This is a genomic window from Vibrio rhodolitus (assembly GCF_003350325.1).
Taxonomy (GTDB): domain Bacteria; phylum Pseudomonadota; class Gammaproteobacteria; order Enterobacterales; family Vibrionaceae; genus Vibrio; species Vibrio rhodolitus.
Genome location: NZ_QLYZ01000015.1, coordinates 1 through 57,671 on the forward strand (window position 1 = coordinate 1; position 57,671 = coordinate 57,671).

Genomic DNA, 57,671 nt, shown 5'->3' on the forward strand with positions numbered 1-57,671 from the left:
CATCCCGCATCCCGCATCCCGCATCCCGCATCCCGCATCCCAGCCTATTGTATACATCATAAAACACAATATTAAAAAACTTTACATAAAGATTTTCGACTTAAAGGAATAATTAAAAGTCTTTAATATCAGATAGTAAACAATAGATAGCATTAACCGTACGGCGTTTTTACCTCTTCCTTATGTTGCATTTTTGTAAAAATAAAGTTGACCTAAGAGTCAAATTATCCAATTATTGACCACAAGGTCAGAAAATAAACATCGGAACAATAGTGTCAATGCACAAGGAGGTCTCTTGATTACTTTCCTACTCAATCAAGAACTCAGACAAGAAAGCGAACTGTCGCCTAATATGACAGTGCTTCAATACCTGAGAACACAAGTACAAAAAATGGGTACGAAAGAGGGTTGTGGCTCGGGTGATTGTGGTGCCTGTACAGTGGTATTAGGTGAAGTCATCGACGGAAAGCTTCATTATCGCTCGGTAAACTCTTGTTTGACGTTCGTCTCTAGCTTGCACGGTAAGCAACTTATTACCGTTGAAGATCTACAAAATAAAAACAAGCTGCACCCTACGCAACAAGCCATGGTCGATTTCCATGGTTCACAATGTGGCTACTGCACACCCGGTTTTATCATGTCGATGTTTGCGCTTAGCAAGAACAAACCTAACGCCAACAAAGAAGATGTGATGGAGTCACTAGCCGGTAACTTGTGTCGCTGTACCGGTTACCGCCCCATTGTTGATGCAGCATTGTCGCTAGCGGGTAACGAACCTTTAATGGATCAGTTTGTTGAACTCGAGAACAAAACCATTAATCGCTTGCAAACCCTACAAGAGCAGCCTGCCAGTTTAAGCTGTGGCAATCTGACAGCGTACTTACCTCGTAGCATCAATGAGCTTGCTGAACTCTATAGCACTTATCCTAATGCCAAGCTCGTTGCAGGAGGCACCGATCTGGCACTGGAAGTGACTCAATTCCATCGTGAAATTGAGACACTGATTAACGTCAACCTTGTTGAAGACATGAAGGTGTGTGAGGAGAGTGAAGATGCGTTACACATTGGTGCGAATGTCGCGATTAGTGATGCCTACCAACTGCTCAGCAGTCACTACAAAGATTTCGGTGAATTGCTGCATCGCTTTGCTTCTCTGCAAGTGCGTAATCAAGGCACGTTAGGAGGCAATATCGGTAATGCCTCACCAATTGGTGATGCACCACCACTACTGATCGCCTTAAATGCGCAAGTGAAGCTACGTCGTGGTAAGCAGAGCCGAGTTATGTCAATTGAGGATTACTTCATTAGTTATAAAGTCACCGCTCAAAAAGAGAGTGAGTTTATCGAACAGGTAATTATTCCTAAACCGAAAACAGAAGAGACCTTCCGCGCTTACAAGCTTTCAAAACGTTTAGATGATGACATCTCAGCGGTTTGCGGTGCATTCAACATTCAAATTGAAGACAACAAAGTGGTCTCAGCTCGAATTGCCTTTGGCGGTATGGCTGCAACGCCAAAACGCGCGACGCGTTGTGAAAACGCCTTACTCGGCAAAGAGTGGGTTCAAGCCAATATTGATGACGCCATGGCAGAAATTCACAACGACTTTGAGCCGCTGTCTGATTTCCGAGCCAGTAAAGAGTATCGCTCAATAACCGCCGCCAATATGCTGCGCCGCTTCTTTATTGAACAAAATCATCACAACAACCAGATTGAAACAAGGGTAACGTCTTATGTCTAACGCACACCATCAGACCATGACTCATGATGAGATGGTCGCCATCGTAAAACAGGATCTTAAAACTGGTGTTGGTAAGAGCGTAAAACACGACAGCGCACCAAAACAAGTTACCGGTGAAGCCGTTTATATTGATGATCGTCTTGAATTTCCAAATCAACTGCACGTTTATGCGCGCTTAAGTACCCATGCGCACGCGAAGATCACCAAACTCGACGTTTCACCTTGTTATGACTTCGACGGCGTCGCGATTGCGATTACCCATGAAGACGTACCCGGTCAATTGGATATCGGTGCCATATTACCCGGAGATCCCCTACTCGCTGATGGGCTCGTGCAATATTACGGTCAACCTGTCTTAGCCGTTGCTGCCAATGATATGGAAACAGCGCGTAAAGCAGCTCAAGCCGCAATTGTTGAATACGAGGCGCTGCCGCCTGTACTTGATGTCAAAGAGGCTCTAGAGAAAAAGCTCTTTGTGACTGAAAGTCACCAGCAAAAACGTGGCAACTCAACGGTCGCCATCGCAAACGCAAAGCATGTGATTGAGGGTGATCTCGAGATAGGCGGTCAGGAACACTTTTATCTGGAAACGCAAGTCAGCAGCGTAATGCCGACCGAAGATGGTGGCATGATTGTCTACACCTCGACACAAAACCCAACCGAAGTACAAAAACTGGTTGCAGAAGTGCTAGGCGTACCAATGCATAAAGTGGTGATTGATATGCGCCGCATGGGTGGTGGTTTTGGTGGCAAAGAGACTCAGGCAGCAGCACCCGCGTGTATGGCAGCGGTGATTGCTCATCTAACCAAACGACCGACCAAGATGCGTTTACCACGTGCAGAAGATATGAGCATGACAGGCAAACGCCATCCATTCTACAACCAGTACAAAATTGGTTTTGATGATAACGGCGTAATTCAAGGGTCAGAAATCATCGTTGCAGGTAATTGTGGCTATTCACCAGATTTGTCTAGCTCAATTGTCGACCGCGCCATGTTCCACTCAGACAATGCCTACTACTTAGGCGATGCAACGGTCACGGGACATCGCTGTAAAACCAATACCGCGTCCAATACCGCTTATCGTGGCTTTGGTGGTCCACAAGGCATGATGACCATTGAACACATCATGGATGAAATCGCACGTTACCTAGATAAAGATCCGCTAGAAGTGCGCAAAGCAAATTACTACGGTGATGAAGGACGTAACGTCACTCATTACTACCAAACGGTTGAAGATAACTTCCTGCCAGAAATTACTGAACAACTCGAGCACAGCAGTGACTATCATGCACGTCGTAAAGCCATTGCCGAGTTCAATCAGCAAAGCCCGATCCTAAAAAAAGGCATTGCGATTACCCCAGTAAAATTTGGTATCTCATTCACCGCGACTTTCCTCAATCAAGCTGGTGCCTTAATTCATATATACACCGATGGCAGTATTCACTTGAATCACGGTGGTACGGAAATGGGGCAAGGTTTGAATATCAAAGTGGCTCAAATTGTTGCACAGGAGTTCCAAGTTGATGTTGAACGAATCCAAATCACCGCTACCAACACAGACAAAGTACCGAACACATCGCCAACTGCGGCCTCATCGGGCGCCGACCTCAATGGTAAGGCAGCTCAAAACGCAGCTCTAACTATCAAGCAACGTTTGATTGAGTTTGCCTCAAATCACTTTAAGGTCTCACCAGAAGAGGTGGTATTCAAAAATGGCATGATTGTCATTCGTGATGAAATCATGACCTTTGAGTCATTCGTACAATTAGCCTATTTCAATCAAGTGTCGCTCTCGAGTACTGGTTTCTATCGCACACCTAAGATCTATTACGATCATGAAAAAGCGCGCGGTCGTCCATTTTATTACTTCGCCTACGGCGCATCTTGTTCGGAAGTGATCATCGATACCTTAACCGGTGAATACAAGATCCTACGTGCTGATATTTTGCATGATGTTGGCGCTTCCCTTAACCCGGCAATCGATATTGGTCAGATCGAAGGAGGTTTCTTGCAAGGTGTTGGCTGGTTAACCACTGAAGAGTTAGTGTGGAATGAGCAAGGTCGCTTAATGACCAATGGACCGGCAAGTTACAAGATCCCAGCGATCGCCGATATGCCAATCGAGTTCCATACTCATCTACTCGAAAACCGTGCCAACCCTGAAGATACCGTGTTTAACTCAAAAGCGGTTGGTGAGCCGCCGTTTATGCTCGGAATGTCTGTTTGGAGCGCACTTCGAGACGCGATTCATGCTGTTACCCCTGATGGTGTAATCGCAAAACTCGATACCCCTGCCACGCCTGAGCGCGTACTCATGGCGATTCAGCAAGTGACACAAACAAAATCGCAAGCAGAGCAAACATCGGCAACACAAGCGTAAACAGGTGTGATTTAAGCTCGAATGTTCAAGGAGAGACGTATGTTTAAAGACAATTGGATTCATGAACTCGCACAGTTAGAAACAAACAGTGAACCGTGTGTCATGGTGACCGTTTTGGAGGACCGAGGCTCGGTGCCTCGCGATGCAGGAACCAAAATGCTCGTCACCCGAGACCGCATCATCGCCACGATTGGTGGTGGGCACCTAGAACATGTCGCCAGTCAAATGGCGCGCGAAATGTTATCTACAGGTGAGCGCGCCCTCAAAGTAGAACGCTTTAACCTTGGGGCTCGTTTAGGGCAATGTTGTGGTGGCATGGCAACGCTGAGTTTTGAACCGATTGGTACGGCGCAAAAACACCTGGTTGTATTTGGCGCAGGTCATGTTGCCAAAGCACTTTTACATATTGTCCCTACCCTACCATTTCGTGTCACTTGGATTGATGAACGTGAGGACGTTTTCCCTGAAGAGCTTCCTCACGGCATCACTAAGCTGGTGACAGATGATCCAGTAGCGGAAGTGAAAGATCTCCCTGCGAATAGTTACTACTTAGTGATGACTCATAATCATCAACTCGATTTTGAGCTAGCAAAAGCGATTATTGACCGAAATGATAGTGTCTATTTCGGCATGATTGGCTCACTCAGCAAGCGAAAGAAATTCGATACGCGTTTGGCACAACGTGGCTACAGTGAGGCGCAAATCAACACCATGATCTGCCCTATCGGCATCAGCATGGTCGATGGCAAGCACCCAGCAGAAATTGCCGTCTCGGTTGCAGGTGAACTTATCGCACACTATCAAGGGATTCCACTTGAACAAAAACGTCCAACAGCACACAGTAGCTTAGTACCACTGAGCGATTCACCACAGGAAGAGAAAATCGCCTGATCCAAGCAGTTGTAGGCTTGGATTGATAAAGGAAGTAATAATGACAATGCAACGTAAAGCTTATCGTGCAGCCATTTTGCACAGCATCGCTGATCCGAAAGATGTCGGACTGGAAAACTCTTATCAATTTTTCGATGACGGTATGATCGTGGTTGAAAATGGACACATCGTCGATATTGGTGAGACCGAGCAAGTTCTGGCAAGACAGCCTCAACCACTTGATATTACTGAGTATGAAGACAAGCTTATCACCTCCGGCTTTATTGATACTCATATTCACTACCCACAAACAGGGATGATCGCCTCTTACGGAGAGCAACTGCTTGACTGGCTAGAGAACTATACCTTCCCAGAAGAGCGCCGTTTCAAAAATCCGGTGTATGCGCACAAAGTCGCGAACCTGTTCTTGGATGAGTTAGCCAGTAATGGCACCACTACCGCACTGGTGTTCGGTACCGTGCATAAAGAATCGATTGATGTCTTTTTTGAAGAGGCTGAAAAGCGCAAATTACGCATGATTGCTGGCAAGGTACTCATGGATCGCAACGCGCCAGACTACCTGACAGACACCCCCGAATCTGGCTACCAAGCCTCAAAAGAACTGATTAAGAAATGGCATAACAAAGGACGTTTGCTCTACGCCGTGACACCACGCTTTGCACCAACCAGTACGCCAGAACAACTTGCGACAGTCGGCAAACTGCTGGAAGAGTACCCTGATGTCTACATGCACACCCATCTCTCGGAAAACCAGAAAGAAATTGAATGGGTATTGGATCTGTTCCCAGAGCGCGACTCTTATTTAGACGTCTATGACCATTATGGACTGCTTCATAAACGCTCGGTATTCGCACACGGTATTCACCTTTCTGACTGTGAATGTCAGCGCTTAGCACAAAGCGAATCTGCCATCGCCTTTTGCCCAACCTCCAACTTATTTTTAGGCTCAGGGCTATTCAAACTGCCCAAACTTGAAGAGCACGGAATACGCGTTGGTATGGGCACAGATGTGGGTGCCGGCACGAGCTTCTCGATTCTACAAACCATGAGTGAAGCGTATAAGATCATGCAACTGCAAAAACAGAAGCTGCATCCACTTAAATCACTCTTCCTGGCAACCTTAGGTGGCGCACGCTCTCTGCACCTAGAAGATAAGATTGGTAACCTAGAAGTAGGTAAAGAGGCCGATTTTGTCGTCCTAGACCTGCATGCCACTCAATTGATGCGCTTTAGAATCAAGCAAGCCACCACTCTAGAAGAGAAGCTGTTTGTACTAATGAGCCTTGGCGATGACAGAACGGTCTGTGAAACCTTCATCTACGGCGAGAAAGCTTACTGCGCCAAAGGTCAAGTTGAGTCTAAAAAGTTCGCCAGTTAAGGCGAACCAACCTTTTCCTTCCCTAGGCCAAACGCTCTCCTTCATTGGGAGCGTTTTTTTTTGTTCTCGATTAACTGTTTATTCCTCTGATACTTACCATCTTAGTCTGTCCTGCTTAATTGCTTGCTACTTCCCTTTCACTTCGCGCCAGCGGGCCAATGACTCTTTGCTGCGCCAAAGAGTAATCAGAAAGGCGCTTTAGCAAATTTGATGTTGTTCGGTCGGTTTGAGGCGTTCCCTACGCCGCAAACCTAAAAATTCTTCCTGAATTTTTACCTAGTGTATCGATTAATACGAAAACCAACACATGAATATTGTTCACTAATACAAACAGTTAGAAGTGTTACCTATGAGCTTGGTCAATACACGAAGTTTTGTCATTCCGCATGGGCGAGAGCTCGATTCCCTTGAGCAAGGGAAGACAATCAGTGGATTACGACGTGAGGAAGGATTTGAAGTAGCGAGATTTGTGGTTTGCAGTGGTGAGCAAACCACACTTGGAAAGAAGTTAGCTAGAAACGGAACTTCGCCACCAGCTCACTGAGGCAATTAGCATTGCGTTTTAATTGGTCACAGTGTGTCGATGTTTGTGAAACACGAGTTGTATTGTCGCGCGCAATATCTGCAATATTGGCAATGCTTGGGGCTATCTCATTGATTACTTGCGACTGTTGCCCGGTTGCGGTAGCTGTCTGGGCACTTAATTGATTGATGTCCTCAACAATCGTGTTGATCGATACCAAATGATGCTCAGAGACTTTAGCGGCACTCATACAATCTGCACCAATCTTATGGCTCTGCTCCACTTCACCGACCACTTTTTGGCTTAAGCTTTGTAAATTCTCAATGATCGTGCGGATCTCACTAGCAGAGTCGTGGGTGCGTGACGCTAACGTTCGCACCTCATCCGCCACAACAGCAAAGCCTCGCCCTTGCTCGCCAGCTCGCGCCGCTTCTATCGCGGCATTCAATGCCAGTAAGTTGGTCTGCTCGGATACGCCGCTGATCACATCCAACACAGTATCAATCGCGTCAATGTCTTTCGATAAGACCTCAATGCTTTGGTTACTCTGCAGAAGCTGCTGATTCATCATTTCAGTGCGTTGTGATGTCTCGCTGACCGATTGCAAACCACTTTTCACTTCTTGTGCCGAGCTTTGAACATGCTGTGAAGTATGAGTTGCGTTAGCGGCGATTTCATCTGAGCTGACATTCATTTCATGTATTGCCGTCGCCACCTGCTCAATGTTCTGTGTCTGCTCCTGGATATGCAGCTTCATCTCTGTTGCTTGTTGATCAATTTGATTGATAGTCGCAACCAACTCGCGGCGAGATTGTTCTATCTGCTCGAATAAAGCAGCCATATAGGTGACAAACTGATTGTAGCCTCGCGCAATATCGCCTACTTCATCGTTACGACTTTCATCTAAGCGTTGGGTGAGATCGCCACCACCACTACCGATTTGCAACAATAACTGAGCGGTCGTCGCCAAAGGCTTGAGCAGCACATGTGCCATATAAGCACTAACACAAATGAAAATAATCGCCACTATCGCACCGATCCAAATCATTGTGTTAATAAACTGATTGATCTCACTTAGCACTTCGTGGGTCGGCTGCAAAGAAACCAACACCCACTCTGTCTGTGGTAACGCCATTAAGCCCACAATAGTGCTATTGCCCTTTAACTCCTGCTGTTCCACAAAAGCTTGAGAAGCACTTAATTGATCCATTTGGCGGCGAAAATCGGCTAAACCGAGTTGTGTGATGGATTGACCAACCATAGCCGTGTTGGGGTGAACTTTAATCACACCGTTTGCATCAACCAGCATCAACTGACTCTGCGCACCCAATGAATAGTTGGAGACAGTATTGGCTAGATTGGCTAACGACAATCCAACACCAGTTACGCCAATACGTTTGCCATCAACGACGACGGCTTGATTAACAAATACTGTTACCGCGCCCGTCGAACTGTCTGTATCTATCGAGAGCTCAACCTGTTTATTACTCGCTAAAAACTGATAGAACCATTGATCATCATTGGAATGGGCAGAAATCTGTTTCAATTTCCCGTTCGCAGCGTAGTAGCTGTTATTTGCGTTCGTGACATAGAATGCGCTGATAGCATTAAACTGCTGTTTGATGGCGGCGAGTTGTGCAATAAGTGCTTGTTCTTCTTCCCCGGTAAACTCGATGATCGTTTCAAGTTGAGACATAGTCTCAGCAACGACTAAAGGTGTTTGCAACTCGAGCTGAATTTGGCTTGCCACTTCCCCCAACGCCGAAGGAATTTGTTGTTGATAGGTTTTTTCCAGAATGATTTTCTGCCCCTGGTTAATGGTTAAGCCAACCAGAACCGCAATCACAAGCACTACCGCCATTACGGTAGCTAAGATGGTTTTGTGTCGGATACTTAATTTAAAACGCATCATCGTACACTCCTTTGTTTCGCCCAATAGTGCGCAGAGCACGGAGCCAAAAGAAGATTGGCACCACAAACTCTCGCAATAACTTGGGTCTAGGTATAAAAAACCCCGGAAACCAACCGGGGAAAGGGGAAATCGCTACCTTGCAGTAGCAGTCATAGAGGTAGAGCAACCAATCCGACCGGACGACAATAAATCGGACTGGCGCTCATTCGGGGTGTTACTGAATCGCTGCGCCTTGCTCGACCCAGTCACCAATTAATGTTCGCTCATCATCGGTCATCTGTGTGAGGTTACCCAAAGGCATATATTTGGTGGTCACAGTTTGGGCAATACGAGGACTATTGGCTTTGATCTGTTGTGGCGTGTCTAACTCCACGCCAGCTGGTGCCGCGGCAAAGGCTGGGTGAGTTGGTGTGGCGGAGTGACAGCTTGCACAACGTTCTTGAATCACCTGTTTAATCGCTGAGAAATCAACATCACCAGCATTATGAGGCGCTGCCACTGAGTGAGCAGCGACATCATTCTCAACGCCCTTCTCCACGGTATTCGACGTTGATGACGATGCTCCAACCGATTGAGATGAAACGCTCTCCACTTTAGCCACAGGCTGACTAGGCTTGTTCGCATAAGGCGAGGTAACAAACGCCAGTGTCACCATACCTAATGCAGCGACCGGAACCGTCCACGCGTATTTCTGGCTGCCATGACGGGTATTAAAGTAATGGCGAACCAAAATACTGAAAATCGCTAGACCCGCAAGAATTGCCCAGTTGTATTCAGAACCATATGTGCTTGGGAAGTGGTTACTGATCATAATAAACAGCACTGGCAACGTCAGATAATTATTATGGCGTGAACGCAGCAAACCTTTCGCCGGTAAGCTCGGATCAGGTTCGCGTCCTTCTTCAATGGCACTGACGAGATTACGTTGTGCCGGCATAATCACGCGAAATACGTTACCGACCATAATCGTACCGATGATCGCACCAACGTGAATATAAGCACCACGACCACTGAATACCTGAGATAGACCATAAGTTGCCGCAACCAACAGCACAAACAGTACTAAGCCTAGCAATACTGGCGTCTTACCTAGCGGTGAGTCGCACAGTAAATCGTAAATAAACCAACCAGCAACCAAAGCGCCAACGCCGATAGCGATGGCGGTTTCAGCCGCAAGACCAGAACCTGGGGCGATCAAATAGATCTCCGCATTGAGGTAATAAACCACTGCAAGCAGCAGTACACCGGTAATCCAAGTAAAGTAAGCTTCCCATTTAAACCAATGTAGATGCTCTGGCATTTCCGGTGGTGCAAGTTTGTATTTCTCTAAGTGGTAAATACCACCACCATGAATTGCCCAAAGGTCACCTGAAAGACCTGTTTTAGGATTAACTCGATTTAAGTTGTTCTCTAGCCAAACAAAGTAAAACGAAGCACCTATCCAGGCGATACCAACTATCATGTGAACCCAGCGAATCGCTAGATTCAACCACTCCGTGATATGTGGATCCATAATAAACTCCTTATTCACACCAAAAACGATGATTACTCAACTAACCCTTCGCTTCGGTTCTACAGCGCTGACTCCGTACGCTGCTCACTATGTTCAATCTCGTTGCCCGGTATATCTTCTAAATACAAACAGACTAAATCTTGTTCGAAATAGACTTCATCACAGTTATTACCATCACCACCGCGATCAACGACGAGAAATTGATCCTCTTGGCTAAGAGCAAGTACCGGGTGATGCCAAACCCCTTTGTGATAATTAACACCTTGCTGACCATTACTTATAAAAGCGCGGCATGATTCAAGGCTTGGGTTATCACCTTTAGGCGCAACAACAATAAGATAGGGTTGACCGAGCAACGGAACAAACGCTTGAGAACCCAACGGATGTCGTTCTAACATTCGAATCGTCAATGGGTAGTTAAGCGGCGTCGCTTGGAAAATACTGATGATCGCCTGACCATTTTCCTGCTGCACATCTGTTTCGGCGAGTTTGTGGTAACGACGTGTCGAGCCATTATTAATCATAAAATAATCGCTGTTCTCAACTTCAATCACATCGCCAAACTCTGCAAATGCTTGTTTGGTTAAAGGCTCAATGGCTAAACGACGAGTTCCATTGCTCATATTTTTCTCCTCGCTTATTCCGCTTTAGTGCCAAATAAACGCAGACGGCTGATACCACCATCAGGGAAAATATTCAGACGTACATGAGTCACCGCTCCTAGCTCATTCACTTCGGCAACAAACTCATGGATATCATGCGCTTTTAGCTTCTGAGCCGGCAGCAATTCGCGCCAGAACAAGCTTTGGGTCGCTACTTGGTCATCGGTACCACCTTTGACATAAGCCGCTTGAATTGAGCAACTATCCGGGAAATTACCTTTAAAGTGCGCGGTATCAACCACTACGCGCTCAATGTTGCCTGCGTGACCAAGCGCAACAATCACCCAATCATTGCCAGGCGTACGGCGGCGTGCGGTTTCCCAACCATCGCCCATGTTTTCGCCTCGACCAGGACCAAGGATATTGGACTTATTTCCATAGTGTTCATCGCTACAAGCTAACGCACGACCACCATTTTCTACTGCGGCAAGGTCGACTTTTTGTTGGCTATCGATTTGCTGCCAATCGACACTAGGACGCCCGTAAACACGCAGGCGAGCAACACCGCCATCTGGGTAGATGTTCAAGCGTAAGTGGGTAAACACTTGCTCGCTGGCAATCGCTTCAAGATGATGGTGATCACCTTGTAGACTCATCGATGGCAGGATCTCTTGCCACTCTGTTGTTTCCGTTGGGTCCCCTTCCGGTGAATAACAAGCATCAATCGATGCAGAAGGCGGGAAGTTACCAGTAAAAAATGACGTGTCGATGTCTACACCAGCAATGGTGCCCGCTAAACCTAAACGGATCACACAGTAATCGTAGCCTTCGCCACGTTTGCGACGGCTTTCCCAACCGTCCATCCATTTCCCATTATCGTCATAAACGCCTTCTTTCCACTCTGGCGCTTCGCGGCGCAGTAGGCGGCTTTTATCCGCAAAAAAATCGTCAGTAGCGTAGAGTGCGGTTGCACCCAGTTTTTCGTCAGCAAGGTTAATGTATTGTTCAAAATCTAAGGACATGTCCTTTATCCTTCCAATTAATCAAAAATAGGTTAAATGAGTTGTACTCTTTCCAGAGTGAGTACCAATTGCCGGTGCAATTGATATCGATGCACAATAGTCGCCATCTCCGTGACTTACATATCGCGCAGGCGAAACAGAGCTATCTTGTTGATTTCCTGAATCGCAGTAGCAAACTCAGTTTCACTATCATTGCCTAATCGCTTCTCGAACGATTCAAGAATTTGGTAACGATTGGCCCCTTTCACTGCCATGATGAAGGGAAAGTTGAAGCGGCTTTTATAACTGTCGTTGTACGTGGTGAATTTATCGAACTCTTCAGCGGAGCATTGGTCAATACCAGCGCCTGCTTGTTCTGCGGTTGATGCTGCAGTAAGTTCGCCGTTAATAGCTGCTCGTCCCGCTAAATCAGGGTGAGCATTAATAAGTGCAAGTTGCTTGGCTTTATCCGCTTTTAGCAAGATGGTTGCCATTCGCAAATGCAAATTGACGATCGAGTCATCGACATACGTCAGCCCTTGGTCAAACACAGATTCAGCCACCCAAGGGCTATGCTCATACACGTCAGCAAAGTAAGAGACAAAATCCGCTCGGCTCATTTGTGAGGGTTTACAAAAACGAAATTCTGTCATGTTACTTCTCCTTGTTTGGTGTGTATGGATGGTGCTCGTGCCAATGGCGCGCAATGTCAACACGACGACATAACCACACGTCATCGTGCTGTTTTACGTAATCTAGAAATCGTTTCAAAGAGGCAATTCGACCAGGACGGCCGATCAAACGACAATGTAAGCCAATCGACATCATCTTGGGAGAGGTTTCCCCTTCGGCATACAGCGTGTCGAATGTATCTTTAAGATATTGATAAAACTGTTCACCAGAATTGAAACCTTGTACCGTAGCAAAACGCATATCGTTGACATCTAACGTATAAGGAATAACGAGTTGTGGGCGCCCAGCTTGGGTATGCCAATAAGGTAAATCATCATCATAGGCGTCGGAGTCATAGAGAAACCCGCCTTCTTCAGCGACCAAACGGCGTGTATTGGGACCTGTGCGTCCGGTATACCAACCCAGTGGTCGTTCACCTGTTAGCTGGGTGATAATGTCGATCGCTTTCGCCATATGGTCACGCTCTTGCGACTCATCCATATATTGGTAATCGATCCAACGATAGCCATGGCTGCAAATCTCATGTCCCGCTTGGACCATAGCTTGCGCCAATTGTGGGTGGCGTTCTAATGCCATTGCAACGGCAAATACGGTTAGAGGAATCTCATATTCATCAAATAGCTTCAATACACGCCACACGCCCGCGCGGCTGCCGTATTCGTAGATTGATTCCATACTAATGTGACGCTCACCTTTTATCGGCTGTGCCGCCGGGATCTCCGATAAAAATGCTTCAGATTCTTGATCACCATGCAGTAAACAACGCTCTCCGCCTTCCTCATAATTGAGCACAAATGATACGGCGACTCGAGCACCACCTGGCCATTTTGCATGCGGTGGCTGATTGCCATAGCCAATGAGATCTCGAGAATAATCCTTATCCATTCAGCCTCTCCTTGAAATAGTAAGTGCTTGTGGTTAGCACTCAGAACATAGATTCATTGTATACAATACTTTATCTTAATGTAAAGATTTTGTTGTTAAAGTTATTTTTATAAAATTTAAAGATAATATTCATATAGTTACCAACCTTAACCTTTATAAACCCGAAAAAACTCACTTCACACTTTCGCTTTTTTGTCGACATATTTGATAACAAAAATGCAACATAAAGCTTTACTATCTGAATATTTCGTGTACACATATAGGTATCAATACAAAAAACAAAAACAATTTTGTATACAATTTAATAACGCAAGCTAAGGAGAGCGCTGGGCGCAATTGGAGATTATGGGCAAACTAACTACTCACGTACTGGATACAATGCACGGCGTGCCTGGAGCGAACATTCAAGTTGAATTGTTTCGCGTTGAGGGCGATTCTCTAACTAGAGTTAAAACCGTCACCACCAACTTTGATGGCCGTACTGACCAACCTATTTTAGAAGGTGACTCGCTTGTCAGCGGTAAATATCAACTGGTTTTCCATGTTGCTGACTACTACAAGAACCGAGATGTTGATCTCGGTGAAATCCCTTTCCTAGATGATGTTGTGATTCGTTTTGGGCTAGGAGATACCAGCATGCACTATCACGTGCCGCTATTGGTATCACCGTACAGTTTCTCAACGTATCGCGGCAGCTAACAACGTCAAACTATAACGCCAATATAGAGCGTAAAACTAAACCGAGAGAATTGAAGTTCTGCACCTAATACCCTTAGAAAATAACATTCTTTACATGCAGAAAGTGGTATTCAATTTTAGAAACATCAAACCAAAAGGACTTGCTGACATGAATGAAAGCAAAGCAGAAGTACTTGATAACGAAAGTCAATCTGGTGGCTTACTAGAACGTTTCTTTAAACTGAAAGCACACGGAACCAGTGTTAAAAACGAAATGATCGGTGGTATCACAACCTTCGCCACCATGGCTTATATCATCTTCGTTAACCCACAAATAATGGCGGCTTCCGGAATGGATTCTGGTGCGGTGTTCGTCGCTACTTGTATCGGGGCTGCGATTGGCTGTTTGCTGATGGGGTTATTTGCCAATTGGCCTGTCGGTTTAGCGCCTGGCATGGGATTAAACGCCTTCTTCTCATTCACAGTGGTAAGTGAAATGGGTTATAGCTGGGAGGTGGCACTGGGCGCGGTATTCCTATCCGGTATCCTATTTGTCGGGATGAGTTTTTACAAAATCCGTCAATGGATCATCGAGAGTATTCCGCACAGTTTGCGCTACGCGATGACCGCGGGTGTTGGTCTATTCCTTGGTCTGATTGGTCTTAAAACTGCTGGTATCGTGGTAGAAAATCCAGCAACTTTGGTATCACTTGGTGACTTTACTAAGCCCGATGCACTTTTGGCAGCAGTGGCATTCTTAATTATTGCGGTATTGAGCGAGCGTAAGGTATTCGGTGCTGTACTGATTGGCATTCTAAGCGTTACAGCTATTGGGTTGGGACTAGGTCTCGTCGAGTTCAATGGCGTCTTCTCTGCGCCACCAAGTATTGCTCCAACCTTTATGGCGATGGATATTGCTGGGGCGTTTAACATCTCAATGGTGAGCGTGATTCTCGCTTTCTTATTCGTCAATATGTTCGATACTGCAGGTACCTTAATGGGCGTCGCTGAACGAGCACACCTGATCAACAAAGAGACAGGTCGAATTGAAGGGCTTAGCAAGGCATTAAAAGCAGACAGTATCTCAAGCGTCGCAGGCGCGTGTGTTGGCTGCCCGCCAGTAACCAGTTATGTCGAAAGTGCTGCAGGTGTTGCTGCGGGTGCAAGAACAGGTTTATCAGCCATCGTCGTTGCTGCGCTGTTTGTCGCTGCAATATTTCTTTCGCCATTAGCTGGGATGATCCCTTCCTACGCAACAGCAGGTGCACTGATCTACGTTGCATTTGTGATGATGAGCAGCATGCAGCATGTGGATTGGAAAGATTTCACAAATGGCGCACCAGCAGCCATTACCGCATTGATGATGCCACTAACGTTTTCAATTGCGAATGGTATTGCGCTTGGTTTTATCACTTACACCGTACTTAAAGTTGCAACGGGTAAAACGAAGGATGTATCAATTTCTATGTACATTCTTACCGTCGTGTTTGTCGCTAAGCTGATCTATATCTAAACGATTCACACCATTCCAGATCTAAATTCAAACTTCATGCTCTAGTCAAATGTCTTTGGCTAGAGCGTTTTCGTATCACGATCCAACCGTTCCACAGCGATTAGAACTGGCAAGAATGAGCAAATACTCATTCTGGTGACTATTATGGTTTTGTTTTCACTCCACAGCCTTTAATCACCAACTGAGAAATAAACTCAGCGGCCTGACGGTAGTCTCCTTTATCAAGCTGTTCTTTTTGCATCACATTACAAATCTGCCAACTGAAGTCGGCGTACGTTTGTGTTGCCGCCCAGATAGCAAACATCAAGTGATGAGGTGAAACCTTATCCATTAGACCTTGCTCAGACCAGGTTGCGAACTTATCAATAATCATCTGAGACTGATTAAAAAGCTCAACTCCGATATCTTCTGGTAAAGCACTACCGCCCGACATGACCTCATTAGCAAATACTTTTGATGCATACGGGTGATCTTGCGAAATGCGTAACTTCGCCACAATATATTGTTGTAATGCTTCGACTGGATCCTCGACCTCTTCCAGTGGGCGAGAAGCCTCTAGCAATGGTTGCGTAACGGTTTGTAACACTGCGTAGTACAACTTATCTTTGGAGCTAAAATAGTAAAATACGTTTGGCTTGGGAATGTTCGCCGCTTTAGCGACATCAACAATTTTGGTCGCCGCATAGCCATGTGTCGCAAACTCTCTACTTGCAACCTCAATAATCAACTGCTGGTTTTTCTCTCTAATGCGACTCATGATAGTCCCTGAACGTTGTACAGGTTTCTAGTGTAAACAATACGTTAGTGATAGCAAGGCAAGTGAAAGATTTTGCGACAAACTAAAACGGCCGCTTGAAGGCGGCCGTATAAAAAGATGCAGAACAGAGGGTTATTTTGCGACTAGACACCATGTCGCGGCGACATTACGTGCGGTCATCTCAACGTTAAACGCAGCTTGTTTCAGTGCCGATGGCAGATCTACTGCCCCAGGAACCACGCTGAATACAGCGTCAATGCCATGTTGGTGCACCACGTTACAATCAGACGCGAGGCTACCCGCAATACCAATAACTGGCAAATCATATAATTTCGCTGTTTGCGCCACGCCCATTGGCGTTTTACCGTGAATAGTCTGACTATCAATACGCCCTTCACCGGTAATCACCAAAGCGGCGTCTTTAACCACTTCGGCAAGATTGGTCGCTTCAATAACAATTTGAATACCTGGGCGAAGACTCGCAGTGAGTAGCCCTAACAATGTTGCACCCAAGCCGCCAGCAGCACCTGCACCGGCTTGATTTGTTACATCTTTACCTGTGGTACGCTCTATTATGCTTGCGTAGTGTGCAAGGTTATAATCCAACTGCTCAACCATCGCAGGAGTGGCGCCTTTTTGTGGACCAAAGACATACGAAGCACCTGTGGGACCACACAATGGATTGTCTACATCACATGCTACTTCAAGCCGCACCTGTTGAAGTCGCGGATCTAAACCAGACAAATCGATCTGCTCAAGGTTCGCTATCGCTCCTCCACCATAAGCTAACTCGTGACCATCAGAATCCAAAAAACGCGCACCCAGCGCCTGCGCCATACCAATTCCGCCATCGTTAGTGGCACTGCCCCCAATACCAATGATGATATGTTGCGCGCCTTGTTTTAACGCAGCCTTAATCAGCTCTCCGGTACCATAACTTGTGGTATTCAAAGGATTCCGTGCATCAGGCTCTACCAAATGCAAACCGGACGCCGCAGCCATTTCGACCACTGCGCTTACACCATCACCAAGCAGACCATAAAACCCCTCAACTGGCTCGCCAAGTGGACCGGTTACCACCGTAGAGACTACCTGACCACCTGTCGCGTCAACCAAGGATTGTACGGTGCCTTCCCCCCCATCTGCCATGGGTAATTTAATGTACTCTGCATCAGGTAAAACCTGTCTAAAACCACTTTCAATTGCTGTAGCGACTTGCATTGCGGTTAAGCTTTCCTTGTATGAATCGGGCGCAATTACTATTTTCATGTTCTCGTCCTTAAACCTATCTTAAGTGACACGCTTGTCTCTTGTATTACGGTTCGGAAAGGTTGAATTTACCTGTTGTGAGAGAGAAAAAGTTGCTCTCTGTTTAATCTGTTGCTTGGGTATACAAAAAGAAAAATCCCGAAGTAAGCCGCAAAAAGACCTGATAAGATAAAGCCCGTGCGGAAGCTCCTACCTGTTGACTTACAACGGGAACGCGTACAAAAGGAGACAAAAATACGCGATTTAAACCAAAGCTGTTCTATTTAGGGTTTGGTAAACCCAAGGAGTAAAAAGGGAGAGGAAGCCTTTTTACCCCGGAGCGAAATTAATCGCGAATTGAGTGTTTCGAGCGTTTTTCAATCGCCTTAATCAGCGCCGAGTGATCCCATTCATCGCCGCCTAGCGCTGCACAATCTTCAAATAGCTCTTGCGCCGTTGCCGTGTTTGGCAGAGCCACTCCCAGCTCACGCGCGCCAGTCAGCGCTAAATCCAAATCTTTCTGGTGCAACGCAATTCTAAAGCCCGGGTCAAATGTACCTGCAATCATTCGCTCGCCATGCACTTCTAAGATTTTTGATGTGGCAAAACCGCCCAATAGCGCCTGACGAACACGAGCTGGATCAGCCCCTGCTTTAGAAGCGAATACCAGCGCTTCAGACACGGCTTCGATATTGAGTGCAACGATGATCTGATTCGCGACTTTACACGTTTGCCCTGCACCATTATCGCCAACCAAAGTGATGTTTTTACCCATCACTTCAAACAGCGGACGAGCCTGATCGAAAGCCTCCTGAGAACCACCAGCCATAATGCTTAAAGTAGCGTTAACCGCGCCGACTTCACCACCAGAAACTGGAGCATCAATATATTGAGCACCACTTTCGTTGATACGCGCAGCAAAAGCTTTAGTTGCCATCGGAGAAATTGAGCTCATGTCGATAACCAATTTGCTTGAGGCTCCACCAGCATTTAAGCCTGCTTCTACACCTTTATTGCCAAATAGTACATCTTCTACTTGCGGCGTATTGGGTACCATCAAGATAACCGCATCCGCCAGTTGCGTTGCTTCCTCAACAGAATGAGTAACCACAGCCCCAGCAGCCACTAAATCTGCTGGCGCTGGATTGAAGTGGTCAGACAGTACAATTTCATACCCGGCTTTTTGCAGGTTAGCCGCCATAGGTCTGCCCATGATTCCAGTACCGATAAATGCAATTTTCATTTGTTTGTTCTCCATAACTTCGCCCTTTATGAATGGGCAACTCCGCAATTAGCGGTATAGGTTTAGCCAATCTAGGCCTTCTAATGTGGTGGTTTTCGGCTTGTACTCGCACCCGATCCAACCTTGGTAACCAAGCTCATCCAAATGCTTCAGTACAAATGGGTAGTTAATTTCCCCGGTACCTGGCTCATGACGCCCTGGGTTATCAGCCAGTTGTACATGCGCGATTTGTGCAATATTGGCACTCATCGTTGGCGCAAGATCACCTTCCATAATCTGCATGTGGTAGATATCGTATTGAATAAACAGGTTATCGCTGCCTACCTCCTGAATAACGCTCTTCGCTTGCTCGGTGGTATTGAGAAAGAAACCTGGAATGTCGCGAGTATTAATCGCCTCAATCACTAGGCGAATGCCCGCTTTTTTCAACGTTTGCGCCGCATAACGTAGGTTCTCAACAAACGTCGCGTGCGCTTCGCTGGTACTGACGCCTTGTGGCACAATACCTGCCAAACAGTTTATTTGGCTGTTCCCTAACACTTGGGCATAAGTGATGGCTTGAGCTACACCCGCTTTAAATTCTTCACGGCGGTTTGGATCAACCGCAATCCCACGCTCACCCGCTTCCCAATCTCCTGCAGGCAAGTTAAACAACACTTGGGTAAGTTGGTTATCATCCAGCTTCTGTTTGATCTGCTCTGGTGTCAGCGCATATGGAAATAGGTACTCCACACCCGTGAATCCCGCTTTTGCCGCTGCTGCAAAACGGTCAACAAAGTCGAGCTCGGTAAACAGCATGGATAAATTTGCTGCAAATTTTGCCATTTTGATATCCTTATTCTGGTCTGTCAGCACCCAAGCCCTTTAGGAAAATAAGACTGGGCTTAAGTGCTTAACAATGGAACTTACTGGTTGTGAGCAAGTGCTGTTGGCGCATCGGCAATGCTTTCTGCTAGCGCTTCAAACTCATTAATCGAGTCAATCTCAACACCCATCGCGATATTGGTTACCCGCTCCAGCATCACTTCCACTACAACAGGAACTTGATGTTTTTTCATCAGCTCTTTCGCTTGAGCAAATGCCGCTTGCATTTGTTCTGGGTCAGTGACTCGAATCGCTTTACAGCCTAATCCCTCAACCACAGTGACGTGATCAACCCCATAGCCTTCTAGTTCTGGCGCGTTTTGGTTATCAAACGCAAGCTGCACACAATAATCGATATCAAACTGACGCTGCGCTTGACGGATAAGCCCTAGGTAAGAGTTGTTCACCAGTACATGGATATATGGCAAGTTAAACTGTGCGCCTACGGCTAGCTCTTCAATCATAAATTGGAAATCATAGTCTCCAGATATCGCCACGATATCGCGATTAGGATCGGCAGCTCTCACACCTAAAGCGGCTGGCGTTGTCCAACCAAGAGGACCTGCTTGACCACAGTTGATCCAATTACGTGCTTGATATACGTGCAGGAACTGAGCGGCGGCAATTTGCGACAAACCAATGGTGCTGACATAACAGGTCTCACGACCAAACGCCTTGTTCATCTCTTCATACACTCGCATTGGCTTAATCGGTGCATCTTGATAATGCGTTTTGCGCAGCATAGTAGCTTTACGCTGCTGACACTCTCCTACCCAAGTGCTTCGTTCAGGTAGTTTGCCTGCCGCTTGCCATTCGCGAGCCACTTCGACTAGTAATTCCAGTGCCGCTTTCGCATCCGAAACAATGCCAAGATCGGGACAGAACACACGACCAATTTGAGTTGGTTCAATGTCGACATGCACAAATTTACGTCCTTTGGTGTACACATCCAGTGAACCTGTATGTCGGTTTGCCCAACGGTTACCAATGCCAAAGACAAAATCTGATTCTAGTAGTGTTGCGTTGCCATAACGATGAGCGGTTTGTAAACCAACCATCCCCGCCATCAATTCGTGATCATCGGCGATTGAGCCCCACCCCATTAGTGTTGGAATAACGGGCACACCAGTTATTTCAGCGAACTGCTGCAGCAGCGCCTCGGCCCCTGCATTGATAACGCCACCACCTGAGACAATGATCGGATTCGCCGATTCACACATCATCGCCATTGCTTTTTCAACTTGGGCGCGAGTCGCTTTGGGTTGATACGGCTCTAGTGGTTCATAAGTATCGATATCAAATTCAATTTCTGTCAGTTGCACATCTAGCGGCAGGTCAATCAATACCGGTCCCGGGCGTCCTGAGCGCATTAGATGAAATGCATGTTGAAATGCTCGTGGTACCTGAGCCGGTTCGAGTACCGTCGTTGCCCATTTGGTGACAGGTTTGGCAATAGACTCGATATCTACAGCCTGAAAATCCTCTTTATGTAAACGAGCAGTTGGCGCTTGACCAGTAATACATAAGATAGGAATTGAATCTGCAGACGCAGAATATAGACCAGTGATCATATCGGTACCGGCAGGGCCTGAAGTTCCGATACACACGCCAATGTTATCCTGTTTTGTACGGGTGTAACCTTCTGCCATGTGGGATGCACCTTCAACATGACGCGCAAGCACATGATCAATGCCACCGAGCTTTTTCATCGCGGCATACATAGGATTAATAGCCGCCCCAGGAACACCAAAGGCAATATCTACACCTTCCTTTTTTAGAACTTCAACTGCGGCTTCTATTGCCTTCATCTTTGCCATGCTAACCTCCATTTAGATTGTATACAATTCAAAGATACTTTGTGTACTATGAACCAAAATGGAAAATTATCAACCCCAAAAAGCAACATTTTTACAACATCAACCAACTACAAAAACCCATCAACGAGCCTTAAAAGCCAAGAAATCATTGCTTTATATAAAATATCTTGACGTAAAATTATTTTACCGAACGCACAAATGATAAATATTTGTTAAATAACCTTTGATTGTTTACATGAATTGCAATATAAGTATTCGTGAACAAATAACTTTGTACACAAAATCATTCGATATTGTTTAAAGGAGACAAACAATGAGTCTGAACGATGTAGCAGAAAGAGAGAAAACCGCTTGTCTACACGTGGTCGGTAATATGGATAACCCCGAGTATTCAAGCATTCTAACCAAAGAAGCACTCTCTTTTTTAACCAAACTTGTCAAAGAATTTGCCCCACGACGAGATGCCTTGCTGCAAACTCGCGAACTACAACAACAAAGCTATGATGCGGGTCAATTACCTAACTTTCGCTCGGATACACGTGCAATTCGAGAAGATAAAAACTGGAAAATCGCTCCACCCCCCACAGCACTGATGGATCGCCGTGTCGAGATCACTGGACCTGTAGAACGCAAAATGGTCATCAATGCGCTAAATTCCGGAGCGAAAGTCTTTATGTGCTGTTTTGAGGATGCCTCAGCGCCGACGTGGGATAACATGATCCAAGGACAGATCAATTTACGTGATGCCAATGCCGGCACGATCAGTTACTACGATCAAAGCAAAGATAAACACTATCAATTAAGTGACGATCCAGCCCTATTGATTGCTCGTCCAAGAGGACTGCATCTGCCAGAGAAGTCGATTCAATACCAAGATCAGCCGATCCCTGGTTGTTTAATGGACTTTGCCCTCTATTTCTATCACAACTACCTGACGCGTGCTGAGCAAGGGCTTGGAGTCTACTACTACATCCCTAAACTCGAGTCGATGGAAGAATCTCAGTGGTGGGATGATGTCTTCTCCTTCACCGAAGAATATTTTGGCGTGCAGGTTGGTACGATTCGCGCGACGGTACTGATTGAAACCCTTCCTGCTGTCTTCCAGATGGATGAGATACTTTATGCGATGCGTGACCATATTGTCGCTATGAACTGCGGTCGCTGGGACTATATTTTCAGCTACATCAAAACCCTCAAAAACCATCCTGATCGCATCCTGCCCGATCGCCATCTAGTCGGAATGGACAAAGAGTTTCTCAACGCATACAGCCAATTGCTGGTGCGCACCTGCCATCAACGAGGGGCACTGGCAATGGGTGGCATGTCTGCCTTCATCCCTAGCAAAGACCCCGCTGAAATGGCGAAAGTGACCGCCAAAGTGATCGAAGATAAGGAGCGCGAATCCAACAATGGTCACGATGGGACTTGGGTCGCTCATCCCGCTTTGGTCGATTTAGCCATGTCTGTGTTTGAGAAAAACCTCTCTGGTAAACCCAACCAACTCGACTTTGTTAGCCCAGAGCACGAAATCACGGCAGAGCTATTGCTCAAGCCTTGTGAAGGCAGTCGTGATGAGGCAGGCGTGCGTAAGAACATTCGCATTGCTCTTTACTATATTGAAGCGTGGATCCGCGGATATGGCTGCGTACCCATCTATGGTTTGATGGAAGATGCCGCCACAGCAGAAATCTCTCGCGCCAACATTTGGCAATGGATCCACCATAGTGTTGTTTTGGATGATGGACAAACCTTCACCAAGCAACTATTCCAACAATGGTTATATCAAGAACTGAACACAATCAAACAGGAAGTGGGCGATACTCGATATGCTGAAGGCCGCTTTGAACAAACTGCTGACCTTTTCTTCGAGCTGTCGACAGCAAAAGAGTTCGCCACCTTCCTGACCTTACCTAGCTATCAGTTACTCAATTGAACTGATTCATCGCGCTCTCATTTAGATTAAAACTCTAAGAGGCGCACATTTATAGGAGATAACATGGGAAGTTTAACTCTAGAACAAGCACTCACGATTACTGACGGTACTTTTCGAGCCGCCATTCAGAGCAGTAGCGCGCCTCTCACCGTCGCGATTCTCGACAGTGGCGGTAAACTCATCTCATTACAACGTCAAGATGGGTCAAGCATGCTGCGCCCCGACATCGCTATCGCGAAAGCGTGGGGAGCGCTAGCGCTCGGTTGCTCTTCGAGAAAACTCGCCCAAGATGCTGATAATCGACCAGCGTTTATCTCCGCCGTAAATGTGTTAGCGCACGGCAATATGGTACCTGTGCCCGGGGGACTTTTGATCCGCGACGCCCAGCAAAACATTCTGGGTGCAGTTGGAGTGAGCGGCGATCTGTCCGATGTTGACGAAAGCTGTGCACTTGGCGGCATTGACCACGCTGAACTCTATAGCGATGAACTTTCTTCGTAGAACGCTGCACAACTTTCGCAACGGAGTTAACCCTGTTTCACTGGTCAAAAACAACAACGCCCTCAATGATTGAGGGCGTTACAATTTATTCTTACATCGAAGACCTTACTCGTATTGAGTTAACCAGCCTTTCAATATGGTATTCATTTGCTTCTTCTGACTTGCATTCATGCCTTTAACTAACTTAGTTTGCACAGCGGCATGCTCTTCAATAATTTGATCAATCAAAGTAAAGCCTTTTTCTGTCAGTTCAACAGTAACACTGCGGCGATCTTCTTTGCTGTGCTCACGGCAAATTAACCCTTTCGATTCCAATTTATCTAAGCGATTGGTCATTGCACCCGAGGTAAGCATCATCGAATCAATTAACTCTGAGGGGGTTAAGCGATATGGTTTGCCACTTCGACGTAAAGACGCCAGCACGTCAAACTCACCTAGCTTAAGGTCATAGCTCTTATGCAGACGAGCGACTTCCGTTTCCATATATTTAGCGATGCGCATCAAACGACCCATGATCGCCATTGGCTCAGTTTCTAGATCCTGCTTTTCCCTTGCCCATTGTTCTACCACTCTATCGATAGCGTCCATGAATATTCTTCTCCAGTACTAATGCTGATTGAATACCTTAACATAAAGATACTTTACAAACATCGATTTTAGGCGTACCTTTGACACAAAAGTATCTTAACGTAAAGATAAATACAATGAATATACTACTTGCCATGATTCCGGCGTTCTTTTGGGGAACCACGTATGCAGTAACGCAGTTTACGCTTGCTGACTGGCCCCCATTATTACTGGGTGCGATTCGCGCATTACCGGCGGGATTACTGTTGTTGGCATTTAGACCAAGCTTGCCTAAAAAGGATGACTGGAAGATTCTATTTGGTCTGGGGCTAATTAACATCGCCACCTTCTTTGGTCTGATTTTTGTTATGGCATTGACCTTACCTTCTGCAATTTCAGGGGTGGGGATGATTTCAGTGCCTGTATTTGCCATGCTGTACAACTGGCTAATCAACAAACAGCGCCCAGGGATCATTCAATCACTGTGTGGGACTGCTTTAATTGCACTTGCATGGATGCTGTTTGATCCAAGTTCAATCAGCTTAAACCCACTTGGGCTTGGGGCAATGCTTGCCGCCATTCTTTGCATTGTGATCGGCAGCTCGATCACCAAATCTCTTGGTAACCGCATGCATTGGTGGACAGTGCTGACATGGCAACTGATTTTGGGTGGCATTATCTTGTTTATTGCCTCTAGTGTGCATGCTGTTATCGAGCCAGACAAATACCTAACTGTTGTTGAAGGTTTCTCTTCAACCAATTTAGCCGGATTATTATGGGTGGTAGGATTAAACACTGCACTAGGTTATGGAATGTATGTATGGCTACTGCAGCGCATGTCGGTGGTGGATTTTACCTTCGGTGGGATTGCCAACCCGATTGCCGGGATACTGTCTGGCTTAGTGTTGTTGGGTGAAAGTTTTACACCTTTCCAATACAGCTTAATGATCGGCATGATCATCATGTCTTTACTGCCGCAGGCCGTCCTCGCCATTAGACAAAATAAAACCCCACCAGCACAGGTGAAGCTGCAGCAATAAAGCGGCTTGTCACCGCTTTATTTTCCTGCCGCCGACAAATTTCTGGACTGGCCTTATCGGTTATACGTTGATGGTCTTTCTACTGGTTGAGCAGTTAAATCAAGTAGGTTATTAACACGTTCTACCGATGCGATATCAATCGTACCTGTTAATCGATTTAACAGCAGATTACCAAGCAAATAGTTGTAGCTTGCTGACAATTGCTGGCGTTTCGCACTGTATACATCGCTGATGTCATCCAACAGTGTATCAACTGTGATAAGTCCTGCTGCAAGTTGTTTTTCACTGCTATTGACGATGGTTTCTCGGCTGTGAACCAAGGTTTTCAAATACGGTAAGCGCTCAATACTATCATTAACCTGAACCAATGCCGTCTTGATCTGCTGTCTTAGAACACGGTCAAACTCGACTTTTTCATACTGCTTAAACTTCCATGCATGTGCTGCTTCCATACGCTCGTAACCCACACCATCGCCATTAAAAATTGGCACGTTGACACGCAGCGTCACTATGGTTTCCTTACTCTCAGAGGCTGAGCCAAACAAAGCGCCACCAATATCACGATAGGTATTTGTCGCTCTTAGTTCAACAGTTGGGAAAAGCGAACCATCTTGCTTAGCAAGCTCTGAACGAGCGGCTTTTACGCCATGCTCTAACGCCAGATAGTCTGGGTTTTGCTGTTGCGCTTGAGCAAGCCAGTAGCCAACATCGTTGTACTCTAAAGGTCTAAGAGGAAAGTCTACATTCAGCGGTTGGATATATTCTAATCGCTGTCCAGTCAACGCTTCTAGCTCAGAGAACTTGTTGTCTACCTGTGCCAGTGCTTGTAGCATCTGAGTTTTCGCCAAACTCAATTTAGCGGCGACTTCACTATACTCCAACTCACTACTTAGCCCGCTGCTGCGGCGCACTTCGAGCTGATTTTTCTGCTCGAGGTAAATTTCATGCTCCGACTTAGCCAATAAATAAGCGTCATAGCTAGCCAGCGCCATCAGGTATCCTTCAATCGCATCAAATGCTAGGTTCTGCTCTGAAACTTGGTACTCTGAGTTTTGTCTATTGAGTAAATGGTTACTTTGCTGAATAGAAGCGAACAACTCACCATCAATAATTGGCTGCACAATTGATAGTGTGCGCAGCTGGTTGTCAAATTCAGCCTCGCCGAGGTTAAACGTTGGGTTTTCAGTACTAATCAACTCTTGGCTCACCGATTCATAATCCAATGTTAAATTCACTCGCGGCGTGATGCTTAACCAAGAGTTTGCATAGGCAGCTTGTGCTTCATCGGTCAAAGCTTCTGCTTTTTGCAAACTGGGGTTGTTAACAATTGCTTGGTTATAAACATCAAGCAACGTGCCTGCGCAAGCCGATGACGCAGCCAACACTGAAAAAATGGCGAAGAAGGTTCGTGTCGGAGTTTTCATGCTAAATGGATATCCTTATTAATTTTTGTCCTTGGTTGACTGGGTATCTGGCATCAGAGCGTCTAAATCAGCCAATGCAGTAGAAAGTGACGCATCGCCCACTGGGACTTTAGGCACCACTGATGTGAGTTCTAGCGAGCATTTGATCCCAGCTGGAATTTGATAGTTTGCGTTTGCCAACTCCAAACGAATATTAAAGGTGTGGCTTCGCGGATCCGCGACTGGGTCGATTAAGGTGATAGGCAGTTGCTTGCTCTCTAACCCAGGCATGGTGAAAGTGACTAGCGCATTGTCTCCCGTTTGAAACTGTCCATACTGCTCAACGGGTAAACTCGCTTCAATATACAAAGGGTCGATTTTAGCCACTTTAATGATGGGTTCATCGCGCACTTGTTCCCCTAACCCAACAAAGCGCTCCACCACGACCCCGTCAATGGGAGAATGAATCTTTTTCAGAGCCAATTCCGCTTTTGCCATCGCCAGCTCATCTTTGAAAACCGCTTGCTGCTCTTTGGCTTCCTGCAACTCCATTTTGGCGATCATATAGCTGGTTCGAATTTCATCGGCCGCCTGCGCAGAAATGATGTTTTGTGCCATCACTTCTTTGTTACGCTCAATCTGACGATGCTCGAAATCATATTTCGCTTTACGCGCACTTAACGAGCCTTTGCTCGATGCTCGCGAATTTGAATAGACAACACGTGCACGCTCTACTCTGTCATCTAACTTGACCAATAGCTCGCCTTGCTTTACCCATTGCCCTCGATTGGCATGCACTTCAGCGACTACGCCCACTACTGGAGACGCTAATTCTAAAAGTTCACTTGGTTTTACCTGGCAAGGGAAGGATTGCGCTGCAACAGGCATCGCAAGCAAAGTAGAGAGTAATGACATTGCCAACGTTACTTTATACATCGAGTCTCCTTAGTAATGTCTGACGCACCAGTCGAGTGACTTGGGCAAATAAAGGTTGGTATTGATGTTGGAAACGAATTGACACCCGCTCTCCGCCATAGAAGACTTCTGGCTGAGCTAAACGAATATCGGCGATATAAAAAAGTTGATGAGTGCTCAATGTCTGTGCATCTTTGACAGCAAACTCCCCTCCGCCATCAATAGTTAATACTTCACTCGGCAAGGTGTGAGTCGCACCCGGTGCAAGACGGGCAATATTCGCATCACTCACCTTAAATGGTTGATGCGCACTTCTAACCTCAACGTTGAGTAAAGATTCACGTACCAGATCAATCTGCTCCATTGGCACCACAGCCTTGACCGTTGCATACTGATCAGGCTGGATTTCACCGATAGTATCGCCCTTTTCGAGATAACTACCGGGAATGACGGATTCTTCTAACGCAACAAATATTCCCGCAACCGGAGCGGATATACTCAACTGTTCTAAACGATAACCTAACTCCGCTAGCTCTAATTTAACTTGGTTAATTCGCTCTTTCGTAATGACCGCTCGAACGCGATCATCAACTAAGTCTGCGTCATACTGTTTCTGTAGTTGTAGTAAGTGCGCTTGTTTCTCATCTCTTTGCAAGTGCACCATGGGAGCTTGTAAAGTTATCAGGGGCTGCTTAATACTCACCGAAGTGGATCGTTCAACATGAACAATATCCACAAAACCACTGGTTTGTGCTCTCACTCGATTGGCCTCGGGTAGCCAAACCACTCCTTGAACGACTGAATTATTGGGCAGCGGCACCAGACCAATCAAAGCGAGCAGAATAAGAGTAAGCACGACTCCTCGTCTGACAACTGGCGCATTGGGCGTTTCTTTTTTGCTACGATTCATAAACACAATAAATTTTATTAAGGGAATGGCGAACATTTGCATCAATGTCCAAAGCGCCAAAATCCAGCCTATAAATGGGACATGTTCCGCCAGATACAGAGCGATTGTTACCATGATTACGGCACGAAATAACCAAGAGGCAGGCCAATAGAGCAGAAACCATCGCCATTCACTTTTATCGTAATCAGGCTTCGCTGCCTCTCGTTTTCCGAGCAAATAGTACTGAGCTAAGTAGCTATAAGCGTTAGCCGAACGCGTCGCTAGGTTTGGCAACTCGACACTATCTTGCAAGGCAAAATATCCATCAAACCTTTGCAGTGGATTACCGTTGAGCAAGACCGTATTGATCCATCCGATCATCATCACGTTATACATTGCCGCGCGGATCACGCCGGGTTCTACCGTTAGCCACACGAAAGTTGCCAGGGCGGCGAGTAATAGTTCTGACTGTATCCCAGCAAGGCTTACCCATACTCGATGCCATTTATTCGGTAATAGTGCCGACTGAGAAGCGTCGACATAAGGTACGGGAACAAACGCAATAAACAGCAGCCCAACCTCTTTACAGCGTCCACCATACCGCCCTATCGCCAATACATGCGCAAACTCATGGACCGCTTTAATCAGGACGTAGACGCATAAACCCAGCAAAGCGTTTTCGACACTAAAAAACTGATCGTTTAAGTTATCGGTGATTTCTCGCCAGTGCATCAGTGCTAGCAATGCACTCGTCACCACTAAAGCAAACCACACTGCAAACATCCATGGCGTATATATCCAACCTGATAGGCGCTGCAAGTGCGAGCCAAAACGAGTGGGGTCGAACAAAGGTAATTTAAAGGAGGCTGGATTACCGTATTTACTAAATAGCGCCATTCGCATTTGACGTTTTCTGCGCTGAGCCAACTTTTCTAAATCGAGAGGATGTAGCCCCGTTAGCAAACCTTGTGACTCCAGTTGATTGAGTAAGCCCAAAATCTCTTCTTGGCTTAAGCGGTTGCGCTCATCCCATTCTTGATAACCCTGATAGATTTGCTCAACATTTTTCTCGCCACTTAACTCCGAAACAAAAGGGACTGCCGCAATCGGCACGCGAAAAACACGATGAGTGTCGTTGTCTCGAATCACCCACCACTGCTTACCACGGTAGCAATGCATGGCGGTTGCAAGACCTGCTTTCAATATGGGTCTGGATGCCGAAATCGCTTTCCATGCATTGGGGATCACGGCATCACCACCCAGACTTTCACTGTTATCCAAGCCCAAAGCTTACGCGTCCAGTTCCAAATCCGCGGTTGAGTCACCGTTTCAATCTTAGCGATACCTTCCATACCCGGTCTCAACTCAGCAACATCGCCTTGTAATACACCTTCAACGCGAAATACGGTCTTGCCTTCTTGTGCTTGAGCGATTGGCGTTACGCGACTGACTGCAAAATCGAACGGTTGGTTTGGAATTGGCGTAAGTAGCGCCCGCCCTAACTGCTTTGCTTCAACATAGCCAATATCTTGTTGTTCAACCTCAATCAACAGCTTGTATTGGTTAAGTGGAGACAACTCAGCGAGCACCTCCCCTTTGCGCACAGGAGTTCCAATTGCATCAATCAAATCACCACTGACAACAATAGCTTGATCGAGTGGTGAAAGCACCTGAGTGCGGCTTAACTTGTCATTAAGTAAGCTAATCTCTGCCTCTACGCGCTTTTGTGAAGCCGCCAAAATGTTGGATTTGGCAATATCACGTTCGCCGCGCGCGGCATCCATTTGTCGTGATACCTCAACATATCGCGCCTTAAGATCGAGCTTTTGTAGCTGAAACTCTTTATCATCGAGTGAAAAAATCAACTGGTCTTTGCTTAACTCGTCACCCGGTCTCGCCGCTACTTCGGAGATATAACCATCGAATGGCGCTGCAATCACTCGCCTTTCCGCACCGATGATTTTTGCATCAGCAGTCACTTGATAATGCACCGGCCAGAACAAAAACAGAGCGAGCAATGCCGCGCTGCTAAGAATGATGGACGCTCGCTTACCCTGCTTAAAAAAGCTCGACCACTTGCGTCTAGTTGATTTAACTAATGTATTGGTTAGGGGCACCTGTTCAAAAAAGCGCAATGCCAACGGATAAGCTATGGCATCTATCGTCTGCTGCAATTGCGCTAATAATTCTGCCGCAGGTATTTTGTTGCATGAAACCAGCCAGCTAACATTAAAGCGTTGATCACGATAGCAAAAATTTAGCGTACACCAATGTCCCCAAGACACGTCATCTTGTTTTGCCAACAATTGCCCAATTGAGTCAGATTCTACGGCTAACTTGGTTGTATCACTGCACTGAGCCAATGCATCTCTAAGTTGACTCAAAACCACTTCAGTTTCAGCCTTTGCGTCTAGCTTGCCAGTGTAAGCACCTACTTGAATCAAAGAGCGCGAGCTCTCATCACTAAGCAACATAACGCAGCGGTTAAGGTTGAACGTTTTAAGCAGATCGGTACAAACCCATTCGCCAATATCTGCCACGGGAATCGGTTGTTGAACCTGCGCCAACAACTTAACAATCTGCTGATTCGATTCTGTTTGGCTATTATCATGCGGTTTTGCTGGCATGAGCCGCTGGACTAAAACCGGCACTGCCCACTGCACAATCTCAATCGCTTTAGTAAGAAGGCGGCTATCTTGGAGTTTTAAGCTTAAAATCACCACGCCATAGAGTTTGTCCGCCGCACTTAACGGACAGGCAAGGAAGTAAATTCCCTGACTCTCCTCACTTTGAACAACGGGGGCTAAGCGCTGCATAGCCTGCTCACCCACCTGCTTCATCACCGAGGATGACTTAGCTTCATTGGAGGTAAAGGCGACGGTTTTATAGTCAGCAGAGGCTGGCTGACCTATGGCCAGCAAGCCTTCTAACACAGAAAGATCCGCCAGTTGTGAAAACTGATTCAGAACTAAAGCGAGCCAAGTTTGCCCTAGTTGTTCAGGGTCACTCGTACGAGAAAATACTTGCCATAGATCCGAATCATTTTTGACGGTGGTACTGCTATTCATCACAACCGATTACTTAATCTCACCGTGCTTTTCTTCATGCTCTTTGAGCACTTTACCAAGCAGCAAGAACAGACGTTTTGCTGCGCGTGGGTTCATAATAATGCGATCGCTTAGTTCAACATCAATCTGTTCGTTCGAGCCATTCCAATTCTGGCTGGTGCCAAACAACAACATGAATTCTTCAATTGTACTGCCAACGTTCGCGACATTTGAATAGGTAGAACGCATCTGATCATCATTCCACACAACGTTTGGTTGGTTGTTCGCTGTTTTTTCTTGATTACTCATCGTTTTTCCTTACTGCTTGTTTAGATGATTCTTACTTTAGGTTGATTGTCCTGAATGCGAAGCTCGCCTTCAGGTTGTGCTTTAATCCAAAGACCTAATTGGGCGTCAAAGAAGAGCAAATTGCTAACTTGATCTTCAAGGTCTGTTGAATCGTCATTGCCTGCATCAGGCGTTGAATTTGGTTGAGCACCACTGTTGGGTTGTCCGTTTTGGTTACCCGAAGCTCCGGCTTCAGGTGAACCCGCCCCACTAGGTTGCCCTTGATTTGAAGGTGCGGACACAGAAGGCGTTGACGCAGGAGCACCACTTGCCGTAGAACTCACTGGTGTTGAGACATCTTCGCCAACAACCTCACTGAGTAGATCGTTCTCTTGTCCAACGGTCGGATTAGACTCTTTCAGTGTCACTACGTTATTTGTTTGCGCCGCATTTTCGCCACTACGTGCCAAGACATTATTGTCAGGATTAATGCTACCGCGTGATGACTTAGCTTCATTTAGCTGCATCGGTTTTGCTTGTGTTTTGTCGATCTCGTCAATCAACTGGTCCATTTCACCAGCGAGAGAGAAAAAGTCATCGGTTGTGGTCGCCACTGGGTCACCCAAAAATGGCGGTTCATCCCACTCACCTATACGCTTTGGATTGAGCTCTACGTGGGCATTTTCATGCAAGATCATATCCAGCAGGGCATCCGCGAAGTTAAAGTTTGGCTGCTCGCCACCAAGCAAGAAGTCAGGAGAAAGATCAACGCCCTCTGCATTGTTAGCCCAAGTACCTAGGTGCATAGTATCTGCACCACCCGTAAATGACTCTTTTGATTGGGCGATAAACTCCAAATCATTTTTGAAGAAGATATTGCCTTCATCACCGACTAGGATATCACTACCAAGACCACCATAGAGCTCATCGTTGACTCGTCCGCCAAATAAGTTGTCGTTGCCTGTACCGCCATGCAGCTCGTCATTGAACTGACCATTGATATTCGCTTGCGCGATGGTTTTAGCCGATTCACGATGACCATTACTCTTCCACTTAAACTCACCTTGGTCACCAATGAGGGTATCACGTCCCTCATCACCGGTTAGGTAATCATTACCAATACCACCAATGGCAAAGTCTTCACCTTGATTACCAAAAATCGTGTCGTTACCACCAACCGAGAAATCGGTTGATACCATTGAGCGAGCCACCCAATTTGCGTCATTAAGTTGATAGCCTGCATCACCAAACATGATGTCACGCCCTTGCTCACCACTGATGGTGTCGTCACCTTGTCCACCAAAGACAAAGTCATCACCTTCACCGGCTAAAATTGTATCATCGTCGCCTATATTGACTTGCGTGGTTTCGATTTTGAGCGCTTGCTGCGCACTATTACGGATCACATAGCCACTGTCACCTAGGATGACATCATTGCCAGCATCTCCATCGAGTTCATCTTGTCCATGGCTGCCTATAATCACATCGTGACCGTCACCACCAGAGATCACATCATCACCGCCAAGCTCCGCGTTACGTGAAACAATGTCAGCTCGTGAGCCATTGGCTGGTACAACAATACCTAAGTCACCCAGCAGAACATCATGCCCTAAGCCACCCGTGACTGTATCGTCACCCGCGCCTGCGATTGCCACATCATTGCCGCTACCTGCATCGATATTATCGTTACCGCCTGCGGATTCCTCCGTGCTTTCAATGCTGACCAAATTCCAGCCAGATGTTTCATCCGTGCGAGTAACCATACCGTTGTCGCCAAGGACAAGGTCATGACCACTGCCTGCGTTGATGATGTCATCATCGCCACCACCGGCAATCACATCATTACCATCATTGCCGTAAATGGTATCTTTGCCGCCGTTGGCCGCATTGCGCGCGACCACATCCGGTGTTTGACCATTTGCTGGGATCACAATACCTAAATCACCCAACAGAACATCATGACCAGAACCGCCAGTCACGCTGTCACCGCCGGAACCTGCGATCACTACATCATTATCGCTACCTGCATCAATGGTATCGTTACCACCTTGTGACTCTTCCGTGCTTTCAATGCTGACCAGATTCCAGCCAGATATTTCATCCGTGCGGCTTACAATGCCGTTATCACCTAGAACAAGGTCGTTATCGTTGCCTGCGTTGATGGTGTCATCATCGCCACCACCGGCAATCACATCATTACCGTCATTGCCAAAAATAGTATCTTTGCCGCCGTTAGCCGCATTGCGCGCGACTACATCCGGTGTTTGACCATTTGCTGGGATCACAATACCTAAATCACCCAACAGAACATCATGACCAGAACCGCCAGTCACGCTGTCACCGCCGGAACCTGCGATCACTACATCATTACCGCTACCTGCATCAATGGTATCGTTACCACCTTGTGACTCTTCCGTGCTTTCAATGCTGACTAGATTCCAGCCAGATATTTCATCCGTGCGGCTTACAATGCCGTTATCACCTAGAACAAGGTCGTTATCGTTGCCTGCGTTGATGGTGTCATCATCGCCACCACCGGCAATCACATCATTACCGTCATTGCCAAAAATAGTATCTTTGCCGCCGTTAGCAGCATTGTGGGCGATTACATCAGAGGTTTGACCATTGGCTGGAACCACAATGCCCAAATCGCCTAGCAGAACATCATGCCCCGCGCCACCAGTCACCGTATCGTCACCCGCGCCTGCGATGACGATATCGTCGTCACTACCACTATCAATAGTGTCATTGCCACCATGCTGCTCGTCTGCGTTAGAGCCGGAATTCACTTCGACAAACTCCCAACTTGTCACTACATCTGCTTCAATTTTTTCGTCATAAGAGAATTCAGCCTGACCAGTCACGACACCATTGTCACCAAGAACAATATCGGCTCCGTCACCTGACTCTATGTCATCATCACCATTACCAGCGATGACAACATCTGCGCCGTCGCCCGTTGAGATTGTGTCATTACCACCCAGATTTGATTCTTTAGAGCTGAACTTAACGGAGCTTCGATCAACCGTCGCTCCGGTGATCACGCCGAGATCACCTAATACTACATCTTGTCCATCACCGGTGGTCACCGTGTCAGTGCCAAGACCAGCAATGACTAGGTTGTCACCCGCACTGGCTGTAATGATATCGTTGCCTACTATCGTGGTATCAATTGACGATGCTTCTAAGACGTATAACGTTTCATCTCGCGTTACTGTTCCGACATCACCAATAATTAAGTCATTACCGTCACCAGCACTCAGGGTATCGTCACCCTTACCACCTATAATGACATCAATGGCTGAAGAAGCTGTGATGTTGTCGTTGTCGCCTTTTTCAATATAAGTTGAAACAATATCTGCAACTGGGTTGTCGCCTATGGTGGTGCCAGCTGGTTGAATATCCGCATGGTCACCAACCAAAATATTGTTGCCGACAGCATCTTGTGCGCTTTGTGGAGAGGCTGTAATTGTGTCAGCACCAGATCCGCCAATCACCGTGTTGCTGCCGCCAGCAGCATCTATGGTATCGTCACCATCTTGGTTTGAGTGGACAGAAGACACCGATTTATAAGCGGCACTAAATGCCGTCTCACGGATCACTTTACCGTGGTCGCCGAGTATAATGTCACTGCCTTGACCACCATCTAGAATGTCATTACCTGCACCGCCGAAGATAAGGTCACGTCCGGCACCACCAGTAATGGTGTCTTGGGTATTAGTTACAGCACTACTAAACTCTGTTGCTTCTGAAACAAACTCACCTAGCGTACCGGCATCCGCTCCATCTACATAACCGTTATCGCCAATTAGGACATCTAAACCGTCGCCACCATCGATATTATCAGAGCCTGCACCGCCAAGAATAATATCCTGTCCAAAACCACCTTCAATTTTATCGTTCCCACCCACGGTTCCAGTTGCTTCTGCAAAGATAATATTTGATGCGCCTAGACCAATTTCGCCGAGATCAGCGATGATGCTGTCATTACCACTTTCACCATAGATTTTGTCAGCACCTGAGCCTGCAATGATCTTGTCATCACCATCACCACCATAAATGGTATCACTGCCGCCCGAGCTATTGCTTGATTTAATGGAAATGTTATCAGCTTCACCACCATCAGCTAAGATAAGGTCATCACCGAGCCCACCATGAATTTCATCATTGCCACTACCAGCGATGATAAGGTCATCACCTCGGTCACCGATTATTGTGTTATTGCCACCAGTGGTCTCGAGTATGTCATCACCAATACCACCATCAATATAATCATTGCCTGAGCCTGTAGTAATGATGTCATCACCATCGTCGCCGTAGACATTATTATTACCACTTCCGGTCGTGATAGTGTCATTACCGTCGCCACCGTAAATGGTATAATTTCCAGAACCCACAACAATGGTATCGTGACCCGAACCGCCGCGAATCGTCACATTAGTCGAAGAGGTACTAGCTAACATCGCCGCAGCGAATGCAGTTGTGGTATTGAAGTAGACTTTGTCGTCACCAGTACCGGTGTCGATATCAATATCGATAGTGCTATTTACATTTTCAAATCGCAGCACATCATTGCCAGCCCCGGACTTAATTACGATCTGATTTACATCGTCAAAGACTTGACCTTTCTGTCCATCTTCATAGAAATCTGAAAAAACAAGGATCTTTCCATCGTCTCGTTGGACGATACGAACTTCTTCGTTGCCGTCGATAAGATCGCCCACCGTTCGATCACCCGCGTAATCACCGATATTTAGAATTAGCTTACCGTTTTCTACATTACCTAAGGCAAGCTCTGGTTCGTAGTTGTGGCTAAAGTCGATAATGGTTTGTTCTGGTAAAATAGCCCAAGAGTCACCACCGATTCGCTCTTTACCAAACACATAGTTAAAGTAGATATCGAAATAGACATCGATACCTGCAGTGATTTTTCCTTCTATCTCAAACAGGTATTCTGGTGTTTCGGTAATCAACTTAATAAATTCAGAAGCGCGAATTTTGCCATCTTGGTTCGGATCAGTTAGATCAGCTTCAAAACTTGCACCTAAGTATCCTTCAACACCTGCTTTGAATAAAAAGAGGTTTACGTTTGCATCAAGCGCTATCGAGGCATCAAACCAAGCTTCTGGTTTTTCCTTGCCATTCTCGTAATCAGCAATATAGAAGCCGTCGAGAATGTATTTGGAATTGCCACTTTCGATCATTTTGACAAAGCCGCTAGTGTCATAGCCAAAGGCAAGATCGAAGCCTAAGTCAACATTGATAACAACATCGGCATTTAAGCCAACTTTTGGTACACCAGGTATTTTCGCACCGATGGTTTTCTCAAATGACAGAGCGAAGGATGGGAAATGCCACAAGAATAAATCTATGTTCTCCAAGTCTCCGGAAAGAAGGCGCAGTGCCATCATAGGATCAGTTAAGATAGGTAGAGAGAGCCCATACTTAGTCTCTGAATTGCTTGACTCGCTACTAGACGTCTCTCCCTTAAGCGCATTGCCAATATCGCCCATGCCACTATATGGATCATTAGCGTTGAAATCCCCTCCCGATAAATTAGCGAGGTCAAACTCATGCTCGCTCATTCCACCTGAAAATGGATCTGCTTCCTTGCCGAAGTCATACGTGCCAAAATTGATAGTTAGATCTGTTTTTTCGTTTAGAAGTTCAATTAACTCACTGACTTGATTGACGGTATCGATAAACTTAATCGCGCTGTCAAAACTTGGATTTGCCCCGGAAGCCATCTTGCCGATATCTAGTAATGAAGTATTACCCAAAATATCTGACACGCCTGGGATTGGCGAAGTGATAAAATCGAGCACCGGGCGAATAGGATCAAGCGCATCATCAACAAAGCCGAGAACTGGCTTTAAGAATCCTTCAAGAAACTCACCGACATCTAAAGTAATATCCCGAAGCTCAAATGCCTCAACATTCATTACTTCACGAGGTTCACCATAGAGAACTTTCTCATAGGAGTGGTCAAAATAGAGATTAGCGCTAATGGCAGGCAAACTCACTGGCAATACGTCATTAAAGCCAGCATCGATATCTAAATTGAGCAAGGTCTCAAATTTAGCAATCGCCTCTACCATGTATTTCTGACCTTTTAATTCATCAAAGGTCATGATGCCATCGTCGTTGCCATCTTTAAGGTCAATGCCAATGGTGCCGGTTAACGAGGTAGAGTTCCCCCCGTCATCTTTGTTGTTTGACACTGATGCTTGCAAAATACCTAAGCTTGCAGAAAGCTCCGGCATATCAGAAAAATCAGCAGCAATAATCAGTTCAAGCTCATTGCGATCGATTCCATCGACCACACCATCATCAAGATAGAAGCCATCTTCTATACTAAAACCAAAGCCAAGTTCCATTTTGGCAACCGCACTAACGCCGATCGTGCCATCTTCAACACTTAAGCCTAAACCGGGGAAGCCAAAATCTGCATCTAATGCTATGTCGGTATTGAACAGTTCATATTCAAAAGCCATCGTAAAATCGACCGACTTGGAATCTAAGTTCTCGTTACCCGTTACTTTGACACCTTGCCATCCTAGTGCGTTTAACTGCTCTTCAAGTACGCTGGCAATCAAAGTAGACGTTGTCGGTGGTACGCCTGGATAATTGAGCTTGAACTCCTCAAGCTCTTGCCAGAGAGCGGGTACAATAGCGTTGCGCAGATTGGAGATGAAATCACCCGCGCCTTCAAGAGCATTGCCAATAACCGGGATTTCAAATCCAAACACACTATCGGTAAGAATTTTATCTAGCGAAGCGAAGAAAGTATCAAGCCCACTAATTAGTATTTCTGGATTGTTGAGGAAATTGAGTTCTTCGAGCATCGAAGCAAAATCTGGCGCTTCGATATGCACTTGGCGATCATCGCTGGCAAAATCGCTGACATTGACAACCAAGTCACCAACTTTTACACCGGCAACGTAAATAGGTAATAAGGCTTGAGCACCACCGGATAGCGATGTTTCTACAAAGTCACCATTTACGCTGTCAAATTCACTGAAGAAGAGTAGCGAATCACCATCATCTAGATCATTGGGATTCTGGTCAAAAATGCCAAATTTAAACTCGATGTTGTTGTCGTCTTTGTTCGCATCATCAAGGGACACATTTCCGTCTGCTGTGATAGTAAAATCATCACTCTTTACCTCTTTATCACTATCACCTGAAACCACAACCGTGCCGTCACGAACTTCAAGCTCTAATGCGCCAAGATAAGTACTAAAATCTAAGTCAGTACTGGTAATTTCAGCGTTTACCTTTAACCCTGTTTCGTTAGTATCTAAGAAGAATCTATCCCCTTCAGACCCTACAGTAAGCTGTGAAGATTTCGATTGACCATCAACCAGTTCAAGGTCCGCCAAGCCTAGCGCATGAAGTATATCGCTCGTTGATCCACCTTCAACCACTAAAGTCACGTGTTCTTTCGGGGTCTCAACTAACGCAATTTTTTCTCCATTTGCAAAGCCCAACTTGTCCCACGCGGTAGAGTCAGTGGTTAGTGAGAGTGAACCTTGGTCATCTGAGCTAAATTCAAGCAAATCACTCCAGAATAGACGCTGTTCAACACCTCCTGAGTCACTAAAACTAATCAAACCTTTGCTTAGTTCGCGGTTCATCTCTTTGACCCACTTAGCAAGGTCTCTTTCAGTATCTGCCTCTAGTGACAGTTGAATCGTTTGTTCGCCAATAACAATGTCAAATTGAATCGCAGCTTTGGGATCGAAATCAACGGGCAAGCTATCAAAACTAAACGAGGCAGGCGGTGTCACTTCAGCAGACGTTTCACCAAGAGAATTAAGTCCGTTGATGTTGTTCGTAAGCTCGGCAGTGTGATCAGTCAATACAATTTGACCATCTTCCAGGCTGGCTTCCAGCTTACCTTCTACATGTATTGCTGCGACCAAATCACCAAGCGTTGCGGTTGACAGATCAAGCCCATCCAAGTCTAACTCTAAAACTTCACCATTCTTAAGAGTAAAAGTCAGATCAGCCGCGTCCGTCTTATCTGTTGGTAGACCTTGTCCATTATTTAGTTCACTGAGCAAAGTATCGCGATTGGCTGGCGTGGTGGCAGAAGAGAGCTTTATCCCCATTAATGCGGTTAAACTGCTCGAAAGCGTTAAATCCAGTTGACCACCAGCCCCAACTCCAATTAAATTCGTCAACCCTTCAAGCGGCCCGCGTAACTCACTTGGCAGGCTTTGGATAAGGTCTTCAAGATTAACATTGAGGGCAAGATTTTCCTCAAGTCCCAAAAGTTTATAGTCCAGATCCAATAAAATAACCGGACCTTGGCTTTGATAATCTAACTCATAACGAATATCAAAAGCTTCTGCTGGTATCCCCAGCAATTTCTCGATTTCAGACTCAACCAGATCCAACGCCATATTCGGGTCATCTTCAGCTTGGTCTAGTTTAGCGGCCAAATCACCGGTAACGTCCAAAATATCTTTCAAACTCACATCGATAAGCGGCAGCGCGGCATCATAAAACCCAGCGCCAAGCAGACTGTCTAACGTCGCTAGAATGGTTTGTAAACCCTCGACCATGTCCGCATAACTCATCGAAGAAAGTGAGCCAATTGAATCTAAGCCTTGGATATCGTAGTTCACGACAGGAGCAGAAAGCTCACCATTTTCCCATTCTGGTAAATCAATAGTCAAAGACGCGCCAAAATCACCCAGCGGAACAGCAACATCACCTTGTGCCACGACATCACTAATCGTAAGTTGACCAAGTACATCACTCTCTTTGCCACCGAAATAGTCCGCTGAAGCAATAGATTCGACGGTTCCTTCATTCGCAGCATCAAGCAATTGATTGATATCAATACGGGTATCATCATCCGCTAGAAACACGCCAGTACCGAGTGATATGTAACCATTCAAATGACCATCGACACCCAACATACCTATATTTGCAGATATATCGACATCCTTTATGTCCGCCGTGATAACGGCGGACAACCCTGTATCTTCAAGAAAGACACGGTCTCCAATATTTTGCCCGTGCAGATCACCACTGACAATTTGCCCATTGGCATTAACTGAACCACTCAAACCAAGTACTTGTGAAACTAATGAATCACCTGTGAGTAGTACTGAAAACTCAACATTGCTTAATGCCATGCTCCCCATGCCAAATGCTTTGGCTGCAGAAGATTTGAATACACGCAACACATTGCCATGCTCATCTTCTTCACTTGTCACATCCAAGATAGTGTCTGGGGTAAAGACAATTCGAAACTCATTTTCGCTGGAGTTTTTTGCGACAGAAATGATTTGTCCCCAGTTTAAATTACTGGCATTAACCGATGAATTGAGATCAGATTGAGATAAATTGAGGTCAGCAAGCTCAAGCTTCAAGCCTGCCAAAGTAGCATTAAAATCAGAGATAAATCCATCCAGGTCTCTACCAGCTTCAGCTGCAACCGTGATAACGATTGGATCTAAACCACCAATAGTAATCACAAACTGCGATGCTTTACTGGGTGACCAGTCATCAGCCATCTGCGTGGCTTGCAAGGAAGCATTTTTAGCGTCTTTCTCTTTCAGATTGATCACTGACTGATACTCATCGCCATTCATCCCCGGTCTTGACGTTATTGGACCGTCAGAAATAACCGGATCTGGCGAAGTTGCCAGCTGAGTAATCACGATCTTTTGTGACTCACTATCATAGCTTGCTTCAAAAGCACCACCTGCAGCATTATTGATATTAGCAATAACCGTCTGGATGGTATCTTCGCTGCTTACTTGTACTTCCACCAACTCACCAGTGGGAGACATAAACGTCAGCTCTGCGCCATCGCCACTCGCCTCAATGCCTTCGCTCCAAATTTTGAGATCACCAAGAACGCTATCAGCAGTGACACCTGAACCTTCACCCAAAGGATTGAGATCCAGTCCCAACGTCATATCAAATACAGCGTCGGTTTCAAGTTTAATAGTGCCATCAGAGCTAATGCCAGTCAGATCACCAAGTGACAGACCGTCACTGAAGTCATGCTCAATCGACACTTTCGGCAGTGAAAAACTCAAATCAAATTTCAGGGCATTATCTTCAAAGCGCAGATTAAGTGAATCGGCGAGCTGTTTGATTTGCTCAGGAGTGGCGTTAGCAACATCATTGCCAAGGGCTTTGGCAAATGCGAGTACAACATCGTCGATAGAATCGACAGTCAGGTGATTTTTAGGATCTGAGACGTTAATTGCTTTAGTTGAATCAATCTCAGCATAATCGTCGATAAATCTGAGTTGGTTATCTTGCTCTACAACCCTAAGCCTCAATTTGCGATCATCTGTATTGTTGCCGACCTGGACGTAAAAGCTACTCTTCGACGCGATGGCGATATTCAAAGCCGAAACCAATTCAGCTACTGTCGAAATCTCAGGATTACTTTCTGTTGGATACCATTTTATCGACTCTCGGGTTCCATCACTCAAGGTGATGACAAAACTGAAATCGCTTGAGATTGGGTGTAGTAAATTGCCAGCATCATCGGCTTTGATTTCTGAACCTAAGTAATCTGCTGCTGAAGGATTTCCTTCTTGCTGATTTGCTTCAGTGAGCCCAACCGAGTCTTGCACCGAAATAAACGCATCCAATAGATTGGTTTGCAAAGACTCTCTAAGCGAGAACAACTCCGACAGCTCTAGGTCAGATAGAAACGGAATATCAACTTTAAACGCATCGTGGTCAAAAATCGTGTCGATACGATCAACTAAACTCTCTAGCGCCGCATATAACGTGTGTGCATCAAACAGCGTAAGATCGGATAGCTGCTCTTGCATTTCGATGGTCGCATTCTCAAGTTGATGATCGGTGGCAGTTATCACTGAGATAGCAGCATCGGCTGGTATATCTAAACCGTTCACCAATTGGTCTTGGTGTAGCGAAAGTTTCAAGTCGACGATTTGCGAGTTTTCGTCATAGGTAAAATCTGGGTTATTGATTAGGTCTGCGGCATTTAGAGCGGGATCAAGAACAATTGATTTTGGCAGTTCTACTGTCACCCCTAACGTATAGCTCAGTTCTTTGTTTGCTACTGGAAGGCCTCCTTCTAGACCTTCCAGTCCACCTTCGCCAATATCAAAATCAAATAAGCCAAGTTTAATTAATGCACCTGTTAATTCGGCGCTAACGCTCAAGCTAGTATCAATATTTAGTGAGTCAAATGCCGCGTTACCAGCATTAAACGTGAAACCAAAGTTAACAGTATGATCTACTTGGGCATCGGCATAGTCTGCGTAAACTAACTTTATTCCTTCACCCAGACCGGACAAATCTAATTGCAGATCATCAGTACTGAGTAATACAGTATCAAATGAAAAGTCCACGTCCCAAGTGTTACCCACTTTTGTAACAGTTATTCCTTTACTACCAAATGTTTCATTGAGAAATTTCTGATACTGCAACTCTTCGCTCTCGGCGTCATCTGTAATATCAAGAGCGAAATCTGTGAGGAATTTGTTGGTAACGGTCTCAGTTATAATTTCACTGTACTCGAGAATACTACCTAACTGCCCATTAAAACCCTCACTCTCTGGGTCTATAAATGGCAATTGATTTGAACCATTATTGATTGCTTCGACGTTCTCTAACTGGGTAAGAAATGCATCAAACTCTAGCAACTGCTCTCTCAAGCTATCATGCAGAGCTTGAATATCATTGGCAGATAGAGTTTCAGCAGAAAGCAACAACCTTGGTTCCATGGATTCAAAAACGGTCGCTCGTACTCCCCCATCTATCGGGTGCGGGCGATGTTCTATCGTTGTTCCGCGCTTATTGGTATTTAGTTTGTTGTGAACAGAGCGAAAGAGCTTGTTTGTACGAAAGCCGTTTTTAATTCCTAGACCAACCATTGGCTGCAAATCCTTTTAGTCGATGGCGTGTTAGTAACTTAATGCATTTATGTTGCAAATAATGGTAGGAAATTACACATTTTTCCTGAATGAAAGTCAAAGTCGGGATGTGAATAAATGTATAAGATTATTAATAACGAGTTTCACATCACAAGATTTACTACACAATCGTATAATAAATGTACATAGGCTGAGAACAGTTGCCTACACAGTACATTTTTTAGCGACATGCCACACATATGAACCATTCTTGAAATTCTGCGTAGAACCAACAACGAACAAGAGGGGTTATGAAAAAGATAAACATTGTTTGGTTTAAACGTGACTTACGACTGAGTGATCACATGCCACTCGAAAATGCATTAGCGCAAGACTTACCTATTGTTCTTCTCTACATTTTTGAGCCAATGCTGTTAAAAGACGAGCACTATTCTGAACGCCATTGGCGCTTTATTTGGCAGTCTCTGCAAGACATCAATCTGAAACTCAAACATCTAGATCAAGAAATAACGATATTAGGTGGAGAGACCGAAGCCTGTTTTGAAGCTATGCAAAACCTATATCAGATCAATGCCGTTTATTCCCATCAAGAGATCGGGCTCAACAAAACATTTCAGCGAGACAAAAATCTAGCAGTTTGGTTGAGTAACAAAGGTATCGCATGGCACCAATTCCCGCAGGGCGCAGTTATTCGCGGTGCAACAAATCGTGATGGTTGGGACAAGCACTGGTACAAAGTGATGCGAGAGCCTATCGCGCCTATCACGTTTACCCATACCTCACTTCTAACACTCAATTCAGAAAGGCTGAAATGCCAATTTACTCCGCCAGATCCCTGGCTTACCAAAACCGGAGGCATGCAAACAGGTGGCAGCACTTTAGCTTGGCAAACACTTGATGACTTTTTCTCACGACGAGGTAAAAACTACTATTGCAGCATATCGAGCCCAACGGCTTCACGCTCGGCATGTACTCGTCTCTCTCCGTACCTTGCGTGGGGCAATCTCTCTTTGCGCCAAGTTTACCAAGCCCTTCTTTCACATTGGAACGAGCCCGGATTTCGACGAAGTTTGATCGCACTATCAGCGAGGCTGCACTGGCATTGCCATTTTATCCAAAAATTTGAGTCTGAATGTGAGATGGAATTTCGTTGTGTCAACCGAGCCTATGACGCCTTACTGACACAAAATTCGAGCAACAATATGACGCTTCTAGATGCCTGGAAAACGGGGAATACTGGCGTGCCTCTCGTTGATGCCTGCATGCGTTGTTTGATCCATACCGGGTACATCAACTTTCGGATGCGAGCAATGTTGGTGAGCTTCCTCACGCATCACTTAAACATAGATTGGCGCTATGGCGTCACTCATCTCGCTCAGCTGTTTCTCGACTTTGAACCTGGTATCCATTACCCCCAATTTCAAATGCAAGCAGGCGTTACCGGCACTAACACCATTCGAATTTACAATCCGACCAAACAAGCACAAGAAAAAGACCCAGATGGTGAGTTTATCCATAAATGGATCAATGAACTGGCATTAGTGCCACCACCGCTATTGTTCGAACCTTGGAAAATGACGCCAATGGAGAGTGCGATGTACCAACTGAGCAGTGATAGCTGCTATTTGTCGCCTATTATTGATGTGGATTTAGGAGCCAAACAAGCCCGCGAACGACTTTGGAGCTGGCGTAAACGCGACGATGTAAAAGCGGAAAGTGCGCGGATTCTTGCTCGCCATGTAAGTACAAAATCTTCGATTAATAATAAGGCTAAAAGCGGTAACTTGAGTAAAAGCAGCTCAAAAAAGCGCACCAGCCCAAAAGAGCCAATATAGTTAAAGAGTGTAAATAATTTACCGAAGAAGTAACCAGGTTACCAAAAGTTAACTAATTGAAATTGAATTCTAGGTAACCATAATAAACCACAAGAGGGCAAACATTGCTATCACACCTATAAAATGAGAAGGGCTACATCCATGAGTAATATTCTTATCATCAATGCACATGAACCATCACCATTTTCACAAGGCAAGCTTAACGCCGCATTGGTAGAAAAAGCTCGCCAACAACTGAGTGACAAAGGTCATCAAGTGCGCGTTGTTACCATGCAAGACGACATTATCGTTGATGAGCAATTAGAACACTTTGAATGGGCTGATCGAATCATCCTTCAATCTCCTGTTAACTGGATGACGATTCCATGGTCCTTTAAGAAATATATGGACGACGTATTCACTGGGGGAATGGGGGGTACTTTGTGTAACTTTGATGGTCGCTCTGCCGATGAACCAAAGAAAAACTATGGCACCGGAGGAGCACGTACTAATACTAAGTACATGCTTTCATTTACATTCAATGCACCAGAGGAATCATTCAATGATGAGAATGAGTACCTATTCGAAGGTCGTAGCGTAGATGACTTAATGTTCCATATGCATGCTAACTTCCGCTTCTTCGGTATGTCAGCATTACCAACTTTCGCTTGTTACGATGTGATGAAAAATGCCGATATCGACAACGATTTCAAACGTTTTGCAGCGCATCTTGATGAAAACTTCTAGTCTATAACTTGCTCCAACTGAGACGTTCACTTGGCACGTCCGAGTGAACGTCCCATGAAAACTCATCCACATCGTGCACGATTTATTGCCGCAACACAGCAATTGATCGCTATTTTACTTGCATCGCGCAAACCGAACCGCAAAATAGAATCATCAAATCCCAGCCAGACTAGATAGACCACTTGAGTAAAGAGCCAAAAAGAATCCAATCGGTTGAGCGAAGTTTTATCATTCTAGAAACACTCTCTTTAAGCGATGCTCCGCTTTCTTTGCAAACTATAAGCGAGTCAGTGCAACTTAATAAGACGACTGTGCATGGTCTATTAGCAACCATGTGCTCACTTGGTTATGTGACCAACAGTAAGCAAGGTTACGCATTGGGACTGCGCTTTCGCGAACTCTCTAAGCCTTTGGAGCAAAAAGACGAAGTTATTCGCCGCCACTTTTCATCGTTGCTTAAGAACATGGCGCAATTAACCAATAATACCGCGTACTTAGCCATTAAGAGTGGTCAGCAAGAGTATCTATACATCGATGCCATTGAAAAAGATAACCCTCTCACCATACGCAGTCCGAGGGGAAAGCGCGAAGGCTTGGCAACGTCAGCGATTGGTAAAGTATTTTTAGCCTTTGATAAAGCGCTGCAGCGCCAATTCAGATTGCAAAACGCATTCCCTCAATCGCTCAACGATGAACTCCAAGAAGTCATTCGCCTCGGTTTCGCCCTAGATTTAGAACAAGCTGAGCCAAACCTGCACTGCCTTGCTTTTCCGCTCTATCTGTCCGGTGAGCTCGTCGCGGTGGCTGGCGTGAGCGGCGCCGCGACAGAGCTGACACAACCACGCTTAGTTCATTTTGCTCAGACCTTTCTCAAGCGACAAGCCTAAGTCAAATTCAACAATCACCGACTAGAGGTTCGACAATGTCGAATCTCTACACTTTTATCCTCAGATTTCAGCATTGCAAAAGAAAGCAACCCTAAAATCCATTTTGGCTTCTGCCAGCACGATGATGATCTGCAAACGGAGCCGCTGTATATCGTTGAAACTAAGGAATTGTCATGTCTACTGTACTCATCACCGGAGCAAACCGTGGTCTTGGTTTGGAGTTTGTTCGTCAATATGCCGAAAAAGGTTGGCACGTATTGGCAGCTTGTCGTTCACCTGAGCAAGCCGACAAGCTCAACCAGTTAATCGCAGAAAACCAGCAAATCAAGTCACTTAAGTTGGATGTTGCCGTTGAATCGGATATCAACGGACTTACCGAACAACTGCAGGGGCAACCTATTGATCACCTTGTACTGAATGCTGGTGTTTTGGGCGAAGATTGTGCAAAGCTTGGTGAAATGACCCAAGCAAAATGGCTGGAAGTATTAACCATAAACACAGTAGCGCCAGCTCTACTGATTCAAGCGCTGCAAAATAATGTTGCCGCTAGCGAATACAAAACCATCATCGGCATTTCAACTCGCGTCGCGAGTTTAGGTGACAATAGCTCTGGCAATATGTATAGCTACCGCACCTCCAAAGTTGCGCTTAACCAAATCCTTGTTTCTGCAGCGCAAAACCTACGTGATAAACAAGTCAAAACTCTTGCGATTCATCCAGGTTGGGTTCAAACAGACATGGGTGGAGAGAACGCTCTGTATACGCCTCAAGAGAGTGTCGCGGGTATCATCGAAGTAGCAGAGAGCCTCACGCTTGAACAATCTGGCAGCTTCCGCGTATTTGATGGCTCTACTGTTGAGTGGTAACAAACCACCTCGCCTCAAGTATCGCCCCACACAAACAATAAATGCGACAAAGCAGCCCAAATGGCTGCTTTGTTTGCGATCGCTAAACTTTGCGAGCACTTTCTAAAACTCATAAGTCATAGATAAGTGAACTTACGCTACCATTTCACAATGCCCAGCGTAACCTTCACGCCACCGACTAAGGTTGAACCGCCATAATCTTTAGCTAATCGAAGTAATGTGTCGTGAAAACCAAGGTTTGGAAAGGCTTGCTCGACTTGCTGAATGATCTCTTTGCTCACGCCTTTACGCACCGCACCTTTGGTTGCATCAATCCAATCGGCTTTTCGACACGCTTCAATCACTTTTTGATGCGGACCTTTATAAGGTGAAATTTTATGATGCCAATGGATAGCGCCGCGCAAGGCGTCTGGGTCAAGCCCCCAATCATGTTCTGCATTATCCGATAGAGCCACTAACTCTGAAGGCTCGAGATAAGCGAGTTCGTGATCAGTCCACAGACCAATATCATGATAAACAAAAGCGGTTTCAACTAACTGCTCATATTGCTCATCGTTGCCGAGAAAATGCATCGCATAAGTGATCGTTCGGTAAACGTGATTACGGTAACCCGGATAATCATCACCGATAATGTCTTTATATTTGGCGAACAATAGTTCGACGCGTGGTCTTTCTAATTTGATCTCTATCTGCGACATTGCTTGTTCCTTATTGCCACTGTATAGCTATTTTTACTTCCAAACCGTAATTAAAGATAGCATCTCGCCTCTGTTTTTATTGCTAGTTAACTCTAATAGTGACTGTTTTCGGTTTCAATCGTTTGGGTGATTACACACCATGGGCAAACAATATTGTGCACAAAGCCCAGCTTTATCTTTGCTCTGAACATTGGAGCCTAAGTTTTGAGTAGTAGGTATATTATGGTAACCTTGAAAAGATATTCAACCAGTCTACTTTAAGTTACCTAGAGGGTTTACGGTGAAAAGCAGTATTAGTATTGATAGCAAAGGTCGTAAATCTGTTGCCAATGTTTGCACTGAACCTTGCGCAATAGAAAAAGGCATGCGCCTTATTGGTGGCAAATGGAAAGGCTCGCTCATTTATCATCTCAAAGATGGACCGGTTCGATTTAATGATCTAACGCGAATGCTTGGTGGCGCGAGTAAAAAGATGGTGGATCAACGCCTAAAAGAACTTGAAGCCGAAGGAATGGTGATGCGTAAAGTGATAAGCGATCGTCCTATCGCTGTGAGTTATGAACTGACTGAGTTTGGACGCACAGCCCTCAATATCTTAGATGATCTGCGCGTATGGTCTGAAAGCCATCAACTTTAACTTCCATATTAGGGCGGTTAGTTAATCTCGAAATGAAATAGTCTCAAGAGAAAATAGTTCCGAGAGAAAAGCCGCTCTCGGGAAAGGTTTTTCAACGTCGAAATCGCGTAATAAAACCCCACCTGTCGCAAAAAACCGCAACTCTGACATTTAGTAGACAAATTGTTTGTTGTCTTTCTTATCAATCAGGATTAAATTTCGATCCTCTTATCATTTTGAACATACCGTCCGTGCTGCGTTTTCGTCCACAACTCGATTATCCGTTGCTTGCCGCGATCGTCTTTCTGATCGCCGCAGGTAGCATTAGCGTTTGGAGCGCTAGTGGCTTTAGTGAGCCCATTTTACAACGCCATCTTGCCCGTGCAGTCATAGCTATTGGTGCTTTGGTGATCCTCTCAGCAGTCCCTGCTAAAAAGCTGTGTGACATAGCCCCGCCTCTATTCGCGCTGGCAGTGACGCTTTTGCTTGCGGTGGTTATTGCCGGTGATGCGACCAACGGTTCAAAACGCTGGCTAGCATTAGGACCGATACGCTTCCAACCATCTGAACTGGTTAAAGTCGCTGTACCTATGATGACGGCATGGATGGTGGCAAAAGATCCCGGTGCGCCGACATTTACCAAGATTCTGAGCTGCCTAGCATTAACGGCTATTCCTGCTGGTCTTATTGTCGTGCAGCCTGACTTAGACGGGGCAATATTTACCGTTATCTACTCGCTGTTTGTGCTCTTCCTTGGTGGCATGAGTTGGAAAATCATCGGTACCGTTATCGGTATCGTGGCTACTGCCGTACCGATGTTGTGGATGTTCTTTATGGAAGAATACCAAAAGATGCGCGTTACCCAGTTCCTCAACCCGGAATCAGACCCTCTCGGCGCTGGTTATCAAATTATTCAGTCTTTGGTGGCAATTGGCTCAGGCGGGATTCGTGGCAAAGGCTATATGATGGCAACACAAGGGCAACTGGGCTTTATTCCTGAAAGTCATACTGACTTTATCTTCTCTACATTTGCGGAAGAATGGGGCTATATGGGCAGTGTGGTCTTGGTTGCGACCTACTTGTTTATTGCAGCGCGTACATTGTGGCTTGCGAGCCAAAGTGACTCAGCATACTCACGTCTCGTGATTGGCGCCTTATCACTAAGCTTTATGCTCTATGCGTTTATTAACATGGGTATGGTAAGTGGCTTATTGCCAGTGATGGGGAGCCCGCTGCCATTTATAAGCTACGGCGGTACCGCGATGATCACCCAAGGCGCTTGCTTCGGTATCATCATGGCGCTCGCACCAAGAAGACGCAAAGCCGGCACTCCATTCTCTGCTATGGGGCATGCGCACTAACCCTTTGAGCCCAATAAAAGTAAAAACCGAGAGACAGAGATTCTGCTTCTCGGTTTTTTATGTCAACTAATGAGCTCAGTAATCTAACGTTCCACGAATTGGATAGTGATTGTTGGGATCTCGAATCCAAGCCAAACCACGAGTCAGCGCACCTAACTCAGGTCGAACAAACGGATTGTTAGAAATATCGACTACATGTAAATCACCATGCTCGTTGACGATAAATAGTCCTGGCTCGGCAAAATTATGATCTGTCTCTTGCTCTGAGCGAGGAATAGAAATGTACATACCCAGCAATTGCATTTGGGATTGAGTCAAACCAAACGCGATTGGGAACGAAATGTCTAGCTTCTCAAGGTGCTCGGTCAATTGCTGTTTGGAATCCGCGCTCACCGCAATAATGCCCACACCTGCGTCAGCAAACGCTTGTTTGTAACTTTCTAGTTCATTGAGATATTTAGTACACAGTGGGCAGTGTTTTCCACGATATACGAATACCGCTTGCCAAGTCATACCCTCTTGCGGTTTAGCCAGTTCAACAGTGCTGTTATCTAACAAAGTGGCGCTAATATTTGGAAACGCGTCGCCAGCTTTTAACTTTACTGAATGTGCCATTACATCTCTCCTGATTAGACATTTTAACGAAGCATCACTCAAGTTAAGCACAAAGCGAAACAAAAACAAGCAGTCACCAAATAGTGACCTAAGCCTTTGAGTACAAACTCTCTTTTTAGTTATCCATAACAAAACATTATAAAAACAATAATTTTTGATAATTTTTATTTGGTCGCTAATCGCCCTATTCTAAGCCCAGATTCAATTTCCTGCGCTAGCCGTTAAAGGCTAGGCAAAAAGAAAATAACGGGGGCAAGATGAAATTTCTTCACACTATGATCCGAGTAGCAGACCTAGATAAATCTATCGAGTTCTACACTAAGGTGCTCGGTATGAGCGTACTGGACCGTTTTGAGAACCCTGAATACCGCTACACGCTTGTATTTGTTGGTGATCCAGAACAACTAGATGGCGCCGCCATCGAACTGACCCACAACTGGGATACCGACAGCTATGAGCTAGGTAACGCATTTGGTCATTTAGCGTTAGGCAGTGAAGACATTTATGCCGCTTGCGACAAAATCAAAGCTCTTGGTGGCAATGTCACCCGTGAACCAGGTCCAATGAAAGGCGGCAGCACGCATATCGCTTTTGTTAAAGACCCAGATGGTTACCAAATCGAACTTATTCAAACCAGCAAGTAAGAGGTATTGTCGATGCAAAACGCAATGTTTAACACTATTCAACTTGGTGAACTTACTCTCGCTAACCGTATTGTTATGCCACCAATGACCCGCTCACGTGCCAGTCAGCCTGGTAACGTCGCAAACCAAATGATGGCAGACTACTATGCACAACGCGCAAGCGCTGGTTTGATTGTCGCGGAAGGCACCCAAATCTCAGCAATGGGTCAAGGTTATGCTTGGACTCCAGGTATCTACAGCCAAGAGCAGATTGCTGGCTGGAAGTTAGTCACTGACGCTGTGCATGCCAAAGGCGGCGCAATCTTCGCTCAACTTTGGCACGTAGGTCGCGTGACTCACCCTGACAATATCGGTGGTATGCAGCCAATTTCGTCTTCAGCGCTAAAAGCAGAAAACGTAAAAGTCTTTATCGACAACGGCACAGATGAACCAGGTTTTGTGGATGTGGTTGAACCACGTGAGATGACCAAAGAAGACATCAAGCAAGTGGTGGCGGAATACCGCCAAGCTGCTCTGAATGCGATTGAAGCGGGATTTGATGGCATCGAGTTACACGCAGCAAACGGCTATCTAATCAACCAATTTATTGATTCTGAAGCGAACAACCGCACTGACGAATACGGTGGCAGCATTGAAAACCGCTTACGCTTACTAGGCGAAGTGGTAGAAGCAATGACTGATGCGATCGGCGCAAACCGAGTTGGTGTTCGTCTTGCACCATTTACTTCGCTTAACGGCACTGTCGATAAAACGCCAGTTGAAACCTATACAGCAGCAGCAGCGCTACTTAACAAGCTTAACGTGGTTTACATGCACATTGCTGAAGTGGATTGGGACGACGCACCTGATACCCCTGCGGAATTTAAACGCGCAGTACGTGACGCTTACCAAGGTGTCATCATCTATGCCGGTCGCTATGACACAGAGAAAGCGGCGAAAGCACTAGAAGATGGTTTAACGGATATGATCGGTTTCGGTCGTCCGTTTATCGCCAACCCAGATCTGCCAAAACGAATTCAAAATGGCTACCCATTAGCAGCGCACGATCCTGCAACGCTATTTGGTGGCAATGAAAAAGGTCTGCTTGATTACCCAGAATATCAAGCGGGTTAACCCCATTGGCTCGGGTGGCTAAAGCTTAGGCGCTACCATCCAAGCTCAATAACTCAAGAGGCTAACACTTCCCCCAGTGTTAGCCTTTTGTTTTTGCTGATTTTTTATTAACAACACCATAACAACCCACCACTTTCTGCACGAAAATCATCCGATTAACACTTACTTTAATGCGCGAAATTTCGACATAACATGTTGATCTTGCTTCCTGTTTAACTTAAAAAAATTTAGGTCAACATCAACTGTCAAGCATGCTTTGTTTAGCATATTGCATCAAGATCTCAAAATTTGCACCTCATCACACTAAATTACCGATTTTTGTAGGAAACATCTGTCTTGCTGCTCTTGGGGGCATTTTGTCTAATGCGGTTCATTTAGTGGATGATTTGTTAAATTAATTAACAAATATCTATTTTATTCATCTAGTTAAGAACATTAGATAAAATGAAAAAAAGCACACTAACCCTAATGCCAACCGTCCTAGCGCTTGCTATTGGTATGGCATTACCAGCAGCTCAAGCTGCGGTAAGCACTGATGCAAACATCGTCGGTTCTGAAAGCCAATGGTGGAACACATACAAAGTCACTCTAACCAATGACGGTGCGAAGCCAGTTGAACTGCGCGGCGCAAAAGTTGTGTTTAAGTCAAACATCTCAATGTCAACGCCATCTTGGTCAGCACAAGGGATCAGCTACCCAGGCATGCAGTTCAGCAGCAATGCTCAAGGTGACACATTTAACAACACACTAGCTCTATCATTCGATACAGGCAGTTGGATCAAATCTCAGCTGCAAGCTGGTGACAAAATCGAACTAACACTTGGCGTTAGTGGTGTACTTGATCTAGCTCTACTTCAAGACACTGTTCGCCTAATCGCGGATGATGCAGAAGTGGGTGAACCAGAGATCTCTATCCAACTGGCTTCTCCAGTCAATGGTGCTGAGTTCACAGAAGGTCAAAACGTTGCAATGCGTGCTAACGTAACGGCAACCAATACTGAAGTGAAAACCGTAAAATTCTTCGTTGATGGCGCACAAGTTTCAAGCCTAACGCAAGCCCCTTTCCAAGCGAACTGGAAAGCTGTAGGCGAAGGTGTTCACACTATTAAAGCAATCGTTGAAGATGAGTCAGGTCTAACTCAAGAGCAAGCAGTAAGCATTACTGTAAAAGCAGACGAAGTTGAACCACCTGTTGAACCTGAAGTGCACGAACTTACCTTCATGGCGCCAACTCAAGGTCAAACTCTGGCTGTGGGTGAAGCGACAGCAATCAAGGCTCGCGTTGATGGGGAACTTATTACTAAACTTGAGTTCTGGGCGAACGATCGCAAGCTAGGTCAGCGTGTTATTAACCCTGAGCAAGCTATTTACACTCAAACTTGGACCCCAAGTGAAGTGGGTAATGCGAACCTTAAGATTGTGGTTCTTGATAAAGACAACCAAATCGTTAAGCAAAACGCACTTACTGTTGTGGTTGAAGAAGAAGAGAGCTTTGTAGCACCAGAAGTACGCTTCCTAGCCCCGGCAACTGGCTCAAAGTTTGAAACGGAAGAAACAATCTCTATCTCGGTAAGCGCGACTGATGCAGACCAAGACCTATCTCAAGTGGTAGTAAAAGCGAACAACCAAGAGATCTGTAATTTCGATGCCAACACCACGCAAAGCTTCAAGTGTGATTGGCAGCCAACTCAAGCGGGCAATGTGACGCTAAAAGCGATTGCGACCGACGCACAAAACCTATCGGCAACGTCTCAAATTCGCATTACTGTTGAAGAAACAGCTGTTGAGCCGCCACCAGTAACACCACCAGGTGGCTTGTGTGCTGACTTTAACGTTTACCCAGATTGGACTCGTGGTGACCACGCAGGTGGCGGCGACATCATGGTACACAAGAACATCGCTTACTCAGCGATCTACTGGACCAAATCGATTCCAGGTAGCGATGACTCATGGTCTCTACACCTAAACTGTGACGGTACAGAGCCTGGTACTGCGCCACTGCTATCACTACCAAACCCAATGGACCCAGTACGTCTAGAAGTTGCTGGTTGGCCAAATACGTTTGTCGTGGCTAGCCCATCAACCGATGCTCCTGCAACTATGAAAATTGCAGCAGCAAACAGCGATGCACTGGCTGATACTGACCAACTGACTCGCGCGTTTGTGAGCATCATTGAACAAGCTGAGCTGGCAGGCACTTCATCTATCATCCTAAGCAGTGATGTACTGGATGTTGCAACAGCAGATAAAGGCGCATCATTTGGCAGCGTAGCAGTTAAGCAAGCACTAACTAATGCTATGGATATCACTGGCAGCCAACTTGATATCGACGCTATCAATGCACTGTCTGACGATCTAAAAGGCTGGGCGCAAGCGCATAACCTAATCATCAGCACTATCGCACCTGAAGCAAGCTTCGGTTGGTCACTAAACATTGGCGACTTCGCATACGATACGCACTCTGGTCGTCAATCAGTATGGGATGAAGCGTCAGTATTTAGCGCAGACCTACTAGCAACACTTGAGCTATACAAAGCCGACGCAGCAAACAAAGCAGACTTCGTGGTATTCACTAAGTCAGCATCAACAGTTGCACTAACAAGTGACCAATGGCACAACGCACTTGAGTACGTGAAGCAAGTTTCTGACTACGTGAAAACGCCTGCGATGCTAGCAAATATCCCTACTGACCAAGCATCTGGTTACTTTATGGGTGATTCTGCGGGCAAACCACAGCTACGTAAAGCAGCATTCAGCAACGTATTTGCACTAACGTTTGACCAAGATAGCCAAGCACTAACAGCGAAAATTGAAGCTTATCAAGGCGCTAAAGTACCACTTTACTACGTAGGTGAAGAGCTAGAGAAAGGCTCGTTAACTCGTATCGAAGCGCTAAACCAACAGTTAGCCGATGCTGAAAATGCAATGGACAACGAAGCGTTCCTATACGAAACACCGCAGTCACAGTGGATTCCATCAACTGTGTACAAGTGGAACGACTTCCTAGACGGCTTAAACGCAATGCACAACATCGGTGTTGCAGGTAACAAGTTCTGGCTAATGAACGACGAAGCGGACGATGCAACCAACATCACTTACGCTAAAGTCGCGATTGCTGCCTTCCTTGCGCAAAGTATGCAAGAGACTATCCGTTACAACGCATGTGACGAGAACAACTGGTCTGAAACTAAGTACGGCGCGCCGGCGGATTACCCAATGACCGCGAGCTGTGGTCAGCTTGGTCAGAAATACGCTGACTACGGTGTTAACCCAGTATCTGGCTTAGACCATGCTTACTCTTGTCCGCGTGACAACAAGATGGAAGTGAGCGCGCTAACTCACGCTAAGTGGTACGGTGCACCTGCGCCAGTATTTGCAGCACCTGATGCTGTACTAGAAGAGCGTGGTCTACTGGTTAACGGCGCAGCAGGTCGTTGGACTAACAACGGTCACTGTAACGATGTTCCAGAGCAAGTTGATACTTCTAAGCAAGTTTGGGAACGTGATAACTGTAAGATTTACGTTGGTCAAAAAGCAGGCAGCTTCATTTGGGATGGCAGCAGTGAAGAGAGCGTTGAAGGCTGTGGCTGGTGGGGTCGTGGTGTAATCCAGACAACAGGTCGTCAAAACTTCGGTACGCTAAACCACTACCTAGGTCGTTCACATGTTGATCCTGAAACTATCGGTAAAACCATTGACGGTGTAACCGTTGAAGCGCCACCAGCGAACCCGCTATACGCTGAACTTGATTTCTGTTCAAACCCAGGTTTGATCTGTAGTTCAGAAGAGAACAAAGAGATCAAGTGGATTGCAGGTCTATTCTACTGGGTAACGTCAGTACAGGCTTACAATGACGAAGGCGGTCAATACGCAGATTGGAACTACTACAACGAACTTAAGAAATACGTTGATAGCGGTCTGCAAGGCTCTCAGTTCATCGATGACGTATCAGGTATCGTTAACCGTGGCTGTCCTGACCTAACATGTACCACTGGTGATGTTCACAACGTGAAAGAGCGTCGTGAGAACTTCAAGCTAGTGCTACAAAAACTTGGTCTTGACCCAAAATAATCACACTTAATTAAGTGCTTTTGAGCCCAGCCTAACCACTGGGCTTTTTTATTTTCACATATTCTCTCTTTCTCATAGCTTTAACTCAAAAAAAACAAACAGAAATGCTCATATGAAATTACTTTTCAT

The 57,671-nt window shown here is 45.8% G+C and carries 37 protein-coding genes and 2 pseudogenes; 18 read left to right on the forward strand and 21 right to left on the reverse strand.

Annotated features, from left to right (window positions below):
* Window positions 1-295 precede the first annotated feature (295 nt).
* Genes xdhA through guaD form a run of 4 tightly spaced genes read left to right on the forward strand, consistent with a single transcriptional unit; the run spans window position 296 to window position 6,393 of the window.
* Entirely contained in the window at window positions 296-1,741 is a 1,446-nt protein-coding gene (gene xdhA, locus DPF93_RS14140) for a xanthine dehydrogenase small subunit (RefSeq protein ID WP_114766775.1), read from the forward strand.
* Window positions 1,734-4,124 carry a xanthine dehydrogenase molybdopterin binding subunit gene (gene xdhB, locus DPF93_RS14145; RefSeq protein WP_114766776.1) on the forward strand — a complete coding sequence of 797 codons (2,391 nt, stop codon included), beginning with the start codon at window positions 1,734-1,736 and terminating at the stop codon, window positions 4,122-4,124. Before xdhA ends, xdhB begins: the two co-directional genes overlap by 8 nt.
* Before the next feature lie 39 nt (window positions 4,125-4,163).
* A complete protein-coding gene (gene xdhC, locus DPF93_RS14150; RefSeq protein ID WP_114766777.1) occupies window positions 4,164-5,015 on the forward strand; it encodes a xanthine dehydrogenase accessory protein XdhC in 852 nt (283 codons plus the stop codon).
* A 40-nt stretch (window positions 5,016-5,055) separates the two neighbouring features.
* Entirely contained in the window at window positions 5,056-6,393 is a 1,338-nt protein-coding gene (guaD, locus tag DPF93_RS14155) for a guanine deaminase (RefSeq protein ID WP_114766778.1), read from the forward strand.
* Window positions 6,394-6,905: 512 nt separating this feature from the next.
* Here the strand turns inward: guaD and DPF93_RS14160 are convergent.
* The 7 genes and pseudogenes from DPF93_RS14160 to puuE form a co-directional block, all read right to left on the reverse strand.
* The gene (locus DPF93_RS14160) at window positions 6,906-8,828 is read right to left on the reverse strand and encodes a methyl-accepting chemotaxis protein (RefSeq protein ID WP_244204732.1); all 1,923 of its coding nucleotides are present in this window, start codon (window positions 8,826-8,828) and stop codon (window positions 6,906-6,908) included.
* Window positions 8,829-9,042: 214 nt separating this feature from the next.
* Window positions 9,043-9,285 (reverse strand): annotated as a pseudogene (locus tag DPF93_RS21555) (urate hydroxylase PuuD); the annotation flags it as partial.
* 140 nt (window positions 9,286-9,425) lie between these two features.
* Window positions 9,426-10,341 (reverse strand): annotated as a pseudogene (locus DPF93_RS14165) (urate hydroxylase PuuD); the annotation flags it as partial.
* Between the two features lie 59 nt (window positions 10,342-10,400).
* Entirely contained in the window at window positions 10,401-10,964 is a 564-nt protein-coding gene (locus tag DPF93_RS14170) for an ureidoglycolate lyase (protein ID WP_114766780.1), read from the reverse strand.
* A 14-nt stretch (window positions 10,965-10,978) separates the two neighbouring features.
* Window positions 10,979-11,965 carry an allantoicase gene (gene alc, locus DPF93_RS14175; protein WP_114766781.1) on the reverse strand — a complete coding sequence of 329 codons (987 nt, stop codon included), beginning with the start codon at window positions 11,963-11,965 and terminating at the stop codon, window positions 10,979-10,981.
* Between the two features lie 116 nt (window positions 11,966-12,081).
* A complete protein-coding gene (gene uraD / locus DPF93_RS14180; protein WP_114766782.1) occupies window positions 12,082-12,597 on the reverse strand; it encodes a 2-oxo-4-hydroxy-4-carboxy-5-ureidoimidazoline decarboxylase in 516 nt (171 codons plus the stop codon).
* Between the two features lies 1 nt (window position 12,598).
* Window positions 12,599-13,522, reverse strand: a complete 924-nt coding sequence (puuE, locus tag DPF93_RS14185; RefSeq protein WP_114766783.1) for an allantoinase PuuE — start codon at window positions 13,520-13,522, stop codon at window positions 12,599-12,601.
* A 345-nt stretch (window positions 13,523-13,867) separates the two neighbouring features.
* Here puuE and uraH point away from each other — a divergent pair, with 345 nt between their 5' ends.
* Entirely contained in the window at window positions 13,868-14,221 is a 354-nt protein-coding gene (gene uraH, locus DPF93_RS14195; protein ID WP_114766785.1) for a hydroxyisourate hydrolase, read from the forward strand.
* Between the two features lie 148 nt (window positions 14,222-14,369).
* On the forward strand, window positions 14,370-15,713 hold the full coding sequence (locus DPF93_RS14200) for an NCS2 family permease (RefSeq protein WP_114766867.1): 1,344 nt from the start codon (window positions 14,370-14,372) through the stop codon (window positions 15,711-15,713).
* A 142-nt stretch (window positions 15,714-15,855) separates the two neighbouring features.
* Here DPF93_RS14200 and DPF93_RS14205 read toward each other — a convergent pair whose 3' ends face one another.
* The 5 genes from DPF93_RS14205 to gcl form a co-directional block, all read right to left on the reverse strand.
* The gene (locus tag DPF93_RS14205) at window positions 15,856-16,470 is read right to left on the reverse strand and encodes a TetR/AcrR family transcriptional regulator (protein ID WP_114766786.1); all 615 of its coding nucleotides are present in this window, start codon (window positions 16,468-16,470) and stop codon (window positions 15,856-15,858) included.
* 132 nt (window positions 16,471-16,602) lie between these two features.
* Window positions 16,603-17,739, reverse strand: a complete 1,137-nt coding sequence (locus tag DPF93_RS14210; RefSeq protein ID WP_114766787.1) for a glycerate kinase — start codon at window positions 17,737-17,739, stop codon at window positions 16,603-16,605.
* Between the two features lie 325 nt (window positions 17,740-18,064).
* Entirely contained in the window at window positions 18,065-18,961 is an 897-nt protein-coding gene (locus DPF93_RS14215) for a 2-hydroxy-3-oxopropionate reductase (RefSeq protein ID WP_114766788.1), read from the reverse strand.
* A 48-nt stretch (window positions 18,962-19,009) separates the two neighbouring features.
* A complete protein-coding gene (hyi, locus tag DPF93_RS14220; protein ID WP_114766789.1) occupies window positions 19,010-19,786 on the reverse strand; it encodes a hydroxypyruvate isomerase in 777 nt (258 codons plus the stop codon).
* An 80-nt stretch (window positions 19,787-19,866) separates the two neighbouring features.
* Complete coding sequence (gcl, locus tag DPF93_RS14225) at window positions 19,867-21,642, reverse strand: glyoxylate carboligase (protein ID WP_114766790.1); 1,776 nt, start codon at window positions 21,640-21,642, stop codon at window positions 19,867-19,869.
* Window positions 21,643-21,955: 313 nt separating this feature from the next.
* Here gcl and aceB point away from each other — a divergent pair, with 313 nt between their 5' ends.
* Window positions 21,956-23,575 carry a malate synthase A gene (gene aceB, locus DPF93_RS14230; RefSeq protein ID WP_114766791.1) on the forward strand — a complete coding sequence of 540 codons (1,620 nt, stop codon included), beginning with the start codon at window positions 21,956-21,958 and terminating at the stop codon, window positions 23,573-23,575.
* A 63-nt stretch (window positions 23,576-23,638) separates the two neighbouring features.
* Window positions 23,639-24,076, forward strand: coding sequence for a GlcG/HbpS family heme-binding protein (locus DPF93_RS14235; protein ID WP_114766792.1), 438 nt, complete (start codon window positions 23,639-23,641; stop codon window positions 24,074-24,076).
* Between the two features lie 105 nt (window positions 24,077-24,181).
* Here DPF93_RS14235 and DPF93_RS14240 read toward each other — a convergent pair whose 3' ends face one another.
* Complete coding sequence (locus tag DPF93_RS14240) at window positions 24,182-24,664, reverse strand: MarR family winged helix-turn-helix transcriptional regulator (RefSeq protein ID WP_114766793.1); 483 nt, start codon at window positions 24,662-24,664, stop codon at window positions 24,182-24,184.
* Window positions 24,665-24,780: 116 nt separating this feature from the next.
* Between DPF93_RS14240 and DPF93_RS14245 the strand changes: the two genes are divergently transcribed.
* Complete coding sequence (locus DPF93_RS14245) at window positions 24,781-25,683, forward strand: DMT family transporter (RefSeq protein ID WP_114766794.1); 903 nt, start codon at window positions 24,781-24,783, stop codon at window positions 25,681-25,683.
* 53 nt (window positions 25,684-25,736) lie between these two features.
* Here DPF93_RS14245 and DPF93_RS14250 read toward each other — a convergent pair whose 3' ends face one another.
* From DPF93_RS14250 to DPF93_RS14275, 6 genes are read right to left on the reverse strand one after another with little or no spacing between them, the layout of a single operon-like run.
* Entirely contained in the window at window positions 25,737-27,107 is a 1,371-nt protein-coding gene (locus tag DPF93_RS14250; RefSeq protein WP_114766795.1) for a TolC family protein, read from the reverse strand.
* Window positions 27,108-27,125: 18 nt separating this feature from the next.
* On the reverse strand, window positions 27,126-28,022 hold the full coding sequence (locus DPF93_RS14255) for an efflux RND transporter periplasmic adaptor subunit (protein ID WP_114766796.1): 897 nt from the start codon (window positions 28,020-28,022) through the stop codon (window positions 27,126-27,128).
* Window positions 28,015-30,171 carry a site-2 protease family protein gene (locus DPF93_RS14260; RefSeq protein WP_244204733.1) on the reverse strand — a complete coding sequence of 719 codons (2,157 nt, stop codon included), beginning with the start codon at window positions 30,169-30,171 and terminating at the stop codon, window positions 28,015-28,017. The genes DPF93_RS14255 and DPF93_RS14260 overlap by 8 nt, the downstream gene beginning before the upstream one ends.
* Window positions 30,135-31,958, reverse strand: a complete 1,824-nt coding sequence (locus tag DPF93_RS14265) for an efflux RND transporter periplasmic adaptor subunit (protein WP_114766797.1) — start codon at window positions 31,956-31,958, stop codon at window positions 30,135-30,137. Before DPF93_RS14265 ends, DPF93_RS14260 begins: the two co-directional genes overlap by 37 nt.
* 9 nt (window positions 31,959-31,967) lie before the next feature.
* Window positions 31,968-32,246 carry a DUF3467 domain-containing protein gene (locus tag DPF93_RS14270; RefSeq protein WP_114766798.1) on the reverse strand — a complete coding sequence of 93 codons (279 nt, stop codon included), beginning with the start codon at window positions 32,244-32,246 and terminating at the stop codon, window positions 31,968-31,970.
* A gap of 20 nt (window positions 32,247-32,266) precedes the next feature.
* Entirely contained in the window at window positions 32,267-44,110 is an 11,844-nt protein-coding gene (locus tag DPF93_RS14275; RefSeq protein WP_114766799.1) for a calcium-binding protein, read from the reverse strand.
* Window positions 44,111-44,400: 290 nt separating this feature from the next.
* Here DPF93_RS14275 and DPF93_RS14280 point away from each other — a divergent pair, with 290 nt between their 5' ends.
* From DPF93_RS14280 to DPF93_RS14295, 4 genes are all read left to right on the forward strand, one after another.
* Window positions 44,401-45,945, forward strand: a complete 1,545-nt coding sequence (locus tag DPF93_RS14280; RefSeq protein ID WP_114766800.1) for a cryptochrome/deoxyribodipyrimidine photo-lyase family protein — start codon at window positions 44,401-44,403, stop codon at window positions 45,943-45,945.
* Between the two features lie 141 nt (window positions 45,946-46,086).
* The gene (locus DPF93_RS14285; protein WP_114766801.1) at window positions 46,087-46,671 is read left to right on the forward strand and encodes an NAD(P)H-dependent oxidoreductase; all 585 of its coding nucleotides are present in this window, start codon (window positions 46,087-46,089) and stop codon (window positions 46,669-46,671) included.
* 182 nt (window positions 46,672-46,853) lie between these two features.
* Window positions 46,854-47,558, forward strand: coding sequence for an IclR family transcriptional regulator (locus tag DPF93_RS14290; protein WP_114766802.1), 705 nt, complete (start codon window positions 46,854-46,856; stop codon window positions 47,556-47,558).
* A gap of 173 nt (window positions 47,559-47,731) precedes the next feature.
* Window positions 47,732-48,424 (forward strand): SDR family oxidoreductase, encoded by a 693-nt coding sequence (locus DPF93_RS14295; RefSeq protein WP_114766803.1) that lies wholly within the window; start codon window positions 47,732-47,734, stop codon window positions 48,422-48,424.
* Between the two features lie 137 nt (window positions 48,425-48,561).
* On the opposite strand, the gene DPF93_RS14300 is transcribed toward DPF93_RS14295, so the two are convergent.
* Window positions 48,562-49,122 carry a phosphohydrolase gene (locus DPF93_RS14300; protein ID WP_114766804.1) on the reverse strand — a complete coding sequence of 187 codons (561 nt, stop codon included), beginning with the start codon at window positions 49,120-49,122 and terminating at the stop codon, window positions 48,562-48,564.
* Between the two features lie 280 nt (window positions 49,123-49,402).
* On the opposite strand from DPF93_RS14300, the gene DPF93_RS14305 reads away from it, so the two are divergent.
* Window positions 49,403-49,759 carry a winged helix-turn-helix transcriptional regulator gene (locus DPF93_RS14305; protein WP_114766805.1) on the forward strand — a complete coding sequence of 119 codons (357 nt, stop codon included), beginning with the start codon at window positions 49,403-49,405 and terminating at the stop codon, window positions 49,757-49,759.
* A gap of 230 nt (window positions 49,760-49,989) precedes the next feature.
* Window positions 49,990-51,099 (forward strand): rod shape-determining protein RodA, encoded by a 1,110-nt coding sequence (rodA, locus tag DPF93_RS14310; protein ID WP_114766806.1) that lies wholly within the window; start codon window positions 49,990-49,992, stop codon window positions 51,097-51,099.
* Between the two features lie 75 nt (window positions 51,100-51,174).
* On the opposite strand, the gene DPF93_RS14315 is transcribed toward rodA, so the two are convergent.
* A complete protein-coding gene (locus tag DPF93_RS14315) occupies window positions 51,175-51,714 on the reverse strand; it encodes a redoxin domain-containing protein (protein ID WP_114766807.1) in 540 nt (179 codons plus the stop codon).
* Window positions 51,715-51,971: 257 nt separating this feature from the next.
* Between DPF93_RS14315 and gloA the strand changes: the two genes are divergently transcribed.
* From gloA to DPF93_RS14330, 3 genes are all read left to right on the forward strand, one after another.
* A complete protein-coding gene (gloA, locus tag DPF93_RS14320) occupies window positions 51,972-52,358 on the forward strand; it encodes a lactoylglutathione lyase (RefSeq protein WP_114766808.1) in 387 nt (128 codons plus the stop codon).
* A gap of 12 nt (window positions 52,359-52,370) precedes the next feature.
* On the forward strand, window positions 52,371-53,471 hold the full coding sequence (locus DPF93_RS14325) for an alkene reductase (RefSeq protein WP_114766809.1): 1,101 nt from the start codon (window positions 52,371-52,373) through the stop codon (window positions 53,469-53,471).
* A 444-nt stretch (window positions 53,472-53,915) separates the two neighbouring features.
* Window positions 53,916-57,542: an Ig-like domain-containing protein gene (locus tag DPF93_RS14330; RefSeq protein WP_114766810.1), complete on the forward strand. Its 3,627-nt coding sequence runs from the start codon at window positions 53,916-53,918 to the stop codon at window positions 57,540-57,542.
* Window positions 57,543-57,671 lie beyond the last annotated feature (129 nt).

Coding starts and splice junctions, on each gene's coding strand:
- xdhB (WP_114766776.1), top strand. CDS start 1,734: ATGTCTAACGCACACCATCAGACCATGACTCATGATGAGATGGTCGCC.
- DPF93_RS14215 (WP_114766788.1), bottom strand. CDS start 18,961: ATGAAAATTGCATTTATCGGTACTGGAATCATGGGCAGACCTATGGCG.
- DPF93_RS14240 (WP_114766793.1), bottom strand. CDS start 24,664: ATGGACGCTATCGATAGAGTGGTAGAACAATGGGCAAGGGAAAAGCAG.
- DPF93_RS14210 (WP_114766787.1), bottom strand. CDS start 17,739: ATGAAAATAGTAATTGCGCCCGATTCATACAAGGAAAGCTTAACCGCA.
- gloA (WP_114766808.1), top strand. CDS start 51,972: ATGAAATTTCTTCACACTATGATCCGAGTAGCAGACCTAGATAAATCT.
- DPF93_RS14300 (WP_114766804.1), bottom strand. CDS start 49,122: ATGTCGCAGATAGAGATCAAATTAGAAAGACCACGCGTCGAACTATTG.
- uraH (WP_114766785.1), top strand. CDS start 13,868: ATGGGCAAACTAACTACTCACGTACTGGATACAATGCACGGCGTGCCT.
- DPF93_RS14160 (WP_244204732.1), bottom strand. CDS start 8,828: ATGATGCGTTTTAAATTAAGTATCCGACACAAAACCATCTTAGCTACC.
- DPF93_RS14330 (WP_114766810.1), top strand. CDS start 53,916: ATGAAAAAAAGCACACTAACCCTAATGCCAACCGTCCTAGCGCTTGCT.
- alc (WP_114766781.1), bottom strand. CDS start 11,965: ATGTCCTTAGATTTTGAACAATACATTAACCTTGCTGACGAAAAACTG.
- DPF93_RS14200 (WP_114766867.1), top strand. CDS start 14,370: ATGAATGAAAGCAAAGCAGAAGTACTTGATAACGAAAGTCAATCTGGT.
- DPF93_RS14265 (WP_114766797.1), bottom strand. CDS start 31,958: ATGAATAGCAGTACCACCGTCAAAAATGATTCGGATCTATGGCAAGTA.
- DPF93_RS14235 (WP_114766792.1), top strand. CDS start 23,639: ATGGGAAGTTTAACTCTAGAACAAGCACTCACGATTACTGACGGTACT.
- DPF93_RS14325 (WP_114766809.1), top strand. CDS start 52,371: ATGCAAAACGCAATGTTTAACACTATTCAACTTGGTGAACTTACTCTC.
- DPF93_RS14285 (WP_114766801.1), top strand. CDS start 46,087: ATGAGTAATATTCTTATCATCAATGCACATGAACCATCACCATTTTCA.
- hyi (WP_114766789.1), bottom strand. CDS start 19,786: ATGGCAAAATTTGCAGCAAATTTATCCATGCTGTTTACCGAGCTCGAC.
- DPF93_RS14280 (WP_114766800.1), top strand. CDS start 44,401: ATGAAAAAGATAAACATTGTTTGGTTTAAACGTGACTTACGACTGAGT.
- xdhC (WP_114766777.1), top strand. CDS start 4,164: ATGTTTAAAGACAATTGGATTCATGAACTCGCACAGTTAGAAACAAAC.
- uraD (WP_114766782.1), bottom strand. CDS start 12,597: ATGACAGAATTTCGTTTTTGTAAACCCTCACAAATGAGCCGAGCGGAT.
- DPF93_RS14250 (WP_114766795.1), bottom strand. CDS start 27,107: ATGAAAACTCCGACACGAACCTTCTTCGCCATTTTTTCAGTGTTGGCT.
- DPF93_RS14270 (WP_114766798.1), bottom strand. CDS start 32,246: ATGAGTAATCAAGAAAAAACAGCGAACAACCAACCAAACGTTGTGTGG.
- DPF93_RS14315 (WP_114766807.1), bottom strand. CDS start 51,714: ATGGCACATTCAGTAAAGTTAAAAGCTGGCGACGCGTTTCCAAATATT.
- puuE (WP_114766783.1), bottom strand. CDS start 13,522: ATGGATAAGGATTATTCTCGAGATCTCATTGGCTATGGCAATCAGCCA.
- guaD (WP_114766778.1), top strand. CDS start 5,056: ATGACAATGCAACGTAAAGCTTATCGTGCAGCCATTTTGCACAGCATC.
- DPF93_RS14245 (WP_114766794.1), top strand. CDS start 24,781: ATGAATATACTACTTGCCATGATTCCGGCGTTCTTTTGGGGAACCACG.
- DPF93_RS14170 (WP_114766780.1), bottom strand. CDS start 10,964: ATGAGCAATGGAACTCGTCGTTTAGCCATTGAGCCTTTAACCAAACAA.
- DPF93_RS14255 (WP_114766796.1), bottom strand. CDS start 28,022: ATGTATAAAGTAACGTTGGCAATGTCATTACTCTCTACTTTGCTTGCG.
- DPF93_RS14295 (WP_114766803.1), top strand. CDS start 47,732: ATGTCTACTGTACTCATCACCGGAGCAAACCGTGGTCTTGGTTTGGAG.
- DPF93_RS14205 (WP_114766786.1), bottom strand. CDS start 16,470: ATGAGTCGCATTAGAGAGAAAAACCAGCAGTTGATTATTGAGGTTGCA.
- gcl (WP_114766790.1), bottom strand. CDS start 21,642: ATGGCAAAGATGAAGGCAATAGAAGCCGCAGTTGAAGTTCTAAAAAAG.
- DPF93_RS14275 (WP_114766799.1), bottom strand. CDS start 44,110: ATGGTTGGTCTAGGAATTAAAAACGGCTTTCGTACAAACAAGCTCTTT.
- aceB (WP_114766791.1), top strand. CDS start 21,956: ATGAGTCTGAACGATGTAGCAGAAAGAGAGAAAACCGCTTGTCTACAC.